The sequence below is a fragment of the Geitlerinema sp. CS-897 genome (assembly GCF_028368005.1).
GTDB classification, from domain to species: Bacteria; Cyanobacteriota; Cyanobacteriia; order Cyanobacteriales; family Geitlerinemataceae; genus Baaleninema; species Baaleninema simplex.
Map to the genome: position 1 here is coordinate 1 of NZ_JAQNCQ010000129.1, position 57671 is coordinate 57671.

27 protein-coding genes and 4 pseudogenes are annotated in these 57671 nt (G+C 52.7%); 14 read left to right on the plus strand and 17 right to left on the minus strand.

Going from position 1 to position 57671, the window contains the following annotated elements:
* Positions 1 to 188: 188 nt before the first annotated feature.
* On the minus strand, positions 189 to 1172 hold the full coding sequence (locus tag POG22_RS07790; RefSeq protein WP_498904565.1) for an alpha/beta hydrolase family protein: 984 nt from the start codon (positions 1170 to 1172) through the stop codon (positions 189 to 191).
* Between the two features lie 252 nt (positions 1173 to 1424).
* Here POG22_RS07790 and POG22_RS07795 point away from each other — a divergent pair, with 252 nt between their 5' ends.
* Positions 1425 to 2006 carry an Npun_F5749 family FMN-dependent PPOX-type flavoprotein gene (locus tag POG22_RS07795; RefSeq protein WP_498904567.1) on the plus strand — a complete coding sequence of 194 codons (582 nt, stop codon included), beginning with the start codon at positions 1425 to 1427 and terminating at the stop codon, positions 2004 to 2006.
* 234 nt (positions 2007 to 2240) lie between these two features.
* Here POG22_RS07795 and POG22_RS07800 read toward each other — a convergent pair whose 3' ends face one another.
* The 5 genes from POG22_RS07800 to POG22_RS07820 all read right to left on the minus strand — a co-directional run bounded on the left by POG22_RS07800 (position 2241) and on the right by POG22_RS07820 (position 17159).
* Complete coding sequence (locus POG22_RS07800; RefSeq protein ID WP_498904569.1) at positions 2241 to 6755, minus strand: non-ribosomal peptide synthetase family protein; 4515 nt, start codon at positions 6753 to 6755, stop codon at positions 2241 to 2243.
* A gap of 90 nt (positions 6756 to 6845) precedes the next feature.
* A complete protein-coding gene (locus POG22_RS07805; protein WP_498904571.1) occupies positions 6846 to 7910 on the minus strand; it encodes an LLM class flavin-dependent oxidoreductase in 1065 nt (354 codons plus the stop codon).
* Between the two features lie 237 nt (positions 7911 to 8147).
* Positions 8148 to 8990 carry a class I SAM-dependent methyltransferase gene (locus POG22_RS07810; protein WP_498904573.1) on the minus strand — a complete coding sequence of 281 codons (843 nt, stop codon included), beginning with the start codon at positions 8988 to 8990 and terminating at the stop codon, positions 8148 to 8150.
* A gap of 41 nt (positions 8991 to 9031) precedes the next feature.
* A complete protein-coding gene (locus tag POG22_RS07815; protein WP_498904575.1) occupies positions 9032 to 13573 on the minus strand; it encodes a type I polyketide synthase in 4542 nt (1513 codons plus the stop codon).
* Between the two features lie 118 nt (positions 13574 to 13691).
* Entirely contained in the window at positions 13692 to 17159 is a 3468-nt protein-coding gene (locus tag POG22_RS07820; RefSeq protein WP_498904577.1) for a non-ribosomal peptide synthetase, read from the minus strand.
* A gap of 885 nt (positions 17160 to 18044) precedes the next feature.
* Here POG22_RS07820 and POG22_RS07825 point away from each other — a divergent pair.
* The 4 genes from POG22_RS07825 (at position 18045) to POG22_RS07840 (ending at position 32334) form a co-directional block, all read left to right on the plus strand.
* The gene (locus tag POG22_RS07825; protein ID WP_498904579.1) at positions 18045 to 23147 is read left to right on the plus strand and encodes a beta-ketoacyl synthase N-terminal-like domain-containing protein; all 5103 of its coding nucleotides are present in this window, start codon (positions 18045 to 18047) and stop codon (positions 23145 to 23147) included.
* Positions 23148 to 23237: 90 nt separating this feature from the next.
* On the plus strand, positions 23238 to 27893 hold the full coding sequence (locus POG22_RS07830; RefSeq protein ID WP_498904581.1) for a type I polyketide synthase: 4656 nt from the start codon (positions 23238 to 23240) through the stop codon (positions 27891 to 27893).
* A gap of 30 nt (positions 27894 to 27923) precedes the next feature.
* The gene (locus POG22_RS07835) at positions 27924 to 31502 is read left to right on the plus strand and encodes a type I polyketide synthase (RefSeq protein ID WP_498904583.1); all 3579 of its coding nucleotides are present in this window, start codon (positions 27924 to 27926) and stop codon (positions 31500 to 31502) included.
* 55 nt (positions 31503 to 31557) lie between these two features.
* Positions 31558 to 32334: a thioesterase II family protein gene (locus POG22_RS07840; protein WP_498904584.1), complete on the plus strand. Its 777-nt coding sequence runs from the start codon at positions 31558 to 31560 to the stop codon at positions 32332 to 32334.
* A gap of 169 nt (positions 32335 to 32503) precedes the next feature.
* On the opposite strand, the gene POG22_RS07845 is transcribed toward POG22_RS07840, so the two are convergent.
* From POG22_RS07845 to POG22_RS07865, 5 genes are all read right to left on the minus strand, one after another.
* A complete protein-coding gene (locus POG22_RS07845; RefSeq protein ID WP_150128284.1) occupies positions 32504 to 32905 on the minus strand; it encodes a hypothetical protein in 402 nt (133 codons plus the stop codon).
* 442 nt (positions 32906 to 33347) lie between these two features.
* Positions 33348 to 34625, minus strand: coding sequence for an MFS transporter (locus POG22_RS07850; RefSeq protein WP_063719738.1), 1278 nt, complete (start codon positions 34623 to 34625; stop codon positions 33348 to 33350).
* A 9-nt stretch (positions 34626 to 34634) separates the two neighbouring features.
* The gene (locus POG22_RS07855; protein ID WP_498904586.1) at positions 34635 to 37187 is read right to left on the minus strand and encodes a TonB-dependent siderophore receptor; all 2553 of its coding nucleotides are present in this window, start codon (positions 37185 to 37187) and stop codon (positions 34635 to 34637) included.
* A gap of 511 nt (positions 37188 to 37698) precedes the next feature.
* Complete coding sequence (locus tag POG22_RS07860; protein WP_498904587.1) at positions 37699 to 39381, minus strand: ABC1 kinase family protein; 1683 nt, start codon at positions 39379 to 39381, stop codon at positions 37699 to 37701.
* Between the two features lie 216 nt (positions 39382 to 39597).
* Entirely contained in the window at positions 39598 to 41673 is a 2076-nt protein-coding gene (locus POG22_RS07865) for a GAF domain-containing sensor histidine kinase (protein WP_498904588.1), read from the minus strand.
* A gap of 619 nt (positions 41674 to 42292) precedes the next feature.
* Here POG22_RS07865 and POG22_RS07870 point away from each other — a divergent pair.
* Complete coding sequence (locus POG22_RS07870) at positions 42293 to 43027, plus strand: 2-phosphosulfolactate phosphatase family protein (RefSeq protein WP_063719734.1); 735 nt, start codon at positions 42293 to 42295, stop codon at positions 43025 to 43027.
* Positions 43028 to 43166: 139 nt separating this feature from the next.
* On the opposite strand, the gene POG22_RS07875 is transcribed toward POG22_RS07870, so the two are convergent.
* The 4 genes from POG22_RS07875 to POG22_RS07890 form a co-directional block, all read right to left on the minus strand.
* On the minus strand, positions 43167 to 44291 hold the full coding sequence (locus tag POG22_RS07875) for a site-2 protease family protein (RefSeq protein WP_026097632.1): 1125 nt from the start codon (positions 44289 to 44291) through the stop codon (positions 43167 to 43169).
* 244 nt (positions 44292 to 44535) lie between these two features.
* On the minus strand, positions 44536 to 45237 hold the full coding sequence (locus POG22_RS07880) for a CheR family methyltransferase (protein ID WP_498904589.1): 702 nt from the start codon (positions 45235 to 45237) through the stop codon (positions 44536 to 44538).
* Between the two features lie 21 nt (positions 45238 to 45258).
* Positions 45259 to 46035, minus strand: a complete 777-nt coding sequence (locus tag POG22_RS07885; RefSeq protein ID WP_498904608.1) for a hypothetical protein — start codon at positions 46033 to 46035, stop codon at positions 45259 to 45261.
* A gap of 172 nt (positions 46036 to 46207) precedes the next feature.
* Complete coding sequence (locus POG22_RS07890; protein WP_498904591.1) at positions 46208 to 47212, minus strand: pentapeptide repeat-containing protein; 1005 nt, start codon at positions 47210 to 47212, stop codon at positions 46208 to 46210.
* Between the two features lie 607 nt (positions 47213 to 47819).
* Here POG22_RS07890 and POG22_RS07895 point away from each other — a divergent pair.
* The 8 genes and pseudogenes from POG22_RS07895 to POG22_RS07930 all read left to right on the plus strand — a co-directional run.
* A pseudogene (locus tag POG22_RS07895) lies at positions 47820 to 48809 on the plus strand (ribonucleotide reductase barrel domain-containing protein); the annotation flags it as partial.
* Positions 48810 to 49104: 295 nt separating this feature from the next.
* Positions 49105 to 50184 (plus strand): GIY-YIG nuclease family protein, encoded by a 1080-nt coding sequence (locus tag POG22_RS07900; RefSeq protein ID WP_498904609.1) that lies wholly within the window; start codon positions 49105 to 49107, stop codon positions 50182 to 50184.
* Positions 50085 to 51362, plus strand: a pseudogene (locus tag POG22_RS07905) (ribonucleoside-diphosphate reductase subunit alpha); the annotation flags it as partial. The gene POG22_RS07900 and the pseudogene POG22_RS07905, both read left to right, overlap by 100 nt.
* A 144-nt stretch (positions 51363 to 51506) precedes the next feature.
* A pseudogene (locus tag POG22_RS07910) lies at positions 51507 to 52079 on the plus strand (ribonucleotide-diphosphate reductase subunit beta); the annotation flags it as partial.
* A gap of 320 nt (positions 52080 to 52399) precedes the next feature.
* Entirely contained in the window at positions 52400 to 53083 is a 684-nt protein-coding gene (locus POG22_RS07915) for a GIY-YIG nuclease family protein (protein WP_498904592.1), read from the plus strand.
* Positions 53084 to 53125: 42 nt separating this feature from the next.
* Positions 53126 to 53584: pseudogene (locus POG22_RS07920) on the plus strand (ribonucleotide-diphosphate reductase subunit beta); the annotation flags it as partial.
* 552 nt (positions 53585 to 54136) lie between these two features.
* Positions 54137 to 54490: a hypothetical protein gene (locus POG22_RS07925; protein WP_498904594.1), complete on the plus strand. Its 354-nt coding sequence runs from the start codon at positions 54137 to 54139 to the stop codon at positions 54488 to 54490.
* A gap of 36 nt (positions 54491 to 54526) precedes the next feature.
* A complete protein-coding gene (locus POG22_RS07930; protein ID WP_063715571.1) occupies positions 54527 to 55432 on the plus strand; it encodes an SPFH domain-containing protein in 906 nt (301 codons plus the stop codon).
* Between the two features lie 3 nt (positions 55433 to 55435).
* Here POG22_RS07930 and POG22_RS07935 read toward each other — a convergent pair whose 3' ends face one another.
* Both POG22_RS07935 and POG22_RS07940 read right to left on the minus strand, forming a co-directional pair.
* Positions 55436 to 56395 carry an MDR/zinc-dependent alcohol dehydrogenase-like family protein gene (locus tag POG22_RS07935; RefSeq protein ID WP_498904596.1) on the minus strand — a complete coding sequence of 320 codons (960 nt, stop codon included), beginning with the start codon at positions 56393 to 56395 and terminating at the stop codon, positions 55436 to 55438.
* A 162-nt stretch (positions 56396 to 56557) separates the two neighbouring features.
* Positions 56558 to 57652, minus strand: a complete 1095-nt coding sequence (locus tag POG22_RS07940; RefSeq protein WP_498904598.1) for a hypothetical protein — start codon at positions 57650 to 57652, stop codon at positions 56558 to 56560.
* Positions 57653 to 57671 lie beyond the last annotated feature (19 nt).

Below are 57671 nucleotides of genomic sequence, written 5' to 3' on the forward strand. Positions count from 1 at the left end.
AAGAAAGAGGACTGAGTACGGTCGGGCAGACCGGAACAATGCTCATGGAGGGTAAAGAGATCGGGGTTGGAGTTCGTACTTCAGCTAGACTCTCCCTATGAAGTGAGAATCCCCGCCCCTTCCAGGGCGGGGAGTTGTCAATTTAATTGTTGGGGCAATGGTGGGCGAGAGGTTGAGACGGTGGCGAACTACTTGCGCTCGAAGGTGGCGATCGCCTCACGGTTGGCGGTTGTCAGTCGTTCTAAGGCCGCGATCGCCTCGGGTTGGGATTTGACGCGGGCTTCGAGGAATAAGGCGATCGCTTCTACCATTACATTCTGTAGTTGTTCTTGGGGTTGGGTTTCGGGAAAATCTAGGAACGGACGCCCCGTCGTGCTGTCGAAGGTTTGGGCGATGGAAAAATGGTTGGCACCCTCGAGAAGTAGCAGATAACTGTCGTTGCGTCCTCCGGCGATCGCGTCTTGAAAAGTTCGCTGAATTGGGGTTGTGGGCTGCTCCCAAGTGACGCCGTATCGATGGCTGCTTTGGGCAATGACGCCGTCGCAGGTTCCGCCGATTAACAGTAGGGGTAACTCGTCAGGTAAGGGTAAAATTGTCCCCGGTTCGTACCCTATTTGTACGGCAGCGGCGGTATGAGCGCCATAGGCAAAGGAGGCGACGACTTGCGAGAAAAACTGGGGACTCGCGCTTTCGATCGCCACTCGTCCGCCTGCGGAATGTCCGCCTAAGACAATGCGATTTAAGTCTAACAATCCGGCTAATATGCCTTTATTTTGCAACTGTTCTAAGGTCTTTAAAATCGTCGGTAACGCCGAAGCGGTCGGACCCGTTCCGTAAAGCTGTGGCGATAGCATTTTTATATCGACGCCGGGTGTCAACGCCACCATTCCCGGTATGTTTTCCGCCACCCAAGAAAATGTAACGACGACAAATTTTCGTTCGGCAAGTTTTACCGCCAGCCATTGATAGACTTCGGGACTGCAATTAATGCCGTTGAAGAAAATCACGACGGGAAACGGGGCGTTTTTGTCGTCGGCGGGAACGATGCCTAAATTTTGCGATCGCTCGTCGTCTGGCAGGCAAGCGGGATAGAAGATTTTAAGATTGAGAGTATCGTAAGGAGATGCTGCACTTTCAATTTTGGCGGCTTCATAAATGGCTCGGACAGTCATCGGATGAAAACTCCAATTTTATGGGTTTATTTTTGCAAAAAAATTAAATTTATGTTATTGTAAAATAATTGCTTGAATTTGTCGAATTTAAATTTCAAAATACGATCGCGATCGCCAAATTTATTTTATAGCAGTCCCAAATGAGTCGTCAAAAATTAAAACACCCAAAAAAATCTGATTCCCCGTTCCCTTCAATTTTGTTACACAACTGATTTAGGATTGCTATAGTATTTTCTCGAACGATCGATTGTCATGACTCTAGCTCCTTGGCGAACCCATTTATCGGGCGCACTCCATCAAAATCGTAGCTTGGTTTATTCGCGATATTTTCAACTGGCGACCGTTCGTCAAGACGGAACTCCAGCCAATCGAACTGTGGTATTTCGAGGGTTTCAAGAGAAGTGCGATCGCCTGCAAATCGTGACAGACGATCGCAGCGCAAAAATCGTTCAAATCCAGCATAACACCCACGCCGAAGCCTGCTGGTATTTCCCCAAAACTCGCGACCAGTTTCGCCTTCAAGGAACCCTAGAAATCGCGAACTTCGAGAGTGCTGACGAGGAGTTACAAGCCGCGAGACGACAGGTTTGGGAAAACCTATCCGACAACGCGCGATCGGGGTTTGCGTGGCCGAGATCGGGAGAGGTGCGATCGCCGTCTGAAGCGTTTGAGGTAGACCCCCCGAATCCGAAAACTCCCCTCGACAGCTTTTGTTTGCTGCTTCTCGATCCCTACTGCGTCGATTTCCTGACGTTACGCGGTAATCCTCAAAACCGCTGGATTTACGATCGCCAACCCGATGGAGGTTGGATAGAACGGGAAGTCAATCCTTGAGAAACGGCCAAAATTGGGTTTCGGGAAATGGCAATTTTTCTATACGCTGGGTTTTAAGAAGTCTTCACCACAGAGACACAGAGAACACAGAGAGAGGCTTGTCGGATTGGGAAAAATCAGTATTTGAAATGCGGATTCTGTATCAGATCTTTATTGACTATCGAGATTTCCGGTATCTTGGATATGCCAGGAATCTTATGCCTTTAAAATGCCAGTTTTTTGGGGACGTGAAACCTAGAGAGATTTCGGAGAGTCTAAAAAACCGCGATCGATGAGATACGTCCAGTAGGTTTTTAATAACTGGCGATCGACTGGCGGACAAGCGATCGCAGTATCTTTCAATCCTTGCAAGGTATTTTGACAGTCAAACCTCAATTTGACCACTTGCAAAAGTTCCTCAGACAGAGTTTTCGGGAAAATCGGAAGTAAAGATTTCCATCGTTGAGAGTGCGACTGCTGGACGAACGCTTCTAAGCGCGATCGCCAGGGTTCGTACGCCATTTGTTGGAGGGGATAGCCAAAGGAAGCGATCGCTTCGATTAACGCCCTCAACTGGAGCGGTTTCGGGTTGGTTAAATGGAAGACTTTATCGCGGTTTTCCGGCTGTCGAGAGAGGTGAACGATCGCCTGACTGACGTAATCGACGGGGGTAAAATCCCACACTGCATCGACATCGGGGGCGCTTTGTAATTGGACGAAGCCTTTAAGTAAAGTATGGAGGAAATCTTGGGTGTTGCAAACTCCCGTTTGACTGTGTCCGGAAATGACGCCGGGGCGATAAATACAGACGGGAATTCCCCGCGATCGCGCGATTTGAGCGATTTGTTCGGCGACCCATTTACTTTGAGCGTAACCGTTAAACAAACCTCGCCAGCGATCGAATCCGTCGGCTTCCGTCACCACCTCGCGATCGAGATAACTGGGAGAATGCACCACCGACAGCGACGAGATGAAGTGAACGGCTTTCAGTTTCGTCTGACTCGCGAACCGCAACACTTCTTGAGTTCCCGAGACGTTAATGGTTTTGAGGGCAGAATAGGGATAGACAGAGTTGACTAACGCGCCGTTGTGATAGATCGTATCGATGGAAGCGGCGAGATCGGAAAACTGCGCGATCGCCAATCCCAAACGAGGTTGCGAGAGATCGCCGGGAACCGCAACGATGCGATCGCTAAAACGGTCGTTCCAGAGTTGGTAATTTTCGAGATTGCGTCGAACGCGCTGTTGTGCAAGGGTTTCGTCAGAGGCGCGAACCAAACAATACACCGTCGCAGGGGTGTTTTGCAGGAGTTCGGCTAACAAAAACGCCCCTAAAAAGCCCGTCGAACCCGTTAAAAATACCTGTTGGGGCGTTTCCACCCACTGAAACTCAGCATTGGGGGCTGCGATCGCTGCATCTAACGCCACTTCTTTCTCTAAATCCAGTTGCGACGTTACAGAATTGCGGTTTTCCAACCGTTCGACTAACCCCGCCACCGTCGGCGACTCGAACAGATCCACGAGGGTTAGTTCCGCCTGTAACGTCGAACTGACGCGGGTTAACAGTTTCGTCGCCAACAGCGAATGTCCCCCTAACTCGAAAAAGTCGTCGTAACGTCCCACGCGATCGACCCCCAACACCGCCGCAAAAATTTCGGCGATCGCCACTTCCCTCGGGGTTTGCGGCGCTACGAAGCGGTCTGTCACCGCCATATTTGCCGGTTCTGGAGCCGGAAGTGCCTGACGGTCAATTTTTCCGTGAACGTTAATGGGCAGGGCGTCTAGGGTCACGAAGGCGGCGGGAACCATATATTTGGGCAGTCGCTTTTCAAGGAAGCGGCGCAGTTGTGGCGTTGTCGGCGTCGCCTCGGCGTTGGGGACGATGTAGCCGACGAGTTGGCGATCGCCCTCGCAGATGTCGCGATCGAGAACCACGCTGGTTTGAATGTCGGGGTGTTGGTTCAACGCCGCCTCGATTTCGCCGAGTTCGATGCGGAAACCTCGGATTTTGACCTGGTTGTCGATGCGTCCGAGAAACTCCAAATTTCCGTCTTCTCGCAGACAAACGCGATCGCCGGTTTTGTACAAACGCGCCCCCGGTACGGAACTAAACGGATCGTCAATAAAGGTCTGTTCGTTCAAATCGGGGCGGTTGAGATAGCCCCGTGCGATTCCCGCCCCACCGATGTATAATTCGCCGGGAATTCCCAGGGGAACGGGTTTGAGACAGGGATCGAGGACGTAGGTGGTGGCGTTGCGAATGGGGGTTCCGATGGGAAGTTCTCGTCCGCTGCGTTGGCTGAGGGAAAGTTGGGAGAACTCGACGGTGGTGGTAACGACGGTGGCTTCGGTGGGGCCGTAGCTGTTGACGAGGCGCACTTGCGGCGATACGCAATTTTGCCACAGTTCCAGGCGATCGCCGAGGGCTTTTTCACCGCCGATAATCACCAAACGCAGGGAATCGGGGACTGTGAGGCGTTCGGTGGCGATATCTGCGGCCAGTTGATGCCAAAATGCAGTCGGTAAGTCGAGGACGGTGATGTTGTGTTGGTGACAGGCGTTGAGAAATCCCGACATCGACCCCAACCAGCGATCGCTTCGCAAAACCAACGTCGCCCCTCGCGTCAAAGCGGGAAAGATTTCTTCGATCGCCGTGTCGAATCCGAGGGTGGCGAACTGTAACACGCGATCGCGGTCTGAAATGTCGTATTCCTCGCTGGCGGCTTCGGTGAAGTTCACCAGCGATCGATGTTCGACGGCGACGCCTTTGGGGGTTCCGGTCGATCCGGAGGTATAAATGACGTAAGCGAGACGATCTGAATTGACGGGAACGTTGGGCGGTTCTGGGGATTCTGCGGCGATGTCGTTCCAATTGGCGTCTAAGGCGATCGCGTTGGTGCGATCGAACTGGTCGATGAGGGAGGTTTGCGTAACGATCGCCGACGGTTGCGCGTCGGATAAGATGGTTTCGAGGCGTTGGCTGGGGTACGCAGGATCGAGGGGAACGTAAGCCCCGCCTGCTTTGAGGATACCCAACAGCCCCACGAACAGATCGATCGACCGTTCTAAACACAACGCCACTAAGCATTCGGGTTGAATTCCCTGTTTTTGAAGATAGCGGGCGAATTGGTTGGCTTGGCGATCGAGATCGCGGTAGGTGAGTTGACGATCGCCGCACACGAGGGCGATCGCGTCGGGGGTTTTTTGAACTTGCGCCTCGAATAACTGGTGAATGCAACCTTGAGGGATTTCGAGAAGGGTTGGCGGTTGTTTCGACAGAATCTGTTGGGCTTCGGTCGGGGTTAAAATGGGCAGGTCTAAAATAGACGTATTGGGATCGGCGATCGCGGCGTTCAACAGGGTTTGGAAATGTCCCAACAGCCGAAGCATCGTCGTTTCGTCAAAGAGATCGGTGTTGTATTCTAATTTTCCGATCAGTCCGATGTCGGCTTCGACGAGGTGAAAGGTCAGATCGAATTGGGCGGTTTGATTGTCGATGCGCGAATGGCTGACATTTAAACCGGGAAGTTCGATATTCTCGATCGAAAACGCATTTTGCAACACCAGCATCACCTGAAACAGTGGGGCGTAGGCGATGTTTCGCGTCAGGTGGAGTTTGTCTACGAGGGTTTCAAAGGGAAGGGTTTGATGGGCTAACGCCCCGAGAACCGTTTTTTTGACGCGATCGAGGAGTTGGCGAAAACTGGGATTTCCCGAAAGATCGGATCGGAAAACCAGGGTGTTGATAAAACAGCCGATTAACGATTCGACTTCCGGTTGGTGGCGGTTGGCGATGGGAGAACCCACGAGAATGTCTTCCTGGCTGGTGTAGCGAAATAACAGGGTTTGCAATCCCGCCAACAATGTGGTAAACAGGGTGGTTTCTGCCTGTTGAGATAGAGTTTTCAGTCCGTCAACCAGGGTTTTTGGAAGTAAGAACGAGAGGGTTTTTCCGGTAAACGATTGAACCGTGGGGCGAGGGCGATCGCTGGGAAGTTGTAAAACATCGGGGGCGTTTTTTAAGGTTTGTTTCCAATAGCTGAGTTCGCGATCGAGACTATCTCCTTGAAAATACTGTCGTTGCCAATTGGAAAAGTCGGCGTATTGGACGGAGAGTTCGGGAAGTGGCGAAGGTTTACCTTGAGAAAACGCCCCGTACAACGCACTGAGTTCGCGGAAAAAGACGCCGATCGACCAAGCATCGACGGCGATATGATGTAGGGTTAAAACTAAGGTATGGTCGGTGTCGTCGAGTCGAACAAGTTGGACGTTCCAACACCAATCTTTATCTAATTTAACGGGTTGACACGCCTGTTGAATACCGATTTCGCGCACTCGTTCGTCTTGTTGGCTGGGGGAGAGCGATCGCAAGTCGAAAACGGGTAATTTCCACTGAATTTCGGGAGCGATCGCTTGTACGAGTTCCCCATTTTTGTTTTGTAATGTCGTCCGCAAAATTTCGTGACGCCGCACGATTTCTTGAATACTGGCTTCTAAGGCGGGAACGTTGAGGGAACCGGAAATTTTTAAAAAGGTCGAAATATTGTTAGAAACGGCACTTTTAATCCCCAGCCGATCTTGAAACCACATCCGCTGCTGGGCGAAGGAGACGGGACAGTGTTCGATTGTGTTGGCAACTGGCGATCGCTCTCGTTTTGGGATTTTAAGAGAAGAAGAATTCGATCTATTTTTATTTTTTTGAAGCAAGCGTTTTAAAAGTTCTTGTTTTTCAGGAGATAGGTTAGCAATGCGTTGAGAAAGATCGGTCATGGTTTGAAAAAAAATAACGTTGAGTCTCTCCAGATCCCCGAAATTTTGTAAATTTCGAGGATCTAGCTTTTAGAGCAAAGTTTTGAAAAATTAGACGGCGATCGCAGATTTAGACGTGACAAAATCTTGTTTGATTTGATTGAGATGGTGTAGGCTTTCCATCACCCAATCGAACTCAACACCAAAGTCAATTAACGCCGCCACATCATCAACCCCAGCTTGTTGAAGTAAGTCGATTTTCTGTTTGCAGGTTTCGGGCGTTCCGATCAAAACTTTGCCGTTCAAGTAGGTTTCAAAGCTAAAATCGAGTAAATCTTCCAAATCTCGAGGCGTCAACTTTTCAGGATCGACTGACGCCCAGAGGTCTCCCGCTGATTTAACTACCAAGTCGAAATGGGTTTTTAAGTAGTTTTTAAACGGCGTTTTAACCCGCTGGCGCACGAGATCGAGATTTTCGCCGATGAAGGTGTGAACCATCAACGCCACCTTGCCAGAATTGGGATCGCGACCGTGTTTTTCTAAGGATTGACGGTAGAGTGAAACCTTCCGCAAAATGTCATCTAAACTCTGGTACAGTGGCGAAGTTAAAATGTTCGCGCCAATTTTACCCGAATCGATAAAGGTTTGGTCAGATAAAGCAGTGATCCAAATGGGAATTTCGGGCTGAAGGGGACGAGGAAACGTACGAACTGAAATGGTTTTGTTTGCGCCGTTTTGAAGAGCGATCGCTTCGCCGCGCCAAAGTTGTCGAATCACTTCAATGTCGCGCCACATAATGTCTTTTTTGTTCTCGAATTTTTCCGGGTAAAACACGAAATCGTTGGGATGCCAACCCGGTGCAAAAGAAAGGCTGACGCGACCGTTTGAAAGGTTATCTACCATCGACCATTCTTCTGCAACTCGCAGGGGATTTTGTAGCGGAACGACGACGCTTCCCGAACGAATTTGGATGCGTTCCGTTACCGTGGCGATCGCAGCTCCAGCGACGGAAGGATTGGGGTACAAACCACCAAAAGCGTCGAAATGACGTTCGGGAACCCAAACAGCAGAAAACCCGTTGCGATCGGCAAATTTTGCCCCGTCGAGTAACAAGCGATATTTGTCGCGAGAAACAGTCGAACCGTTTCCAGAAAAGTAAAAGAGACTAAAATCCATGAGTTGTTCCTAAATTTAAACAAAGAGATAGATGTAGGGTAGGCAATTCCCACCGGTATTTCTTCAAAAAATTCTTCTTTCCTACTGCTCTAAAATTAATGAGCTGTAGGGTAGGCAATTCCCACCGGTATTTCTCCGAAAAATTCTTCTTTTCAAGGGTGAACATTATCCCTCAGTATTTCTTTGAAAAATTCTTCTTTTTAAGGGTGGGCGATGCCCACCCTACCGCTCGAATTATTAACGATTCGAGGAGAATTTCAGATGCAAAATGCGACCGTTATTTTTGAACAAAAGTAGGAGAACAGGAGACAGCAGTTTTGCCCACCAAGGAAGCCGTTGAGGATAGTGTGGATACTGTTCCAAGTAGTAAATTTCGTTCTCAAGAGCGATTCCCTCTCCCCAAGATTCCAAAGTTCGCCCGCGATCGATCCCGAACTTAAATTCAGCATCCGTTTGAGACACCGTATCGTGAATTTTAGTGCGCTTTGCCAGAGACGAACTAATGACATCGAAAACAAATTCAGCCTGGGGAAATCGGGATTGAAGCTGCGAGACGATCGCTCGGTTTTCTTCCTCCGTCAAATACATGGAAACACCTTCCATGACAATTAAAACCGGCTGTTGGGTAGAAATTTCAATGTCATCGAGCCACGCAAACTCTAAAATTGACGTCGCAATAAAACGATTACGATCGCTCTCTTTAAAAAACTTGCGCCGAAACTCGATGACTTCAGGAAAATCGACATCGTACCAACAGACAGAACCGTTATCGACGCGCTCGAACCGCGTACAAAGTCCGCAGCCCAAATTGATAACAGTTGCCCCTCGATACCGCTTCAGGAAGTTTGTCACCAGGCGATCGAACTCCCGCACGCGAATCACAACCCCCAATTGCGACGCCCACCCTTTGGCATATTTTTCAAAGTTATAGCGGGTTCGCTCGACAATGGCGACAGCTTTCGGATCGCGAAACACTCGATCCGATCGCTGCGTTTCCAGATAACGCGCGTAAAGGGTAATCATCAACGTTTCCGCCACGCCCGTAAGCTGTTCGGCAGATTCTAGGCGATCGATCGTCATGGTTTCAAACTTCCTTAATTTCGCTTAGAAAACAACAAAACTTAGCCTTCTCGCGCCAGTTGCGCTTGCACTTCCTCGAGAGACAGATTTTCAATTTCTGCTAGGAGTTGCGCCGCTTCCTCAGACTCCTCCGTCTCTTCCTGCTGCGCTAACTGTTCGCTCACCGCACTGGCTAATCCCGCCACAGTGGGAGTTTCCGACAACAACGCCCGCAAAGACAAATCGACGGGATAGCGATCGCGCAACTGTGACATCACCCGCACCGCCAATAGCGAATGTCCGCCGAGTTCGAAGAAGTTGTCTTCTACGCCAACCGCTTCGATTCCCAGTTGTTCTTGCCAAAGTTGCGCGATCGCCGCTTCGATGTCGTTGCGCGGTGCCACGTACTCCGTAGACTGGGCGGGGCGTTGGTGCGTCGATTTCACGGTTTGGGCGGGTTCCGGTGCCATCGCCTCCGCCATCAGGCTTAAATCGTGGTGTTCGGCGAGAACCCCTTGCAAGTCTTTCGTAGAGACGACGGCGCGATCGAGTCCCCGTTGCAACACTCGCGTGAGCGCCTCGACGCCTTCACGGGGCGAAATCCCCGCCGCGAGGCGAGTTTCGGGGAAATGTCCCGCCTCGACGCTCATTCCCACCTCTTGCCAGATATCCCAATCGATGGAAATTGTGGGGCGATCGCACCGCGTCGATCGCTCTCGCGCCACTGCATCGAGATAAGCGTTCGCCGCGCAGTAATCCACCTGTCCCGCACCGCCGACTAAGGCACTGAGGGAGGAAAATAACAGGAGAAAATCGAGGGGCGTATCTTGGAACAAGCTATCGAGAATTTGCGTTCCTTCGACTTTGGGACGCATCACCGTCTCCGCCATGTCGCGGGTTTTCAGGGGAATAATGCCCCCACCGGCGACGCCTGCGGTGTGGAAGACGCCGTGAATTTCGCCGAAGACTTCCCGCGCGCGATCGATCGCTGTTTGCATCTGAGTGCGATCGCCCACATCTGCACTCAACACCAGCAATTTCGATCCCAGTGCCTCGATTTCTTGCATTTTGCGAATTTTGTCAACTATTTGACTGGAAGCATCTTCCTGGGCAACGTAGCTATCCCAAACTTCACGTTCGGGGAAGGCAGAGCGACCCAAAAGAACCAAATTCGCCCCGACAGTTTCGGCGAGAAATTCGGCGATCGCCAGTCCAATTCCCCCCGTTCCTCCAGTAATCAGGTAGGTTCCACCGGGACGAAACACCGATTTCGGGGTGCTGGCGTCCAACCGAACCGCCTCATAACTCGGTTCCCAGCGATAGTTTCCGCGATAGGCGAGAGTTTCCGCCACCGTATCTTCGGCGGGTTTCGCCGCCTGAGTCAGCATTTCTCCAATCAGGCGATCGATAAACTTCTCCCGATTTTCCTCGAAATCCGCAACCACCACATCGAGATGGGCGCAAGTCAAATTGGCGAACTCTTGGGGAATCACCCGACAGGGGCCGAGAATCGTGGCTTTCTCAGGACAGAGAGATTCCGTTCCCGTCACCTCCTGCACTTGACTCGAGAGAACGCAGAGAGGATGGAACCGTTCGGCGTGGCTTTGTCCCAACGCCTGCGCCAAATACAACAGACTGTAAAAACCGAGGGTTTTGGCGTCTTCCGAGGCTAAATCCTCCGACACCGTCCAGAGATGGGCGAAAACGGGCGATCGCCCCAAAAATTCCAAATCTCGTACCAAGGCGTCGTAATGGTCGCGATCGCCGGGATCGATCGTATAAACGTTTTCGCTGCTGTGGTTGTAGACGGTTCCCGGTTTGACCCGGACGACGCGATGTCCGAAGGTTTCCAGGCGATCGCACAACGCCGTCCCCATCCCAGTATCGTCTACGAACACCACCCAAGACTTGGCGTCTTCGAGATCGACATTGGGTAACACGGACCGTTTCCACGAGGGAACGTAAAACCAATCGCCTAGATCGGTATTTTTCATTAAGGTGACGGGCGCATCGTCCAAAGCTGCCGGAGGATCGATCCAGTAACGCCGACGCTCGAAGGGATAGGTCGGAAGCGGAACCCGCCGATACGCGCGATCGCCGTAAAACGCCTCGCGATCGACTTCGATTCCCTTCACCCACAGTTGTCCTAACGTCTGTAACAAAAACGCCAACTCGTCGGTGGTATCTTTGGCGTGAGGAAGCGACGAAAGGATCGTCTGTTCCTGGGCTTGCTGCTTGGCTAACGTGCAGAGGGTGCGTCCGGGGCCGACTTCAAGGAAAATCGCCTCGGAATCTTGCAGCAGTTCCCCAACTCCCGCCGCAAACTCCACCGTTTGACGCAACTGTTGCGCCCAATATTGCGGGTTCGTCGCCTCTTCCTCCGTCATCCAAGTTCCCGTAACGTTGGAGATAACGGGAATCTGGGGCGGATTCAACGTCACCCGTTGCAACTGTTTGACGAACGGCGCGATCGCCCCTTCCATCATCGGAGAATGGAAAGCGTGGGAGGTGTGGAGGGGAATGCAATCGATGTCTTGCGCCGCCAAGTGCGATCGCAGCTGTTCGATATCTTCAACAGTTCCCGAAACCGTCGTCAGGAAAGGACTGTTACTCGCCGCAACCGATAGCGACTTATCTAAATAAGGACGAACCGCTTCCGCTGACAAGCGTACCGCAACCATCGCCCCAGGGGGTTGTTGCTGCATCAACCGTCCCCGCGTCACCACCACGCGCAACGCATCTTCGAGGGAGAACACCCCCGCCACGCACGCAGCCACGTATTCGCCGATACTGTGACCGATCGCCGATTTCGGTACGATCCCCCAAGAGATCCACAGTTGCGCCAGGGCGTATTCGATCGCAAACAACGCCGGTTGCGCGATCGCCGTTTGGGTAAGTTTCTCTGAGTTGTCCCCAAACAGAATCGATTTCAAATCCAGTTGGTGTTGAGTTTTCAGAATCTCGAAACAGCGATCGCAAACGTCCCGAAACCTCGGTTCCGCCTCGTATAGCCTCCGCCCCATGTTGAGATACTGTGCGCCTTGACCGGGGAACATGAAGATAACAGACGGTGTACTGTCCGCCGCTTCTCCCGTCACCAAACCTCCCGATTCCAAACCCGCGATCGCTTCTTCGATAGTTTGCGCCACCCAAACCCGACGATGGGGAAATTCCCAACGTCCCATATCCAAGGTGTAGGCGACATCTCCGAGGTTCAAATTCGGCGAGGTTTTGAGATGTTGCGCCAGGCGATCGCTGGCGTTTTCCAACGCCGTGGCGGTTTTCGCCGACAAAGACAGCAGTTGCGGACGCACTGGCGTTTCCGTCGGTTCCGGTGTCGGGGCTTCTTCCAACACCATATGAACGTTGGTTCCGCCGAAGCCAAACGAACTCACCCCCGCACGTCGCGGCGTTCCGTTCCGAGTCCAATCCGTCAGTTCTGTATTGACGACAAACGGACTGTTCTCGAAATCGATTTGGGGGTTCGGTTCGGTAAAGTTAATGCTGGGGGGAATCTTTTGGTGATGCAACGCCAGAACGGTTTTCATCAACCCCGCAATTCCCGCCGCTGCGTCCAAATGTCCCACGTTGGTTTTCACCGAACCGACGCGACAGAACCCTTTGCGATCGGTTTTGGCGCGAAACGCCTGCGTCATGGCTGCGATTTCGATGGGATCTCCCAACGCCGTCCCCGTTCCGTGGGCTTCCATGTAGGAAATGCTGTCGGGTTCCACTTCCGCCATAATTTGCGCGGCGCGAATGACGCGGGTTTGTCCGTCTTCGCTGGGGGCGGTGTAACCGACTTTCTGCGCCCCGTCGTTGTTGATTGCAGAGCCTTTAACCACTGCATAGATGGTATCGCGATCGGCGATCGCATCTTCGAGGCGTTTGAGAACCACCACCCCGATTCCGTTTCCTCCCACTGTACCGTTGGCGTTGCGATCGAAGGCGCGACAGTGTCCGTCTGAGGAGACAATTTCATCGGGAGACAGCGTCAACTCGCTTTGGGGAACTTTCACCGAAACCCCCGCACCCAAAGCGATATCGCATTCGCCACTCAGCAAACTCTGACAGGCGAGGTGAACGGCGACGAGAGAACTCGAACAGGCGGTTCCCACGCTGACACTGGGGCCGTTGAGATTTAATTTATAGGAAACGCGGGTTGGGAGATAGTCTTTATCCACGCCTACCAACGTCGAGAGTAGTCCCCGAGATTCGATGATGTCTGGGTTGGGGCTGAGGTTATACAACAGGTAGGTTCCCATTCCCACCCCCGCAAACACTCCGATCGCGCGTTTTTCTTCGGGGGAACTGTAACCCGCGTTTTCTAAAGCTTCCCACGCCGATTCGAGAAACAGCCGATGTTGGGGGTCCATCACTTCGGCTTCGCGAGGGTTGAATCCGAAGAAGTCTGCATCGAAGCGATCGACTTCTTCTAGTATCGATCCCGCCCGTGGGGTTTGGCTGTCGGAACTGTTGAAGGGCGACACCAATTCGACGCCGTTGGCTAAGTTTTTCCAAAAGTCTGCGAGGGTTTTGCTTCCGGGGAATCGCCCGGAAAGACCGATTATGGCAATTTCTAAGCCGGTGTAGTTCGAGTTCATAAGTTAAATTCTGGTTTTTTGCTTCATCCGAGGAATACCTTCAACATAGAAGGAAAGACTCACATTAAATCCCCAATCCTCCCTTTATCACTGGTGACTGGTGACTGGTGACTGTTTATCATGCCGATCGCGATTTTTGAAACCGCTGTTTGAGCCGATTTTTACCGCGATTGAGTTTGGTCTCGACTTCCTGGTTTTGAGAAGTTAAGGCTTCGGTGTTTTCTGGACTTCCCAACTGTTTCGACAACTGCTTCACGGTCGGATATTTAAATAAATCGACCAAAGAAAATGTTAGTGATTTTGAAGAAAAATGGTTTGTGAGTTTCCGATAAACCGAGGTCATTAACAACGAGGTCGCGCCCAAGTCGAAAAAGTTATCGTTGATGCCCACTTTTTCGAGATCTAAAACCTCTTGAAATATCGCCGCGATCGCCTGTTCGATTTCATTTTGAGGCGGAACGTAACTGACCTCGATTTTCTCGAAAGATTCCTCATCTTTCGGAAGGGCATTGCGATCGACTTTTCCATTTGCCGAGAGCGGTAATGCTTCTAAAAATCGGAACGCCGACGGAATCATATATTCCGGTAACTTTCCGCTCAGCCATTGGGTGAGAACCTCCACGTCTGGGGTTTCTTCTCCGTCGCGAACCACGAGATACGCCACTAATTTGGCTTTTTGTCCCGTGCCGATCGCTTGCACGATCGCCGATTTTATGCTAGAATATTGAGTTAACATCGACTCAATTTCTCCGGCTTCAATGCGATAGCCTCGGAGTTTGATTTGGAAATCGACTCGTCCCAAAAATTCCAGGTTTCCATCAGGGAGAAATCGCCCGCGATCTCCGGTGCGATAAATCCGTTCTCCAGTGCGCGGGTGGGTGATGAAATTCTCGGCAGTTTTTTCGGGATTTTTCCAATAGCCTTTTGCCAGTTGAACCCCGGAACAATAGAGTTGACCGGGAACCCAAATCGGACAGTCTTCTAACGCCTCGTTCAAGACGTAATATTTGGCGTTTGCCATCGGTTTTCCGTAGGGAATACTCGTCCAGTTCGGATCGACGCGTTCGATCGAATAGCCGATATTCCAAACGGTGGTTTCAGTCGGGCCGCCAATACTCAGAAGTTGGATGTTCGGGGCGAAATTGCGAATGCGATCGGGAAGGGAAACCGGCCACCAATCGCCGCCTAAAATTGCCAATCGCAAACTCGACAACTCCACAGGAGGGCGATCGTCTAAAGTATTGGATAGCATCTCCATCATTGCGGGAACCGAGTTCCACAACGTCACCCCATTTTTCTGAATTAACTCCATCCAATGGGTGGGATCTTTGACGAATTCCGCCTCGGGTAACACGATCGCACCGCCAACACTCAGCAATCCGAAAATGTCGTATACCGATAAGTCGTGATTGAGTGCAGTTAAGGCGATCGCGCGATCGCTCTCGTTCACCTGAAATCGCAGGTTGGTAGACTGCACCATGTTGGCGACGTTGCGATGGGTAATCTCGACGCCTTTGGGCAATCCCGTCGAACCGGAGGTATAAATGACGTAAGCCAAATCGTCGGGAGTCTGTACCCAACTCAAGGGTTCCAGGGTTTCGTCAACGGGTTCGCGATCGATACACAGGCAATTTCGAGATTCCAACGTCGGTAACGCCTCCCGCAACCGAGATTGCGTTAAGACGATCGCCGCTTCGCTGTTGTCGAGAAGATATTCAACCCGTTGCGAGGGCAACCCCGGATCGATGGGAACGTAAGGCGCACCCGCCATGAGAATTCCCATCACCGCCACGATTTGTTCCCATCCTTTTTCCATGACGATCGCGATCGGATGGTTGGGTGTGGCACCGAGATCTCGCAAGCGATGTCCGAGACAGTTGGCGCGATCGAACAAGTCTCGATAAGTCAGTTGGCGTTGCGGCGCAATAACCGCCACGGCTTCAGGTTGCTGGCGCACGCGTTCGGCGAACCATTCCTGCAACACGACATCGGGAATCGGCGCATCGGTGGTGTTGACGGCGTTCCGCTGTTCGAGTTGCGCCTCGGGTAACAGGTGCAAGTCTGACGCGTTCCAGATTTCATCGGATGTCGCCAGGCGATCGAGTAAGCGACAGTACGCCTCGAACATCGCCGACACCAACCCCTCGGGAAACAGTTCTTCGACGACATCCCAGTTAAACAACAGTGCGTCGCGATCTTCGGACACTTGCACGTCCATCCAGGCTTGAGAGGCTTGGCTGATACCGTACACCAACTCGCCGAAATGACTGAACGTCCGGGTTTCTTGTCCGGCGTTGGCGAATCCCAAGGTACTGGTAAACACGACAGGCATCGCCGTCGGTGGGGTTCCGTTGCGGCGGGAGAGTTCCCGCGTCACGCGCACGCCGCTAAAGTAACGATGTTCTAAGTCTTGCCAAAGCTGGGTTTGTAAGGCACTGGCGCGATCGCGGAAGTTGTTTCCGGCATTGCGATCGACCGCTAACAGCGTTACGGAGGTAAAATCACCCAAAATATCGTTGACCTGTTCGTGCATCGGTAAGCGGTTGAACAGTGCCAAGTTGATGGTGAATTGTGGGGTTTTACTCCAGCGGGCAATAATTTCGGAAAAGGCGGCCAACAACGCGCCTGATGGCGTCAATCCAGCTTTGGCGGCGTTTTGTTTGAGTCGTTGCCAGTTTTCTGGCGAAATGCTGGCGTTGTAGCGGCGACAGTGATGTTTTTCGATCTCTTTGGGATTTTTCGCCAGGGGTAAATCGGGGGCTGGCGGCAATTTGTCGAGGCGATCGCGCCAATAGTTCTGCGATCGCTCGAACAGTGGGGTTTTGAGAAGTTCCCGTTCCGCTAATGCGTAATCGCGAAAGGAGAGTTCTAGGGGAGGAAAGGTTAACTCGGGGTTTTGGTAGAGTTGGAACCACTCGTCAAACAGCCGAAACAGACTCCAGGCGTCGAATACGAGTAAGTCGAAGCTGATGTGCAAGCGCACTCGCTGCTGGGGAAGGCGCGTCACGCGGAAGTCAAACAGCGGCCAGCGATCGGACGGGATGACTTGGTGCGACATGAACTGACGCAGGGTTTCGAGTTCGCTGGCGACGGCGTCTTCGGTGCGTTCGCGCAAGTCCAAAACTTGCAATTGATACGGGGGAACGGTTTCGAGAATTTGTTGCTGTCCGTCGGGGAGTACGACAGCTCTCAACATATCGTGTCTGGCGATGAGCTGTTGCAGGGTACGGCCCAGGCGATCGCAGTCGAGATCGCCGCCTTCGATTTCGTAATACCCGTGATTTGAAACGTTCCCCAGTTCTAAAATGCCACTTCTCCCCACCCAAAAGGCGTGCTGCATATCGGTTAAGGGGAAGGGATCGTGACGGGATTGCAGATCGGGGACGATCGAGGGCAGTTCGCGATCGATCGCCGTCATATCTTGGGTTTCTAAACGTTTGAGAATTTCTGATTTATGCTGAGTTAATAAATCGCGAAGTTCGGGAGTTAACGCCCCTTTTGGCGCGTCAATTCGTAAGGAATTCTCGATTTTAGACAGCCGAATTCCACGACTCGACAGCGAGCGTAAAAGTGAGTGTAAATTCACAATTGTCCTGAGTGAATGCGAGTTACGTTTGGTCTGGGTTTGGGTGTTGTCCCGAGAGCGAGATTCGGCGAATTTACGGAGGTGCGTCGAGCAGATCGACTCGACGTTACCGCAAATTCCTTTCAATTGCGATTTCAGCTATTGAGAATAATTTCTAAAACGTGAGCGTAGCATATCACAGCCACTTCAGCAAATGCAAGAGAATCTCAAGAAGTCTCAGGCTTATCTAACCTTATGGCGATATCGTGTTAGAGAAGGATATAGAGGGCGATCGCAGCGCTTCAGTCTTCGAGAATACAGGAATTTTCGACCCAGTCGACCGCCACGCGAAACGGTGACAGACAGCTAGATTACTGGGAATCTTTCGCGATCGCACCCGAGGAAAGCCAACGCGGGGATTCTCTGTCATTCCCATGAGAGCGTAGTTTCAAACGGCGATCGCGGTAAATTTAGCGGTGTCAGCCTGACGAACTGCTCTATAAATGATATAAGATGTCATCTGTAGGGATTGCAAAAGCGAATTGAACCCAGTATTATCATCGGGGTAGATTCTTGCAAGACCTCTGAGAGCGGTTGTGGCTTCCTCAAAGCTGACCGACTCGGATGCCCCGTTTCGCAAAATCGACGAGACCTAGCCAAGATTTTTAGTACTCGCAAGTTTTTAACGCGATCGCGCCCCAAACCGAACGAACTTCGTTCGTAATTCCGCTTTTCGACTTTCCGGTTTTTGGGACGTATCGAAAACCCACGCACTCCATAAAAAAATTCCAATCGATCTCGTTTCTCTCGGTCGCGATCGCGCCTGAGAAATGGGAGGAATGGGTATGACATGAAATTTCGAGAAATTCGACCGCTAACCTTTGACCTCGAGCAACGGAGATAACAGTGTCGCAACCTCAACAAATCGGTTCGAGAAAATCCCGTTCGACCCTGGTCGATCTTTTACGCGAACGAGCCAGCACCCAGGGCGACGCCACGGCGTTTACCTTCCTCCGCAACGGCGAAGACGAACAGGATATCTGGAGTTTTGCCGCCCTCGACGCGCGGGCCCGGGCGATCGCCGCTCGATTGCAGTCCTCTCACCGTCCGGGCGATCGCGTGTTGTTGCTATATTCCCCCGGTTTAGAATTCGTCGCCGCCTTTTTCGGCTGTTTGTACGCCGGAGCGATCGCCGTTCCCCTGTATCCCCCGCGACGCAACCATCACCTGCACCGCCTACAAGCCGTTCTCAAAGACGCCGACGCCGCGATCGCCCTCACCACCCAAGACGTGATGGCGCAGATTTCCCCTTGGTTGGCTAAAGTCCCCGCCCTGCAAGGGATTCAGTGGTACAGAACCGACGAGTTCGGTGTGGGGGACGGCGCACTTTGGCAACCTCCCGACCTGTCTGGGGACACCCTGGCCTTTTTGCAATACACCTCCGGTTCGACGGGACATCCCAAAGGCGTGATGGTGAGTCACGAGAACTTACTCTATTGCAGCGCCGATCAAGCTTTAACCTGGGAGTACAGCCCCGAGAGCGTCAACGTCACTTGGCTCCCGGTGTTCCACGATTTAGGCTTGATTTACGGGATTTTACAGCCGATTTATCAGGGGATTCCCTCTTATGTCATGGCACCTGTGGCGTTTTTACAGCGTCCGGTGCGTTGGTTGCAAGCCATCTCTCGCTATCGCGGAACTCACACCGCCGCCCCCAACTTCGCTTACGAACTCTGCGTTCAGAAGATTGGGGAAGACGAGCGATCGCAACTCGATCTCAGGTGTTGGAAAATGGCGATGAACGGGGCCGAACCCGTGCGTCCGACGACGTTGGCGAAGTTTTCCGAGGCGTTTGGCGACTGTGGCTTCGACGCCAACGTCCATTGTCCCGCCTACGGTTTGGCCGAAGCGACGCTGAAAGTCACGGCGATCGCCAAATCCGAAAATCCCGTGTCGCTGACGGTGGACGCCGGAGAACTCTCGCGCGATCGCGTCGTTCCCTGCAACCCCAACACCACCGACAGTCTCACCTTAGCCTCCTGCGGTCGCCCGGTTCTCGAAACTGAAATCGCCATCGTCCACCCAGACACCCACAGCCAACTTCCTCCCTACGAAGTCGGCGAAATTTGGGTCGATAGTCCCCTCGTCGCCCAGGGTTACTGGAACAACCCAGAGGCCACCGAAGCCACGTTTAACGCCAAACTCTCCGACGGCGGCGATCGCGAATTTTTACGAACCGGAGATCTCGGCTTTCTCGACGACACCGGGGCGTTGTTCGTCACCGGACGGTTGAAAGATTTAATGATTATCGATGGCGCGAATTACTATCCCCAGGACATCGAAGCTACTGTCGAATCCTGTCATCCGGGGTTGCGCTTGGGGGCGGGTGCAGCCTTCGCCGTGGACGTCAACGGTCGAGAACGGTTGGTGGTAGCGCAGGAGTTAGAGCGCACTTACCTTCGCCATCCCGAATTAGACTCTATTATTATCGCGGTTCGCCAGGCGATCGCCCAAAACCACGATCTCCCCGTCCATGCGGTGTTGTTGTTGAGAACGGCGAGTATTCCCAAAACCTCCAGCGGTAAAATTCAACGCCAAGCCTGTCGCCAAGGATTCCTCAACCGTACTTTAAATATCGTGCGCGAGTGGAGTTACGACCCGCGCGATCGCACGTCGTTTTTACAGCTATCTTCTGATATCGAGGCGGTGACGAAAAAACTGCAAGAACCGCCCGAACCCCCAAAAAGCGATCGCCAACTCTCCGCCAGCGAGGTCGAAACTTGGCTCAAACAGAAACTCGCCCGTCAACTCGATATTGCCTTAGAAGACATCGACACGCAACAATCCTTGGCCTATCACGGGTTGACCTCGCAAGGGGCGATCGCACTGCTTGCAGAACTCGAAACGAAATTTTCGCGATCGCTGACGCCCACTGTTCTGTGGAATTATCCCACGATCGCGGGGTTGTCGTGCCACATCGCGGGGGAAGAGACTGTCGAAGAGTCCACGCCGACGGTACATCCGACGCCTTCTCAACCCGCCCGTTCTCCCTCGACAGACACCGATGCGATCGCCATTATCGGGATGGGTTGTCGTTTTCCCGGTGCGTCCAGTCCCGAGGAATTTTGGGATCTCGTCAAACAGGGGAAAGACGCCATCGGTGAAGTTCCGCGCGATCGCTGGGATCGCGATCGCTTCCCCCGCGATAAAAAAGGCGTCCATCAAGGCGGATTTATCGACGGCGTCGATCGCTTCGATCCCGAGTTTTTCGGGATTTCCCACCACGAAGCCACTCGCATGGACCCCCAACAACGGCTGTTGATGGAAGTGACTTGGAACGCTTTAGAACACGCGGGAATCCGCCCCGACAGCCTCGTGGGAAGCGAAACTGGGGTTTTTGTCGGCGTCGCCTCTCAAGACTATGGTTGGTTACAACTGGAGAATTTCGACAATATCGACGCTTACGCGGGAACCGGGAACGCCTACAGCATCACCGCCAACCGTCTGTCCTATTGGTTGGATTTACGAGGTCCCAGCATGGCGATCGACACCGCCTGTTCTGCGTCTCTCCTCGCCGTCCACACCGCCGCCCAAAACCTGCGATTGCAAGAGTGCGATCTCGCGATCGCCGGAGGGGTAAACCTCATTCTCAACCCCCGTTTGAATTTAGCCTTTTCCGACGCGGGAATGATGGCCTCAGACGGTCGGTGTAAGACCTTCGACGCGCGGGCTGACGGCTACGTTCGCAGTGAAGGTTGTGGATTGGTGATTCTCAAACGCCTGTCCGACGCCCAACGGGACGGCGATCGCATTTTAGCGGTGTTGCGCGGAACCGCCACCAACCAAGACGGACGCAGTAACGGACTCACCGCCCCCAACGGAATGTCGCAACGAGACGCCGTGCGTAAAGCCCTCGATCGCGCTGGAGTCGAACCCCATGAAATTGGCTACGTCCAAGCCCACGGAACGGGAACTTCATTAGGCGATCCCATCGAACTGTCCGCCCTCAAAGCCGTTCTCAACACCGGGCGATCGCCCCAGGATACCTGTTGGATCGCCTCGGTGAAAGCCAATATCGGACATTTGGAAGCCGCAGCGGGAATCGCCGGACTTATCCAAACGGTTTTGGTTCTCCAACACGGCGAAATTCCCGCCCAACCGCATTTTCAGAAACTCAACCCCCTCATCGACCTCGAGGGGACGCCCTTCAAAATTTCCACCCAGCATCAACCGTGGGTGGCGCGAACGCCACGCCGTTTGGCGGGGGTCAGTTCTTTCAGCTTTGGCGGAAGTAACGTCCATGTCATCGTGGAAGAAGCCCCAGTTCGTCTCTCTTGGTGCGCGTTCCCTAGCGCCGTGCGACGGCGCGGGGTCGCACCGCCGATCGATCCGCCTCGCCCAACCCGCGATCGCCCGTTGCATCTGCTGACGCTTTCCGCCCACCGACGCGAGGCGTTAACGGAATTGGCCTTCAAGATGCGATCGCATCTTCAAACCGCGCCAGAAAAAGAGTTCGCCGATATCTGTTACACCGCCAACGCCCACCGAACCACGTTTCGACATCGCCTCGCCATCGTCGCCGCAACGCCCGAACAGATGCGGGAACGCTTGACGCAATACTTACAAGGAGAGAAACCGTCGGGAGTTTACAGCGGACACGAACCCCCGTCTCGCGCCCCCATCGCCTTTGTTTTCCCCGGAACCTGTCCTGTGTCTCCCGCTGTGGGACGACAACTGTACGAGACTTCGCCGCTGTTTCGGGAAGTGTTCGACGCCTGCGACGACATTGTAAATCCGTTGCTGGGGCGATCGATCGCGGAAGTCCTCGATGACGAAGTGTTAATAGAACCCGCCGTGTTTGCGATCGAGTACGCTCTCGCGCGATTGTGGCAATCTTGGGGTTTAAGGTTAGATTGGTTAGTCGGTCAGGGTGTTGGCGAGTACGTCGCCGCTTGTCTGGCGGGGGTATTCTCCCTGGAAGACGGCTTGAAACTAGCTGTAGCAAAGCATCGCGGCTTAGAGGAATTCGATCTCGTCGCAAACAACCTTTCTTACCAAGCTCCAAAACAGGCGATCGTCTCTCCGCGCACCGGACAAGTCGTCACCGACGCGATCGCCACCCCAGACTACTGGAAACAACAGGTTCGCGAACCGTCAGATACCATTTCCACCGCCGCCATTCCCGAAGAAACCCTGTTTATCGAAATGGGGTCGAACTCGAGCGATCGCCCCTCGTATTTCCCCAGTTTGCGATCGTCTCAAACCCCCTGGGAAACCTTACTCGAGAGTTTAGCCAAACTGACCGTTCGAGGCGTTGAGATCGATTGGGACGCCTTCGATCGCCCCTATTCTCGCCGTCTCGTGACGCTTCCCAACTATCCGTTTCAACGACGACGCTGCTGGTTTGGCGAAGACAATCTCGAGGAGAATTCCCAACAGTCTACAGAGATTGTCAGCGATTCCTGGTTCCAACACCTCGATCGCGCCAGTCGCAGCGATCGCCATCCCTTACTGGTTCGGCTGTTACAAGCAGAATTCGCCCGCGTGTTGGGGCGTTCCTCCCCCGAAGATATCGAACCGACGCGGGGCTTTTTCGAGATGGGATTCGATTCCCTGTCGATGGTGACGTTGAGAAGCCGTCTGGAACGAGAAATCGGACATCCCCTGTCAGCGACGCTGGGTTTCAACTATCCCACCCTGGAATCCCTCGCCGATTACTTACTCCAGGCGATCTTACATCTCGAGAGCGATCGCCCAAAAATCGCCGTTTCCGAAGCCTTACCCGAAACTCCACAAAACCACTCTCTTGGTGCGCGTTCCCTAGCGGAGGGGCTGTGTGCGGAACCTGCGTCCGCACCCTGTAAGCCCCGTCCGTGCGACGGCGCGGGGTCGCACCGCAAAACCGAGTCACCACCAACCACTTTAACGTTCGAGGATATCCAAGAACTCTCAGAAACCGAAGCCGAAACCCGCTTACTCGAAAAACTGCAAAATCTCGAACTGTCGTAAAGGCTTCCTCACCCTACAACTCTCGGTGTCCTCCGTCTCTGATGTGGTGAAGACATTTCAAACCCCGACTGTGACATTGCATCTAACAACATGACTTCTGCTTCCGATTCGACTCCCACCCCTCAACTCTCTCCCCTGAAACGGGCGCTTTTGGCGATCGAAACCCTACAAGAAAAAGTCAAAACCCTCGAATCTTCCCAATCCGAACCGATCGCCATTATCGGGATGGGCTGTCGGTTTCCCGGCGACGCCAACAGCCCCGAAGCCTTTTGGGAACTGTTGAAACAGGGAAAAGACACCGTGCGATCGATTCCCGAGACGCGCTGGAGAGGCGATCGCGACTACGACGAAACCGGCGATCGCCCCGGTAAAAGTTACACCCGAAAGGGTCATTTCCTCGATCGCGTGGACGAGTTCGACGCCCCCTTTTTCGATCTCTCGCCGCGAGAAGTCACCTCGATGGACCCCCAACAGCGACTCCTGTTAGAAGTGGCGTGGGAATCCTTAGAACGCGCCGGAATTCCCGCTACCGACTTAGCCGGAAGCAATACAGGCGTCTTTGTCGGGATTAACTCCGCCGATTACGGACAGTTACACGCCGATTCCCAAAGCCTCGAGACTCTCAACGCCTACGTTTTTACCGGAAATACCGCCAGCGTCGCGGCGGGACGATTAGCCCATTGGTTCGGCTTTCGCGGCCCCACCTTAGCCGTCGATACCGCCTGTTCCTCGTCTCTCGTCGCCCTGCATTTAGCCTGTCAGAACCTGCGATCGCGCGAGTGTAGAACCGCCCTCGCGGGAGGGGTAAATTTGATGCTGTCGCCTCGGGGGTACGTCATTCTCTCGCAAATGCGCGCCCTGTCTCCAGACGGACGCTGTAAGCCGTTTGACGCCTCTGCTAACGGGTACGGACGGGGGGAAGGCTGCGGCGTGGTGGTTCTCAAACGCCTTTCCGATGCGATCGCCGATGGGAACGAAATTCTAGCGGTAGTGCGCGGAACGGCCATCGATCACGACGGACGCAGTAGCGGTTTGACGGTTCCCAACGGCCTCGCGCAACAGGAACTCTTTCAAACCACGTTAACCCGTGCGGGTGTCAACCCCCAACAGGTCAGTTATCTAGAAGTTCACGGAACGGGAACCGCCCTCGGCGATCCCATTGAAGCCGAAGCGATCGCCCAAGTCTTCGCCCGCGATCGCGATCCCTCCAACCCCCTCGCCCTCGGTTCGGTGAAAACCAACATCGGTCATTTGGAAGCGGCGGCGGGAATTGCTGGGGTCATCAAAGTGGTGTTGGCCATGCAACATCGCGAGATTCCGCCCCACTTACACCTAAAACAGTTTAACCCGGCGCTGAACTGGCCGAATCCGGCTTTAACCGTTCCCACCCAACGGACGCCGTGGAAGGTTCCCGAAAGTCAGTCTCGGATTGCGGGGGTGAGTTCTTTCGGGATGAGCGGTACCAACGCCCATGTCATTTTAGAAGAAGCGCCGGTTTCCGTCGCGCCGTCTCCCCATTCTCCCGATCGCCCCCTGCATTTGTTGGCGTTTTCGGCGAAATCGACTGCGGCGTTAAGCGAACTCGCCCAGCAATGGCGACAGGTTCAGGGCGATACCCCATCCCTCGCTGATGTCTGTTTTAGCGCCAATACCGGACGCTGTCATTTTCCCCACCGAGGGGCGATCGTCGCCAGTTCCATCGAGGACTTGCGGCGACAACTGGCGGAGTTTACCGTTAGCGAAAAAACGGGCGATCGCGCCAAACGCCAAACTTCTGTCAAAACGGCGTTTCTCTTTACCGGACAGGGATCGCAAACCCTCCACATGGGGCGACAACTGTACGAAACCAGTCCCCGATTTCGGGAGATTCTCGATCGCTGTAACGAAATTCTACGTCCCTATCTCGAACATCCGTTACTGACGGTGTTGTATCCCAGCAATGCGTCGGTTGAGGCGATGTCGCAGATCGATCGCACCGCTTACACGCAACCGGCGTTGTTCGCCATTGAATACGCGATCGCCCAACTGTGGAAGTCTTGGGGCGTCGAACCGGACGTGGTGATGGGTCACAGTTTGGGGGAATACGTCGCCGCTTGCGTGGCGGGGGTTTTCAGCTTGGAAACGGGGTTAGTGTTTGTCGCCGAACGCGCCCGCTTGATGGAACAGTTACCCGAAGATGGGGCGATGGCGGCGGTTTTGGCGGAAGCGTCAGTGGTGGAAGCGGCGATTTCTCCCTTCGACGCGGTGACGGTGGCGGCGTTCAACAGTCCCCGAAATACGGTGATTTCCGGCCCGAAAGCCGATGTGGAAAAGGTCATAAAAAATCTAACTCAGCAGGAGATTCGTGCGGTTCCGCTTCAGGTATCTCGCGCCTTCCACTCCCCCGCCATCGATGGAATTTTAGAGGCGTTTCGTCAAGTCGCCAGTCAAATCGAATATCGATCGCCCGAAATTCCCGTGATATCGAACCTGACGGGAACTGTCGCCGACGCCGAACGACTCGGTCGAGCGGACTATTGGTGTCAGCATTTGCGCCAACCGGTGCGTTTTACTCAGGGAACGCAAACGTTAGAAAAGTTAGGTTGTCGGGCGGCGATCGAAGTGGGGCCGCATCCGGTGTTATTGGGGTTGGCGCGTCAGTGTGTGGCGGATTCCGAAACCTCTCCTCTCTGGCTGCCCTCCTTGCGACGGGGACAACCGGATTGGTCGGTGTTGTTGGAGAGTTTGAAAACGTTATATTTGTCAGGAAAAGCGATCGACTGGCAAGGATTCGATCGCGACTATCCTCGCCGCCGCGTCTCGCTTCCCACGTATCCTTTCCAGCGCAAACGCTATTGGATCGATGTCAAACCGGATATTTCAGAGGTTGAGACTTCGCCGCCAAGTCTCTATGCGTCGCAGTGGAAACGGTTAGAAAAACGAGAAATTAAGGCTTTCTCGGGAGATTGGCTAATTCTCGGCGATCGCCATACCGGATTAGGCGATCGCCTGGCGACTCGCTTAACGTCCCTCGGCGCAACCTGTCATCTGCGCTACGCCGACACTTCCAGCAGTGCGAACGCCCTTTCTCCCGAGGATACCGAAGCCTTTGATACGTTAGCGCGATCGCGGTCTTGGTCGGGTATCGTCTATTTGTGGGGATTGGACGACACCGGAACGCCGCCGCCAACTCCGCAACCCGATGTGACTTGCAACTATCCCAGTTGTGCGGGACTGTTCCATCTCGCCAAAGCGATCGCTCAGGATTCAGTGTCCGCAACGGGTCGGCTTTGGGTGGTCACGCAAGCCGCGCAACCGGTGGAATCCGGCGAAAATCCCACCTCGACAGTACAGAGTTTGCTGTGGGGATTGGGTCGAACCCTCGCCCTCGAACACCCGCAGCGGTGGGGTGGTTTACTCGATATTCCCGCCCAGTTCGACGAGGATATGGTCGAGGCGATCGCAGCCGAAATTGGGGCGATCGATCCCGAAGATCGCGTCGCCTTGCGTTCCAACCGGCGATACGGACAACGATTGCAACCTTGGAAACCCAAATCTGAGAAAACCGCGTTGAATCCCGAGGGAACCTATCTCATTACCGGGGCGTTTGGCGGGTTGGGACTCGAGTTAGCGAAATGGCTGGTCGATCGCGGCGTGCAGCATTTGGCCCTGTTGGGACGGCGATCGCCTTCTCCCCAAGCGGAATCTCAATTACAGAAATTGGAGGCGCGAGGGGTGTGCATCCATCGCCGACAAGCAGACGTTGCGATCGACGCCGATATAGCTTCCGTCTTCGCCAGCTTGAAAAACACCGCACCCCCCATTAAAGGCGTCTTCCATCTGGCGGGAGTCCTAGACGACGGCGTCCTCCTCCAACAACGCTGGAACCGCTTTGAAAAAGTCTTGCAACCCAAAGTTGCGGGGGCTTGGAACCTCCACCGTCATACAGAATCCCTCGATCTCGACGCCTTTGTCGTGTTCTCCTCCGCCGCCTCGATTTTAGGGTCTCCCGGTCAAGGGAACTACGCCGCCGCCAACGCCTTTCTCGACGGTCTCGTCAGCCTCCGTCGCAGCCGAGGACTCGCCGGACTCAGCGTGCAGTGGGGCCCCTGGGCGGAATCGGGAATGGCGGCGAAGTTGGACGATCGCAGCCAGCAGCGGTGGAAACAGGCGGGGGTGGAACTGTTAACCCTCGAACGAGGATTCGCATTGCTCGATCGCGTGGGAATTTGCGATCGCGAGAGTCCCCACCATATCGGCGCGTTACCCATCGATTGGTCGCGATTTGCCGCGCAACTGCCCGATCCGGGGCGATATCGGTTACTCGAATCCCTCGTCTCTTCCCCCGTCGAAGCCGTATCTTCAACTTGGCGCGACGGTTGGGACAGTCTGTCCCCAGTGCAACGCTACCATCGCATTTTTGAGGGTTTACAAAAAGAGATTTGTGTGGTAGTAGGAGCCGACGCCACGGAAACCCTCGATCCTCATACGGGATTCTTCGAGTTGGGATTGGATTCGCTGATGGCGTTGGAGTTGAAAAATCGCCTGCAAACTCGCTTTGACTTGGTGTTGTCGTCCACGTTGACCTTTGACTGTCCCAATCCCAAAACCCTAGCGGACTATCTCCTCAGTCAACTGTCCCCGTCAGAAGGCGATCGCCCCGTCGAACCGCCGGAAACTCCCGAAAACGCCGTGCGAGATCTCTCTGAAAACGAGCTTTTAGCCCTGATCGATCGCGAATTTTCCACCTGGGTCACACAGAAGTAACCCCAACCGCTGAAAACCTCCGAAATCACGATGACTGACTTTCCCCAAAACTCGACCCAAACCTTATCCCCCCTACAACGCGCCGCTTTGACAGTGCAGGAAATGCGAACCCGCATCGACCAACTCGAGCGATCGCACACCGAACCCATCGCCATCGTCGGGATGGGATGTCGGTTCCCCGGCGGCGTCACCGATCCCGAGTCGTTTTGGAACCTGTTATCTCAGGGAAAAAACGCCGTCGGCGAAATCCCCGAACGCCGCCGCCAACTGTTGGGGCGATCGCAACCTGGCTATCCGCAGCGGGGCGGTTTTCTCGATCGTATCGACGAATTCGACCCGGACTTTTTCGGAATCAGCCCTCGAGAAGCGGCGACGATGGATCCGCAACAGCGGTTACTCTTAGAAGTCAGTTGGGAAACCTTGGAAAATGCGGGAATCGCGCCGTCTCGGTTGATGGACAGTCAGACGGGAGTATTCCTCGGCATCAGTTTAAACGAATTTCTGAAATCTTCCCTCTTTGGCGACGAAGCGGGTATCGATATCTATAGTGCCACGGGGAACGCCTTAAGTATCGCCGCCGGACGCATCGCCCACTGGCTGGGAGTTCGCGGCCCCGCCTTAGCTGTCGATACCGCCTGTTCTTCCTCTCTCGTCGCCGTTCATCTCGCGTGTCAGAGTTTGCGCTTGGGAGAATGTCGCTTGGGCGTCGCGGGGGGAATTTATTTGATGATGGCCCCGCAAACCACCTTGGCGATGGCGAAACTGAACGCCTTGTCTCCTGATGGGTATTGCAAAACCTTCGACGCTTCAGCAGACGGGTACGGACGCGGGGAAGGCTGCGGCGCGATCGCCCTCAAACGGTTGAGCGACGCGCAATCCGACGGCGATCGCATTTTAGCGGTGATTCGTGGTTCGGCGGTGAATCACGACGGACGCAGTAGTGGTTTGACGGTTCCTAACGGAACGGCGCAACAGGCGGTGGTGCGATCGGCGTTGCAAAATGCTCGCGTCGATCCCCAAGATATTCAATATATTGAAGCGCACGGTACGGGAACCCCTCTCGGCGACCCGATCGAAGTGCGATCGCTCAGTGCGGTTCTCGGGGAAAATCGCCAACAACCCTTCACGATCGGTTCGGTGAAAACCAATATCGGACATTTGGAAGCCGCTGCGGGAATCGCCGGATCGATAAAAGTGGTGTTGGCGATGCAACGGGGGGAAATTCCGCAACACTTGCATTTCCAGCAACTCAACGATCGCATCGATCGCACTCACATCACCGTTCCCACCGAACGCACCCCTTGGATCGCGAACCGCGATGGAACTCGTCTGGCGGGAATTAGCGCCTTTGGCTTCAGCGGAACCAACGCCCACGTCATCCTCGAATCCGCCCCAGCCCCCTCAAAATCTCCGAAACCCGCGCGATCGCCCCAACTTCTCTGTTTGTCGGCGAAATCCCAACGCGCCCTCCAGCAACGGGTAACCGATTTAGCTGAGTACCTGCGCGATCGCCCCGAGTTGGAACTGGCGGAGATTTGCGTGACGGAAAACGCCGGGCGATCGCACTTTTCCCATCGTCTCGCGTTCCGGGTTTCCACGCGATCGCAACTTCAGCAGTGTTTAGAAACGCCGTCAGACGCCATTTCCGACACCACCGCTACGCCACCGCTGAAAATTGGGTTCTACTTTCCCCCCGTCAGCGATCGCGCGATCGATATCGATCCTTCACTTTACGAGAGCGCCCCAGCCTTCAAAGCGGCGATCGAAGCCTGTGCGGACTGTCTCGATGCTGACACGGCGGCGTTGTTGTTGTCGGTTTGTCAGGAACGAAAACCGGAGAATTTCCCGGTGGCGATCGCCGTTTCTCGTCAAGTCGCCTTAACCCAACTGTGGCGATCGTGGGGAATCGAACCGATGGTGACGGTAGGCGATGGAATCGGCGCACAGGTAGCAGCTTGGGCGTCGGGACAGTTGAATTTAGTGGAATTGTTCGCGCAACTCCCCGAAACTCTCGACAAACCGGGAATTTCAGAATCGGCGATCGCATCGTTGCAACAAGCCGATTGCGACAGTGCGATCGCCCTGGGAACCTGCGAAACCTCTACCTCAAACCTTCTTTGGCTGCCCTCTCTCGACTCTCAACGCACCGATTGGGAAGTTCTGTTAGACAGTTTACGCCTACTGTACCTGCGAGGCGTCGATGTTTGCTGGCACGCCGTCGAAGCGGGACAACAGCGTCAGGCGATCGCGCTACCGACCTATCCTTTCCAACGCCAATCTTACGACCTTCCGAATCCCTCTCCGACTGCACCGCTGCCACCTTCGGACAGTTTACTCGGTCGTCGTCTGTCCTCTCCCCTGTCTGCCATTCAATTTGAAGCGAACTGGCATCTCGATCGCCTTCCCTTGGTGCGCGATCATCAGTTACAGGGTCAACCCATCGCCAATTTAGCAGTGTATTTGGAGATGTTGCAAGCCGGGGCGATCGCCACCTGGAATCGTCCAGTTCGTCGCTGGAACGGGTTGCGGGTTCCCCATCCCTTATCGTTTTCCTCCGATCGCTGCCATCGGGTGCAGTTGATTTTAACCCCTCAACCGGGCGATCGCGCAGAATTTCAAATTTTCAGCCAACCGCCTCAAGCGTCGGAGTCTGCACCGTGGGTTCCACACCTGGCGGGAGAAGCTCAATTTACCCTTTCGCCGGAGTTTTCTCAAGTTTCCGATCTTAAAATCGACGCCTTAAAACAGCAATTCAGCGATTGCTGGGATGGCGAAACCTTCTATCAACAAATGCGATCGCACGGAGCCGATCTCGGCGCAAGTTGCCAAGTCTTAAACACTGTCTGGCGCAAAGACGGGGAAGCCCTGGGACAGTTGACACAGCCAAAATCAACCCTAGCGTCAGAGTACCATTTACCGCTGCAAGCCCTCGACGCCTGTTTCCAAGTTTTCGCCGCCTGCGTTCCGCCGCATCTTTCAGATACCTACATCATCCTGAGTTTGCAACAGTTAGAACTCGACGAACTCGACCCACAAAATCCACCGAAATACGCCTATACCAAAATTCAAACCCCAGTAGAAGACTGGCAAAATCGCGATCGCACGGCGACGCTTTCGGCGGACGTAATGCTGTTAACCGAAAATGGAAAACCCGTGGTGAAAGCCACAGAACTCCAATTGCGACGTTTGAACGCGACGGCGACAAAATTGCGATCGAACCTCAGTTCTTCTTCGACTTCCGAAAACCTCCAACATCGCGCGATCGCCGTTCCCAATGTATCGCAACTTTCAGAACTCTCCGAATCCGAACAACTCGAGAGTATCGAAGGGTATTTAATCGCCATCCTCGCCAAGTTATTGAGGCTACCGGAAGACAAGCTCAACCGAGATTATCACCTCGCTGAACTCGTCGATTCTCTCATCGCCTTTGAACTTCAGAGTCAAATAGAAAAGGACTTTCAAATTCGTTTACCCATCGAAAACTTTTTAGGGCGATCGACTATCGCACAACTGGCAAATACGCTGTTAGAACAACAAACGCTAACGTCGTTAGTGCTTCAAACTCAATCGTCCTCAGAATCTGAAGAAATGGAGAGTTTGATTTTGTAATTTTGAGGAGCGATCGCGTTTTTCTAAAACACTAATGTTGAAAACACAAAAACCCATGAAAATCGAAACCCCTTGGATTCCCCAGTTCAATTCCAACAACGCCGACGAACTTCGGCTGTTTTGCTTTCCCTACGCCGGAGGTGGAACCCTAAGCTTTCGAGGCTGGCGCGATCGCTTTCCATCAAATATTGGCGTTTATCCCATCGAACTCCCCGGTCGAGGATTTCGCTTACAAGAACCGTTATTAACAAATATTTCCTCAATTGTCGAGGCGATCGCACCCGTAATTTATCCCTATCTCGACAAACCCTTTGCCTTTTTCGGTCATAGCATGGGGGCGCTGATTGCGTTTGAACTGACCCGTTTACTCCGAAAAAACTATCGAATAAAACCCCTTCGATTGTGCGTTTCGGGACGATGTGCGCCTCAAACACCGCCCATCGTTCCCCCAATCCATCAGTTACCCGAACCAGAATTTATCGAAGCCCTTCGCCGCCTCAACGGTACGCCAAACGAGGTATTTCAAAATCCCGAACTTTTGGCACTCGTATTACCCATTTTACGCGCCGATTTTTCAGTCGTTGAAACCTACTCTTATCGATCCGAAGATCCCCTATCTTGTCCGATTTCTGTGTTTGGCGGACTGAACGATCCCGAAACGACGATCGATTTTCTAGAAGCTTGGAAAATCCAGACCAACCATCAAACTTCTTTCTATCTGCTTTCCGGCGATCACTTTTTCATTCACTCAAAATTCGACGAATTTAGTAGCTATCTTTGCCAGGATTTAAAAAATTCTGCGAAGATCGATGGGTGTATCTCTATTTCATAGAATTACCTCTCTTTTTCTAAGAAAAAGGCATCAAAATAAAAGAGCCTTTTGTGCTAAAAAATGAGAAGGAATATCGATCGAGAAACTCTCATCGAGAGCTGCGCGATAGGGGTGCACTTCAATTTGATGCCGAAAATTTCTCAACTGGCTACAACAAATTGACTCGTTTTTACCGATTTAACTGTTGTTGAAGCCACCGTTCTGCATCGGTCGAATTGCCAAAAATTTGACCGGGACAACCAAATAAAACGCCGAGCGCCTTTGGAGCCATTTGCTGCTGTTTTTCCGACATTTTCGACAAGTCGCCCACCACTGCCAACCCCATACAATACCGCGCGATGTTCGCTTTATTTTCCTTCGCCCAACGCACGACCAAATTATGAGACTGTTTCGCCATTTCGCGGTCTTCTACTTCTTCTGAATTTCCTCGAAATAACATTAAGCCAAAAGGATTTTCTCGAGCCAACCAATCGGTAAAGCAAGCGAGATAGGTTTCTGTATCTTCGAGCGTGGCAACTTCTGTAAATTTCACAGAAACCATAGGATAGTTTGTTTCGTCAATTTCAACCATTTTAGATTCTCCTTGAAAACATCATCATTTTTTTTAACTTTTTAGGCAAGCCATTTATGCAAAATTCATACTCTATTTTTTGTCGGTAAGCTAGGTTTTAAGATGTTTTCACCACAGAGGCACAGAGGACACAGAGAGGGGCTTGTCCGGTTGGGTAAAATCAGTGTTTGATACTCTATTTTTTGTCGATAAGCTAGGTTTTAAGATGTTTTCACCACAGAGACACAGAGGACACAGAGAGGGGCTTGTTCGGTTGGGTAAAATCAGTGTTTTAGATTCGGATTTCGTATCAAACCTCAAAAGGGTGCATCTCATTTTTGTAAAAATATGAGTTTGAGGTAGTAGCTAAATCGAGGACTCAAACTTGCCTTCGATCGATTTACATGGTTGAGATGCACCTTAAAAAATCGAGAATTTCGGCTCATCAAAAACGGATTCCGTATCAACCCATCGTTTCTCGACCGACTCCTACACGATCGCCCTCAAAAATAGCGAGCGATCGATAAACAAAACCAATGCAGCCGATTAAAATGGCAGCACTTATTAAAAATACGCTGCGATAGCCGATCGCACCCGCGATCGAACCACTCAACGCTGCCGATAAAATGCTGCACAAAGGAATCACAGATGTTTGTAACGTATAGTCCGTTGCCGCCATATCTCGACGACTGTTATCCATCATGATAGTAAACGTCGTGGTTCCCGTGATTCCCATCGCAAAAAATGAAAGACTGACGATCCCGTACAAAATCGGCGGTTGCGTCCAACCCAACGTCGGTAAAACTTGCGTCAAAATCCCCACCGTCGTTAAACTCAACGCCACGAGAAACGATCGCTTGCGTCCGATTTTCGACACTAGAGATCCCGCCACTAACGACCCGAATATGGTCATCGTCATTCCGAAAACTCCCAGCAGCCAGCCAATCTCTTCTAACGACCAACCAATATCGACGAGTAACGGACGAAACATCGTCGCCGAGAGGTTATATCCCGCCGTCATCAGTGCCAAAATTGCCAGCCAACTTTTAATCCCCGGACGCTGACAGGTTTCGATGAAAATTTTGACGTAGGCGATCGCACTTCGCAGCCAAAATTTTGGATGCAGGCTAAATTTATGCTGAGTTCGACGCGATTTGAGTTCTACAGGTTCGCGATAAAACAACAGAGGAACTAACGCCGCGATCGTAATCGCCGCTAAAGACAACAAACTCGATCGCCATCCCCAACGGTTCAGTAAAATCAACATTCCACCGCCACCGATCGTCCGTCCGATCGCACCGCCAATTCCCTGTACGGCATTCCCCGCACCCCGTTCTTCAGGATTTAATAACCTCACCGCCAGCGCGTCTGTGGCAATATCTTGACTGCCACTCCCGATAGCGATAAGTAACAATCCCACTAACAGCAATGGCAAATTTTCCTCGACACTGAGAAAACCACAAAAAACGGTGACACCAGCGACCCAAAGTTGAAAACAGATAATCCAAAATCGGTAATGTCCCCATCGCGTAAAGCCGTAGGCATCGATGAACGGCGACCATAGAAACTTCAGCGAAATCGGCAGTAGAATCGCCGGTAACAACCCGATCGCTTCTAACGACATTCCCTTTTGTCGCAGCAAAATCGGTAACGCTTGATAAAGAAACCAAAACGGGACGAACTGCGAGAGGTACAAACTCCCCAACAATCCAAATTTCTTCAGGCGGGGTCTCAAGTGCATTAAAAACCTTTAAAACTCGAACGACAGCGAAAACAGAACGGTAAACGGTTCTCCCACTTCAATATTGCGAAAGCGGTTGATGGGAGCGCCTTGGATATACTCGACATCGAAGATGTTTTTAAGGTTGACGGCAACGCTCCAGGTTTCCTGTTCGTAATAGATCGCCGCATTCGTCAACAGATAATCGTCGAGCTGAAAACTGTTGTTGAGATCCCCTTCTCGTTCGCCAACGTAGTTAATCCCAAAGCCAAACCCCAACCCTTCAAAATCGCCGCTGGGAATCGTGTATTTCGTCCACAAACTGGCACTATGTTCGGGAATGCCAATCAATCGGTTCCCCGTGGAAATCACCGTATCTTCGGTGACTTCGGCATCGATGTAAGAATAGGAGGCGATAATTTCCCATCCCGGTAAAATTTCTCCGCCGAGGTCGAATTCAAATCCTTGGCTGTTTTGCTCTCCCGTGGCAATAAAAGCGTCGAACAGCGTCTGTGCGTTGGGGTCGGGGTTGGCGATATTTTCCTTGGTGATATTGAAATACGCCAGGTTGACAAACATCCGTCCGTCGAGGAATTCGGTTTTCACCCCAACTTCAAACCCTTCCCCTTCTTCGGGTTCGAGAAAATCGCCGTCTTCAGTGGTGGCGGAGTTCGGCGTAAACGATCGCGAATAACTCCCGTACAGCGAAAGCTCTGGAATCGGCTGGTACACTAACCCCACACGCGGCGTCCAAGCGTCGTCTTGTCGGGATTCTCGGCTACCGGGGACTCTGGCCGGGCCGCGAAACGTCTCGCCAGTGGTCAGGGTTTGTTCGACGGAATCGAAACGCACCCCCGCCAGCAACATTAACTCGTCGGTCACGGAAATGCGATCTTGCAGGTAAACGCCGAAGCGATTGGTTCGGACGAATTCGTTGAGAACGGGAAGCAGTTGAGAGCTGTCTCGGGGAAAGGCTTCGTAAACGGGATCGAAAATATTCAGCGGCAGCGGTGCGCTAAAGTTACCTTCAGTGAGGCGATCGGTGCTGTTGCTGCTGAAGTCGAACCCCACGAGCAGTTCGTGTTCGACGGGCCCCGTCTCGAACTCGCCGACAGCGTTGGTTTGTACGGCGACGCTTTCTCTGAAGTTATCGACCTCTGCGTCTAAACGGGTGAGAATCCCCGTACTTTCGTTAAAGGCGAAGGGATTTGCGACTCGAGCGTCTACAGACTGACGCGCGTATCGCAGTGCGTTGCGAATTTCCCAACTATCGCTAAACTCGTGGTTGAAGGTATATCCGAGGATGAGGGTATCTTGTTCTCTGGAGTCGTTGGGTTCGTTGGCGATGCGATCGCGGGGAATGTCGATAATCCCGTCTCCAAACGCCAGAGTTCCCGTATCGTAAGGTCGCTCGTCGTTTAAATATTCTAGTTCTAGGGTCAGTTCGGTGCGATCGCCAATATCCCAGGCGAGAACGGGAGCCACAAAAAACCGCTCGAAGTTCTGGTCGAACTCTCGAAAACCGTTATCGGTTTGATAGAGTGCGTTGAGCCGATAGCGGAGGCTTCGGTCGGTCGTCAGCGGCCCCGATACATCGATACTCGGTCGAAACAGACCTCGGGTTCCCCCTTGCAGTTCGAGTTGGTAAAAGGGGTCTTCTAACGGTTGTTTGGTCACGAGGTTAACGACGCCGCCAGGGTTGAGGTCGCCGTAAAGGATCGACGCCGGGCCTCTGAGGATCTCGATTTGTTCGAGGTTGGCGGTTTCTGAAAGTACCGCCAAACCGCCGCGCAGGGTACTATCGGAAGCCGATAAGTTAAAGCCATCTCGTAACACGTTAGCCCCGTCGAACCCCCGGATGGAAAAGCGAAACCCACTTCCTTCAACGGTGTTGGCGACGACACCGCTGACGTTACGAACGGCTTCGTCGAGGTCGATCGCCTGTTGGTCTTCGATAACTTCTCGCGGCACTACCTGAATCGACTGGGGAACGTCGAGCAAGCGAGCGTCGGTACGCGTGGCGGTACTGGCTTCGGGGACGAAATACTCGCTCTCTTCGAGCTGTTCTCCAACCACCACGATTCGCAAGGCGTCGCCGCCAACGTCTGGAGAGTCGCTTGGGGTGGTTTCGTCTTCTTCTGCGATCGCCGGAGGTTCTGTCGTATCGGCGGTATCCGAGACGCGAACGCTCAGGATGACAGTTCCGGCTGCACCATCGACGACGTTAACGCTCGGAGCCACTTCGCCGCCGACGACGGTAATGCGAACGCTGTTGGCTTCTTGCGATCGCACCGTCACGGATTCGATCCCCGGAGCCGGATCGACCTGCTCGAAACTGGCACCTTCTACCAGTTGGCTGTCGATCGCCTCTGCAATCCAAGTATTGCCGTCGCGGGAGGTCACCAGTTGCGGGGTACGACCGTCCCGCGTTTCGAGAATAATTTCGATGCCGCCTTCGACGGCTTGGAGCTGGACTCGCTCGATTTGCGTCAGCGTTGCCTGAGCCTGAACCGGCTGAGCGACGATGGCGCTAGAGACGCTGAAACTGGCTGCCCATACACTCCTCCACCATAGGTCTGTCATGTTTGAATATCCTACCGTTCCACAATTAACAGAAATTAATCTCAATTACTATAGGCGGTATTAGGATTTATATGCAATAAGTAGGAGCAATTTTCCCAAAGTTCGGACTCGAACGCAAACACCTCCAGCCTTTGAGGGCAAGGATAAATCTCGACTCGAGAGCAGTACGGGTCGCCTCAAAAATATCTCTATATTTACATATAAGAATAAAAGACAATACTTAAAACTAGGATCGACCTACTTTCGGCTTTGAGGGGACATTCCATCGGATTCCGTCAAATCCGCGATGGGAAGTCCCGAATAACCGAACGACAGACGACGAAACGAAGATTGCAGTTATTAAGAATCTTTCTTAAATATTGCATCGAACCCTCAAACCACATTCTTGAGACTCTTTTTTAATAACTTTGCCAAACGTCTTCCGCCAGAGTGCTGTCGGTGACGGAATCCGAATCTCAAACAGCGGTGTTTCGCCCCACAGCCAGAACCTCTGTGTCTCTGTGGTGAACCCTTACTTTTGCGCCATTTTGTCGAACCGCTCTCGTAACGCCAGTTCGATCGCCGCTTTCAAGAAAAACAACACGCTCAATCCCGCCGCCCCAAAAGAACAAAAGGCCAGAACCTTGTGGGGAATCGACAAAAACACCGCCCCAGATAATAACGTAAATCCCGTCATACAAGCGTAAACGAGCGTTTTGAGCGTCAGTTGCAACCGTTGGAGTTGCTTTTGCGTTTGTGGCGAGTTGACGCGAATTTGGAAATCTCCCCGTTCTAAGCGTTCTTCGAGTTGGTGAATCAACACTTCAGCTCGACTGGGGCGATCGAACGGTTTCGTAACCAAACTTTTCGCTTGACGAGCCAGTTCTCCCAAAATTTGCCCGCGTCCTTGTTGCGTTTCCACGAGTTCTTTGACGAAGGGCTTCGCGCAAGCAATGATACTGTATCGATCGTCTAACGTTCGAGCAATTCCGTCGAGAGTTCCCAAGGCTTTCAATACAAAGGTCATTTGCGCCGGAAGCCGAAACGGTTGCTGCTCGAACATAGCGTACAGTTCGTGTTTGAGTTCCCGAAATTCTTGGAATTCCACCGGGCGATCGCGGAAGCGATCGAGCGCGAATTGAATGAGGTTTCGCACGGGGGTCATATCTGACGTGTCTTCCACGAGTCCCATCGAGACCAGGGTTTCGAGAACTTCGTCCGTATCTTTTCGCAATACCGCAAAAAACGATCGCGTCATTTCCGCTTTGTTCAGGGAATTAATTTCAGACATCATCCCGAAATCGTAAAAGATGATATGTCCTTCGGGGGTGACTGCCATGTTCCCTGGATGCGGATCGGTATGGAAAAAACCATCGACCAAAAGTTGTTTGAGATAACAGCCAATCCCCAACGTATTGAGCTGTTTGACGTCGATTCCCGAAGCTTCTAACGTCGCTTTGTCGTTAATTTTAATTCCCGGCAAATATTCGAGGGTTAAAACTCTCGACGTGGTGTAACGCCAATAGACTCTTGGGACTAAAATATTGGAAGATTCGATGAAGTTTTCACGAAATCGTTCGGCGTTTTGTCCTTCGTGAACGTAATCGATTTCTTGATAAATTAACGTGCGAAACTCTTGATAGATCGACTCGAGATCGTATTTCCGAGTCCAGTGAAACGTCCGCTCGAAAAACAGAACCAACTGATAGATAACTTGGAAATCTAAATTAAACAGTTTCTCCAAGCCGGGACGTTGCACCTTCACCACCACGTCTTCGCCGGTATGCAACCGCGCCCGGTGAACTTGTCCCAAACTCGCGGCGGCGATCGGACGGCGATCGAAATCCCGAAACAGTCCGTAAACCGAATGTTTCAGCTCCAATTCGATGAGGCTGACGGCTTCGTCTGCACTGAATTCGGGAACTTTATCTTGCAGTCGCGACAGCGCCCGAATATATTCGAGGGGCAGCAAGTCGCCCCGCGTCGAAAACGCCTGACCGATTTTAATAAACGTCGGTCCGAGATCGAGTAAGGTGTTAACGAGCCAATCTGCCCGACGCTGGCGGTGTTCGGGGTCGTCTTTTCCCCGCACCCGATCCCAGCCCAGAAAAAAAAATAGTTTCGCCGTAGCGGAGAAAATTTCGATCTGACGGGCGACGAGAGAGTTTTTAGTCCGTTGCCAGCGTAACGGTTTGGGAGCGGCCTTAACTAACATAGAGGTCGATGCTGGGTCTGTTTGGCGGGGAGAGGACGTGAAAATTCAGCAGGTTTTCAGGCGATCGCACCTCAGTCGAGGTCGCAAAACGCCTATGTTAAGTACTTTAGCTTAAGGCGGTAAAGGGTCTGAAGACTTGGGGTCGGATCGCCCGAGGGGGAAACGCCGGCGATCGCGCGACGATCGCCGTTTTCAGACTCGGATCGGACGGCGGTTTCAACAGACTTCCGAGAGATCGATCGCCTGGGGTAACGCCACGGTGACACAGGTGAGGTTCCCGTCGCGATCGTCGAGGGGCGTACTGGAAATCTCGATCGTCCCCTGCAACAGTTTGACCAAATTATCGACTAACGCCAGTCCCAATCCCGTTCCGGCGATCGCCTGCTCGGTCACGCCACGTCCGCGACGGAACTTCTCGAAAACGTGAGGTAAATCTTCAGGCGCGATCGCCAACCCCACGTTGGACAGCGAAAACCGGATCTCTCCGGAATTGCGACCGCTCGCCTCGTGGCTGACGCGACAGACGACTTGCGTGTCGCAGAGGGCGTATTTCCCGGCGTTGGTTAACAACTCGTCCAACACCCGCCGCAGTGCGTCTGTGTCGCTTTGGAGATACAAACCGCTCGCCGGTAACTCTAAGCTCAAGGTCACATTTTTAGAAGCCCACCGCGTCTCGAAGTCTTTCGCCAGTTCCTGCAACAGCGGTTGTAAGTAGATATGTTGCAGTTGGAAGTTCGGCGTTTCGGTTTCGAGTTCTTGCAGTTTCAACAAATCCTGTACCAGTTGTTTTTCCTGGTGACACTGCTGTTCGAGCAGCTCGAGATATTGAGCTTGACGGGCGGGGGGAAGTTGTTCGCTACGTAACATCTGCACCGCCAAAATCATCTTCGTCAGTGGCGTTCGCAGTTCGTGATGGACGGTGCTGAGAAATTCGTCTTTTTGACGGTTGAGGCGACGCAGTTGCTCGATTTGACGGCGAGTTTGTTCGTACAGCTTCGCTTGCACGTCGAGGCTTCTTTGCAGTTGCGAGGTGCGATCGCTTACCAAGTTCCGCACCTGTTGTAACGTCTGGCTGTTGAGGATCGCGTTGCTCAGTTGCGTTCCCACAAACTGCGCCAGTTCGAGATCGTCGTCGTTCCAGGCTCGGGGGCGATCGTGTTGTAGGACGAGGAATCCCAACACGGTTCCGCTTTGAGAGTTCGAGGACTGGGGACTGACTAAGGGAACGATCGCGATGGCGGGAAAGCGTTTGACGTCGAAGGCTACGGTTTGACCTTCAGAAGACACTCGGCCGTCGCGCAACGCCAGCGGCCGGGGAGCGTGGCTAAACGCCTCTCGACACCACGCACAGTCTGAGAGCCAAAACGATTGAGGCGGACTCGACAGTTTGGGCGACCCGCTTCCGTTCCATTCGCCCCAGTCGGCTAGCCAATGACAGGCGACGCTAGCTTTTGCGCGAGGCATCCCCGACCCTCGAGACGTTAGATGACGATTGAGACCGTGAAGTTGCGGTTCGGTGTACGTTAACAGGACGGCCATAGCTTGACGCACTTCCAGGGTGTGGGTCAGCGTCGAGATGGCCGCTTCGAGGAGAGGCGGCAAGTCCGTAGAAATACGGATCGCCTGAGTGAGTCGATCGACCAATCGGGTTTTTTGACAGGCGATGCGATTCTGTTCGCGCAGACGCTCGGCGGTTTGGGAGCGCACGCACCGATCGACCGCCAGAGAGACGAACTCCGAGACTTCCATCAATGCCGTGTTGGCCGCTTCGCTCCAGGGAACGGGACAGGTTCGCCACAGGGCGATCGCCCCGTTGAGTTCCCCTTGACAGCTCGTCGCGACGCTCAACAGCGATCGCGCGCCGAGTCGCTTCCAAATCTCCCGATCGCGCTCGTCGAGGCTTCGTAGGCTCTCGACGGCCAGAGGTGGGGCGTCGGCCGTCAGGCGATCGAGGGGCGAACTCGCCCACAATCGCAGTTGCTGCGAGGGGTCGAGAACGTTAGCCAAATCTTCGGGGAACCAGTAGCTTTCCCCAGTCGGAACGTGGATGTGAGGGGGAAGCACCACGACGCATCCATCTGCCTCGAACGCCGTCGCGATCGCCGCCGCCACGCGAGTTAACATCCTATCGCCGTCACCGCTGCGACGAGCCAGACGCGCTATCTCGAGACCCAAACAGGCGACGCGATCTTCTAGAGGCGTTGCTGAAGACATTGTGGCAATTGGCGGCGATTCGGGGCGAAGCGGCTGCCACGAAAGGGACGAGCGATCGGGAAGTCGGGCCATAATCATATTGGTTTGAGAAACCGCACGGCAAGGATGGATGCTGGGAGCGCCCGAGCAGAAGTGGCGAAAGTGGACGGGGCCGCTTCTAGCTGTCTCTAGCCTAGCTCGAACGCCCCTCGAAGCGATTCCGTAATTCTGTGGAAAATTTTGAATCTTAATATTTCTTTTAACTTAACATTACTATCCCAAACGCTTGCGGTTTCCAATGAGGACAAAACCCGATAAATTCTCGTGTCGAGAGACTTTTTTACCTCCATACACGTCTATTGCAGTCCAGAAAAATGGCGAAAAAACGATATAACAGACAAATTGGAGGGCTAGAAGACCAATTTATTCAGATTTACTCGATCTGTCTTCGATCGTATCTCAATATTATATTCTTTCTTGATATTATTTCTCAATATCCGAGATCGATCGCCCAGACAGCCTATTGACAAAAAAACATTTACGTGCATAAAAAATAGCGAAAAAGACAGATGCGAACCGGCCTTCCGAGAGGGCGTCCGACCTAGCGGGTGTGGGATTCGCAACGTCTCAAAGCGATCGCGAAGGGAACAGATACTGCTAACATCAAATTTATCTAATCGATCTCGCTCATTTGTCCAGCTAAACGCCCGAGCTGCTCGTGAAAGTTTTTTGTTATCACACTCCCGAACTCACACCGACCGATCCGATTCCCACTTGTGCGGTCGCGATCGACGTTTTGCGGGCGACGACAACGATCGCCACAGTTTTAGCGTCCGGCGCTGAAGCCGTCCAAGCGTTTAGCGATATCGATAAGTTGATGGCCGCCAGCGAAAACTGGCCCGAAGACAAGCGCCTACGAGCCGGAGAACGCGGTGGCGCAAAGGTCGAAGGTTGCGATTTCGGCAACTCTCCCCTCGAATACGATGCCGATCGCGTGCGAGACGCTCGCCTGTTCTTGAGTACCACGAACGGAACTCGCGCCTTACAACGAGTCGAAAACGCGCCGCTACTGGTGACGGCAGCTTTGGTCAACCGTCAAGCCGTGGTGAATTTTCTGCGCGATCGCGCCCCGGACACGGTCTATTTAGTGGGTTCGGGTTGGCAAGGGAGTTTTTCGTTAGAAGATACTGTCTGCGCGGGGGCGATCGTCGCGAGTTTGCTCGATCGCACGGACTTCAGCCTCGAAGACTTAGCCGGAAACGACGAAACCGTGGCGGCCTTAGCCCTATACCAACAATGGCGCGATCGCCTCGTGTCGCTGATGAAAATCGCCAGTCACGGCCAACGGCTTCTCCGACTTGGAAACGACGCCGATCTCGAATACTGCGCCAAAGAAGACATCCTCGACGTTTTACCGATTCAGAAAGACAAAGGCGTCTTGGTGAGCAGTTAACAGTCACCAGTCACCAGTCACCAGTCACCAGTCACCAGTCACCAAAAAAGATCCCCGGCATCTTCAAGATGCTGGGGATCTGGCGATCGCACGAGGAAATGAGGGCTGTTTCGATTGTCTCCTCATCTCCTCACGCGAGTTACGCGGCTTTCGTCTGTGCTTCCTGTTTCTGAAGCAGGCGGATAATCGAGTTTTTCTCCAACAGACCTAAAACCGTTCCGTTTTGACCGACCACCGGAAGTTCGGTAATTTTCTGGCTTTCGAGGAGCGTAACCACTTCTAACAAGGGGCGATCGCTCTCGATGGTTTGTTGGGCGATCGGTTGCGTCAGTTCCGCAACGCTCACCTTCGGCCAATCAGAGGTCGCAATTTGTCGGAGGTCGTCCACGGCGATCGAACCGACGAGTTGACCCGCTTCGTCCGTCACCAAATACTTACGCCAGTTGCGGCGGCCGATGACGTACTCGTTGGCGAACTCGCGCAGCGATAGCGTATCGGGAACTACGGGACTGTCTTCCGTTACCGCATCGCCAGCGGTCAAATTCGAGAGTTTTTGTTGGATTTGTGCCGACTGTGCCGAGCGTCCGGCGTTTTGCAGCAGGAACCATCCGATCAAGACGTTCCAGAATCCAAATCCACCGCCACTAAAGAACAGGGGAAGAACACCCGAGGCGATCGCCAACCAACCGATAACTTGTCCGACGCGACTGGCAAAGACGACGCCTTTGTACGGGTTGCCCGTGACTTTCCACACGGCAGCTTTGAGGATGTTTCCGCCGTCGAGGGGCAAACCGGGGATCAAGTTAAACAGTGCCAGAATCAGGTTGATCGAAGCCAACAGGCTTAAGATAGCCGCCAGCGGTCCGGACAGCGACGTAGTCGCGACGATGCCGCTAAACAAACCGAACAGCAACAAGCTGACTAGCGGCCCCGCGATCGCCACCCAAAACGACTCGGCTGGGGTTTCCGATTCGCGTCCCAAACTGGCCAGTCCGCCGAACAGGAACAGGGTAATCGATTTGACATCGATGCCTTGGCTTTTCGCCACGAAGCTGTGTCCGAGTTCGTGAGCCAGAACTGACGCGAACAGCAACAATGCCGCCACGAATCCTAAAACCCACGGAAGGACAGTTCCGAGTTGGGGAAACTGTGCTGAAAGTCCGCCGCCGTAGCTGAGGGTCACGAGTCCGAGGACGAGAAACCACGAGGCGTTGACATAAAAGGGAATCCCAAACAGGGTTCCGACGCGAAACGAGCCATTCATAGAAATAGCGCCTCCTTTGAGTGCTGTGCGAGAGCGGCTCGAACCGTCGAACTCAAACCGTTGCAAAAATCGGGACTGACGAACCGAGTCGCTCGAACTATTAAAATTGTAACGTTTTGTAAAAAAGCGATCGCCCGTTTTTTGATGGGGTTTTCCGCCGATCGCAGTTCGGGTTACTCCACTCTCTGCGCTAGAAACGCATCGAAAATGAGAGAAGCAACACAAACCGTTACAACCGTTAACGTTAGTTTCCAGTATGGCGCGATCGCCTGCCGTCCGCATCGTCCGGGGGACGGAGTTGAAACAAAACCGCTCGATCGACAGAGACGGGTTTGAAGGCAGTATCGCAGCGCAGGGGGGTTTCCGTCGCACCGAGGAGGAGATACCCGTCGGGGGTGAGAACCCGGCGCATTTTGTCGAGAATTTCTGCTTGAGTGGGGCGATCGAAGTAAATCAGTACGTTCCGCAGTAAAATCACATCCATCTCCGGTAAGGGAGGGAGGGGTTTGAGGAGGTCGATTTGCCGAAACTGTACCATCAGGCGAATGTCGTCGGACACGCTCCACTGGGAACCCTGTTTTTGAAAGTAGCGACGCAAGAACTTTGGGGGGAGGCGGCGGCGGACTTCTAAATCGGTGTAGGTTCCCGATCGTGCTTTAGCCAGCATCGCTTCAGATACGTCGCTAGCGAGGATCGTGAGGTTCCACTCGTTCGCGAGAAGGGGAAAGTAATCTCGCAGTAAAATCGCGAGACTGTAGGCTTCTTGACCGCTCGAACAGGCCGCGCACCACAGGTTGAGTTTGCGATCGAGACGATGTCGCCGCAACAGTTCGGGAAATATCGATTGTCGCAGGGCTTCAAAGACCTGAAAATCTCTAAAAAACGAAGTTTCGGTGGGAATGTTGTCCATAAACAGCGCGATCGAACAGCCCGACGGCGATGCCAAACGGGAAACGCGAGGACAGAGTTACGGACGACCGACGACTACATCCCACAGGTATTTTTTGAGCGAAGACAGCTCGCAAATCACAGACTGTTTGCGGGCCCAAGAGTACGCGTCGAAGCCGAAGCGATCGCCGTCCCGTTTGAAGTTGCCTAACAATACGATCCAATGGCTCGGATACGAGATCGGGGGAGTTTTCTCGAGTAGCAATCCATCGGCGTTGACGAGGGCGAAGGCGACTCCTCCAGCAGCGATCGCGCGATCGGCATTTTCTAAAGCTTCGACATCGCCTCCCAAATAAGCCGGATAAGACTCGACGTTCGCGTATTGCAGAACTTGTTGCGTCCATCCCGTCATCTCCCAGGGTTTCGTCATCCCGCTGAGATTTCGCAGCAGTTCCGGTGCCTCAGCCCGCACGGGAAAAATCCGGTTTTCCGCCTCCCGCAGCGTCGCCTGAACCATCCAGTCGAGTTGGGGCATATTCAGCTCTCCCCCTTGATGTTGCAAGGAGTCAGAGGCGGTAATCCATTTCGTGGTTCCGTAAAATCCCCCGAGTTGATAAATATTACGACAGATTTGCACGTAGCGCACGGGGTTTTTTCGGGCCAGCGCGAAGGTTATAGAAGCCGGACCGCAAAAAGGCTGTTTGCCTTGGTCGATGCAGAGGGGATTGCGAACGCGCGATCGCAGTTGTTCGATTAACGTGGCTTTATCGAGTTTCGGCCACATCCCCGACATTTTCGATCGCGCAAACTGATCGATCTTGCGTTCGGCAAACTGTTGGCGATCGCGATCGGTCATAGCAGTCACGTTGCACCTCCCCCGAAACCCTCTCGCTCGATTGTGGCACATTATTTCAGTTTGGTAGCTCTCCGGAGCAGGGGAGCAGGGGAGAGGGGGAGCAGGGGAGCAGGGGAGATAAGGCGACAAGGAGACAGGGAAGAATTCCTCATCATCTCATCACCTCATCACCTCAACTGCGTACCGAACCGTCCGGCATCGTCGCGCCATCGAGAATTGCATCTTGTAAATCTGCACCGATAACCGCCGCACCCCGCAAGCTTGCACCGCGCAAATCCGCACCCCGCAGACACGCCCCATCTAGATCTGCTCCCCACAGGTACGCCCCGCGCAAGTCCGCCCCCGTCAAATCCGCTCCCGTCAGCAAGGCTAAGTTGAGATTCGTATGACTGAGATTGGCATTCCGTAAATCGGCCTCGCGCAAGTCGGTTTTCATTAAATTGGCGTGAATTAACTCTCCGCCGCGCAAATTGCTTTGTTGCAGGTTGGCTTTTTGGAAATTGGCATCGCCGAGATCGCAACAGCGCAGTTGCGATCGCGTCAAATTACTCCCGGTAAAATCCGCCCCGTGGAGTTTCGCCCCGCTGAGTTTAACCTCGTTCAACTCCATCCCGCTCAAGTCGATGTCACCGAGTTTTAACCCGTTCATCCACGCGCCTTGAAGCTTGACGCCGTTGAGTCGAGCGCCTTTGAGGTTCGCCCCGCTCAGCCGCGCCCCGTTGAGGTTCGTCCAGTTGAGGTTCGCCCCTTCGAGGTTGGCAGAGCGCAAGTTAATCCCGTTGAGGTTCGCCCCACACAGGTTCACGCCGGGAAGATTGGCGCGATACAGACTCACCCACCGCAGACTCGCCCCGCTGAGCTTCGCCCCCCGTAAGTCGGCTTTGGCCAGTTGAGCGCCTTGTAGGTTAGATTTTGTGAGATCGGCCTCGATCAAGCAACTGCTGAGAAGTTTGGCAAAACTTAAATTCGTACCGTACAAGAACGCGCCGTTTAATTTGGCTTCGATGAGAAAACACCGTTCGAGATGGGCGCGGGCGATCGACGCATCGCTGAGATTCGATCCAGAAAAGTTCGATCGCACCAACGTCGCACCGATAAGATTTGCTGCGGTGAGGTTCGCCCCCCGAAAATCCCGTTCGCCCGATAGGTACCGACGCAAAATTTCACTGCTGTCCATCACAAAATCCTCTGGTGTCTGGGTCGTTGGTTTAACGTTTCCATGTGCGATCTTCGCTATTTCAAATTCCGTATTTCTACGGATTTTTTATTTCGATTTATGATTTATTGATTTAACTTTCAGTAATTTTTCGTCCGTCGAACTCGACGCGATCGCAATTTCACGGAATATTATTTTATTCGCTCTTTAATTATTATAAAAAAATTAGGTTCGATCGATAAACTTGTTAAAAAACGTGATATTCGTTTGAGGTTATTTCGCTCGATTGCCGGGCGATCGCACGTCAGTTGTTCGAGATTTTTCGGCTCGAACGCCCCCTCTAAAACCGCTCAGCCCCTAGAAGCTTCGAGAGATCGACGCCGGTGTCTGGCGATCGACTCCCTCGCTAGCTCGTTTTTGCGATCGTTTTAAATATTGTTTTTTTAATCAATACGATCGTTACAAAAAATCTAGCATAAAACGAGATAACATCCCGTCAAACTTCTTACAGAATCTTAGCACTAAATATGGACATATATATGCTTTGCTTTCAAAGTTCACACTACCAATAGCGCCAGCCAAAAAAGTGTCGTACACTGTTCTTCAGTCCGAGAATAGCTGCACCTCTATGCACTCAACCCTAGAACTCAACACCATCGTTCCCGCAGACGCGGCGAAAATAACAGTCGTGCGCCGCGACGGTTCCCCTGCACCGTTAGACGTCACGAAAATTCGTAAGGTGGTCAGTTGGGCCTGTCAGGAGTTAGACGCGAACCCCATCACCCTCGAAGCAGGATTGACCACGCGGCTGAGAACCGGAGTCACCACGCGGGAGATTCAAGACAACCTCATCAACTGCGCCTTAGAGATGTGTTCCCCGGCCGAACCCGACTGGCGTTACGTCGCCGGACGACTCCACATCTGGAGTCTGTGGAAAGACGCCCTCGTCAGTCGCGGCTACCAATATGGGGACTACGCCCAAACCGTCTTTACCAAAGTCCAAGCTGGGGAATACGACTCTCGTATTCTGACCTATACGCTCGACGAGCTGCAAGAAGCCGGATCTTGGATAAACTCCGACTGGGACATGGATTATGACTACGCCGGCGCCGTCCTGCTGACCAAGCGTTACCTACTTCCCAACGAACTCCCCCAAGAGGCGTTGCTGACCTGCGCCCTACTGCTGGCCTCTCCCGAAGTCCCCGAAAAGCGTCTCAAATGGGCCAAGCGGTTTTACGAAGCGATCGCCTCCCGTAAAATCTCCCTCGCCACTCCCATCCTCGCCAACCTGCGAGTTCCTCGGGGGTCTCTGTCGTCTTGTTTCATCGCCGCGATGGACGACAACCTCGAAAGCATTTTCGAGACCATTACTGACACCGCGAGAATCTCCAAAAACGGCGGAGGCGTCGGCGTCAACGTCAGCCGCATCCGCGCCACAGGAAGCTGGGTGATGAACAAACCCAACGCCTCCGGCGGCGTCATTCCTTGGATCAAACTCCTTAACGATACTGCGATCGCCGTGAACCAGGGGGGACGTCGAGCCGGGGCCGTCACCGTCAGCCTAGATGTATGGCATCTCGACATTCCCGAATTCCTCGAATGTCAAACTGAAAATGGTTAATGTTAGCCCTTTATGCCAGTAATGGCATAAATGCACCCCCTGAATTGCCGGAAACCCCTAAAGCTGTTCTCACCACAACATAACTAGAAATAGTCAGTGTGACGGTTTAAAAAGAGAACAGATGGAACAATGGGCGATCGGCAGCCGAGATTCTGTAAAATGAATCGGGTTCAACGACTATTCCGTCAGGAAGTACACTCAAGCGAGTGGAAGTAGGGGGCATCCAGCCTATAATATCTAGAGTTGGATGAAGATATAGTCTGGTCTTACATGAAAGTGTAAGTTGCCTGAAATGTCTCCGTACTACCTGTACAAAATAACGACTCCTAACCAAAAAGTTTACATTGGCGTTACCGACGATCCCCAAGAAAGATGGCAACATCATTGTCAGCCCTCATCCCAGTACAAAAGTGCGATTGGGGCTGCCATACAAAAATACGGTAAAGATCGAGTAAACTTTGAAATTCTCCGAAAGTTAGACTCTGAAGAAGAGGCGCTTGAGGCTGAAGCGAAGATTGTCAACAAAGATTTTGTAAAAAGTAAAAATACTTACAATCTTTGTCGGGGTGGTGGTAAGCCTCCTAAAAACAAAGCCAACGCTAAAGCCATTAAAATCGACGGTATTGTCTACCCGAGCATTCATGAAGCAGCAATTGCTTTAGGGTATAGCCGGGCGCAAATCGACCGGAAAATCGCACTAAAATTGTTCGAGTTTGAGTTTGTTGAAGAAGCTCCTAAAAACTCAGAACTCAAACAAAAAGGCAAGCAGAAACGAGACAACTTGGTTAGAAGTCCGAGGGTGGTTTACTTCAATGGCGAGACATTTCCTTCTTATCGCGAAGCCTGCCAGAAGTACGGTCTGAGCAAAGACGAACTTCTCAAATGTAGGAAAGCGCTAGGAAGAGACCACATAACTCTTAAAGAGGTGCTGAGTCTGAGAGTTGGCAAGAAGCCGATCGAGATCGACGGAGTTTTATACAGTTCCCGCCAAGAAGCCAAAGAAAAAACGGGCTTGTCAATGTATAAAATCCTCGAAATCGCGAAAGGCTATCCTAGCCAAAATCGAAAGCGAAAAAGGGTGGCAAAAATTTGCCTCGAGACCGATGAAGTCTTGCAAATCTTTGAAACCATGACTCAGGCCGCCCAAGCAGTGGGAGCGGCATCAGCCTCAAAAATCTGTATGTGCTGTAAAGGTCAAAGACAAAAAGCACACGGATATAAATGGAGTTACTGGGAAGGCAGTCTTGACGTAGCGAATCAAGGCGAACACAAACGGACCAACGGCGCAAAGCCTACGACATCTTTCCCCAATTCGTCATCAGCGACGAATTCATGCGGCGGGTTGTCAACGCCGAAACCTGGACTCTCGTAGACCCCTACGAAGTCCGCGAAAAACTGGGGATCGAACTGGCCGAATTGTGGGGTGAAGCATTCGAGGACGCCTACCGTACAATCGAAGCCAGCCTCGATACAAAACTGACCCTGTACAAACAACTCAACGCGCGGGAGTTGTTCAAGCACGTCATGCGAACCCAGGTCGAAACCGGGATGCCCTACCTGTGGTTTAAAGACACCGCCAACCGCGCCAACCCCAACCAACACGAAGGTTACATTCCCGGCGGAAACCTCTGTCAAGAATCCTGGTCGAACGTGAAACCGGGACAAGAGGCCCATACCTGTAATCTGGATTCTCTCAACCTGGCCAACATTGAAGATGGCGAACTTCCCGAAATTTGTGAAGTGGCCGTCCGCATCCTCGACAACACCATCGAGTTGACTCATACTCCCTTCGAGGCCAGCGAAACCCACAACGCCAAATATCGCACCATCGGCGTCGGGGCGATGGGATTGGCGGACTGGCTGGCCCTACGCCGCCTGTCTTACAACGAGGTGGAAAAAATCGGCAGCTTGTTCGAGGATATCGGTTACTATTGCACCCGCGCCTCGGTGGACTTAGCCCGAGAACGGGGGGCTTACGCCGCCTTTGCGGGGAGCGAGTGGAGTAAAGGACATCTCATCGGTGCCAAACCCCTGTCCTGGTTTGAAGAAAACGCCCGAGACCCCCAACGTTGGGTAGAACTGTCTGAGGAGATCCAACAGCACGGGATTCGCAACTCTCACATTACGGCGATCGCCCCCAACACCTCCTCTTCCCTGGTTCAAGGCTGTACCGCCAGCATCCTTCCGGCTTACAGTCGCTTCTTCTACGACAAATGGGCTAAAGGAACCGTTCCCATCGCGCCACCTCATATTAAGGACTATTTCTGGTACTACCCAGAAAACAAATCCATCGACCAAAAACAGATCGTCCGTGCGGTGGCGACCATGCAGCAATGGATCGATACCGGAATTTCTATGGAGTTGATTTTCAACCTCAACGCTGGGGTCTACTTCCCCGACGAACCCGATCGCTCCATTAAAGCCAAGGACATTTACGAGACCTTGGTTTTAGCATGGGAACTTGGGTGTAAAGCCATCTACTACATCCGCACCGTCCAAAAAGACAACTTCAAAGAATCTGGCGACGCTTGCATCGCTTGTGCGAACTAGCGTTTAGCGTTGTCTCCACACTCAGCAAAGCGAACCTCTAGACGCGCACCTCGCGCGTCTGTTCCTTTGTCGGTGTTTGTTTGTAACCACTGATTTCTGAAATCAAACATGACTATTTCCGAAGCAACTTCCCAACTCGGGCGAATGCCCGTCAACCCCATTTTCAACCCCGAGGGAAACGACGATCCTAACCACCGCACGATATGGTTTGGCGACACCACCAACCTGATGCAGTTAAATGACGTGCGCTACGACTGGGCGGTGGGGTTGTACCGTCAAATGCGCGAAAACTTCTGGATTAGCGAGAAACTCGACATTACCCAAGACGTAACGGACTACGTGAACTTGACGCCGGACGAACGACGGGCGTTTGATGGGGTGTTGAGTTATCTGACGTTTCTCGACTCCGTGCAGACAGTGAATTTGCCTCAGTTGAAAGTCAGCATCACCGCCCCGGAAGTGTCGATGTGCATGGCCGAACAAATCAGCCAAGAGGCACTGCACAACCAAAGTTATCAATACATGATCGAGACGATCGTTCCGAGCGATCGCCGTTCGGCAGTTTACGACTTTTGGCGCACCGACAAAGTCCTTCACGATCGCTGTGAGTTCATTGCCAAACAGTACCAGCGTTATGTGGACGATCCGACGCTGGAAAACTATTTCGGTTCGCTGATGGCGGACTATCTCCTCGAGAGCTTGTATTTTTACAATGGGTTAGCTAAGTAGCCCACTAGCATCGTGAGGTGTTAGTTAAAATCCGCCAAATTGCTGGGAAGCCCTAAAGCCTTTATGCCAAAGCGAAATCAGAAATGATAAGCGTAATGGAGCGAGAGCAGAAAAAAGTTAAAGGATCGATCGAAAGCCGTAAGGCAGTCGATCGCGATCGTGGTGCGTCGCACTATCGGTATGATGGGCAATCAGCAGCGAAATCCCGTTTGGGGAGACGTTCAACGAACAGAGGGTGGATATCTTTTCCGGCTACCCCAAACTTCTACGAAGACTTTTATAATGGAACCAAGGTTTTCAGTAGAAGTATGACTGACGACGGGATCGTTTACCAAATCAAAAACAACGAAAATGGCAAAATTTATGTGGGATGCACCACAAATTTTGCTAGTCGAATCGGATCGTACGTTGAAGCTGCTAAAAACGGAACGCTTAATACAGCGCTGTATCGAGATATGAGAGAAGACATTACTAAGTTTTCTTTTTCTATTCTCGAGCAAGGCATTGCCCGATCGGAGTTAAGACAAAGAGAGTCCGAATGGATTGTTAATAAAAAATCAATCCAAAAGGGCTATAACGCTGTCCGCAAGAGTGGTAACGAGCGTTTGTCCGAAGAGGAAGTTCGAGAAATTCGCGATTGCATACAAAATACTCGGCTTAAATTTTATGAAATTGCCGAAATTTATGGGATGCAACGGGATATTATTTCCGATATTAACTTAGGTCGCGCTTGGTTCGATCCTCTTTATGAATACCCCTTGCGAAAAAACACTGTTAAGCGCAAAAAGCTAACAGAAGAAGATGTGTTGCACATTTATTCGCTTCTGAGAGATCCGAATCTAAGCTTCAGCGAGATTGCGTCGTTGTATGGTTGGCGTAGCGAAGCAGTTTTACGTAAAATCAATAATGGGACTTACTCGGTTAGTCCCTTAACTGCTTCATCTTATCCGATTCGTTCTGTCGATTCCCGAAAAGGTAACCGGAAAAGATAATGGTATGTTCTAGCCCCATGCGAAAGTATGGGTAGTTGCGTCATCTTCTTCTACAATCTGGCTTCTCGGATGTTAATGCCCGGAAGTGCGGACATTTTCAAAATGATCAACCGCGACGAACTGTCGCACGTGCGCTTGTTCCAAAAACTGCTGCCTGAAGCGATGGAAGTGTTTCCCCACTCGAAGGACATGATTTATGAAATGTTCGATACGGCGGTGAAACACGAGTGCAAGTGGACGAACCACATTGTCGGTAACAACATTTTGGGAATTACGGAAACCAGCACGGAACAGTACACGAAGTATTTGGCGAATATGCGCCTGCGTGCGATCGGTTTAAAACCGCTTTATCCCGAACCCCGCTATCAGAAGAGTCCTTACACGCATTTGGAACGGTTTTCAGATACGAAAGCGGAAGGACACACGAAGGCGAACTTTTTTGAAGCGCAAGTCACTAGCTATGTGATGTCGTCTGGCGTCGGGGGCTGGGACGAGATTTAAATTTGAGTTTTTTAGGGTTAAGGAGTTGGGAACAAAGTTCCCAACTCTTTTTTTTTGCGGTTGGCAACCTTGCATTTTTCGATCGCTCTACTATCAATTTTAGGCCGAACTCGAAGCGAAGAGAGGGTACAAGCTCCCCGGCATCTCCAAGATACCAGGAATCTGGTAGAGATTCTCTGGATTTGTTGCGATCGGTGCGTTCGTACTCCTTCGATAAAATTTCCGCCGGGCGATCGCTCTGAAAATTGTCGTCGTTGGCGATACGGAGTTCGATCGCTTTCCTGCCGTTGCTTTCCCTAAGATGTTTGGTTTGTTTAAAAATATTAAATATTAGTTAAAATTAATTAATATTCTTGAATTTTTTTAAAACTTGACGACTCTAAAAAAATTAGATAAATTATTATTGTGCATTCATTAAATCTCGAAAAAAATTTAACATAAAAAACACAAAAAATCAAGGAGTTAATCTATGAAAAATGTAAAATAACGTAAATATATCGAGCGATTAAACTCCAGATTATTAATATACGACATCAATTTTACCCCTAAACTATGACCCAATCGAGCAAAAGTCAGCGAGGATTAATGGCACGATCGACCTTAACTGTCCTCGCCGTCTTCCTCACAGGCTACGTGGGCATCACCACTCCTCAAAAATACGGCCCGATTCCCTTTGGAATTTCTCTAATCGCATCGATCGCCCTTGCCACTCACCTCTGGAGCTATTGGCGAGGCAAACAAGAAAAAGTCAAACGATTTCACGCCAACCACCGAGACCTCTTTGAAGAATTGCCCGATGTTTGGAACAGCTTGCCCTTCATCGACAACCCCAACCAAATCGAAGAACTCAGAGAACTCTCTCGTCTATACGATCGCAAACTCTATCCCGAAGACTTTCAATCCTAACGTTTCAATTTCCAACCCCTCGGGGTGACAACTCAAATGAAACTTCTCAAAAAAACCTTTATCGGCTTTGCCCTTTCAACCGTTGCTCTCAGCGGCTGCACCGCGATTATTGGCGAACGAGTTCCCGCCGGATACGTGGGATTGCTCATCAATCAATACGGAAGCGAAGAACGTCGGGGAATCGACAACGCCGAATTTATCGAAGGCGGTCGCGCCATTTACAACCCCGTCAATCAAGAGTTAGTCCTGTTTCCCACCTTCGTTAACAAGTACAGTTTTACCAACAGCACCATCGAACAAAGTCCCGTTCCCGAAGCGATCGGCTTTTCCGTGGCAGGAACCTCCGTCGAAGAAGATGTGGCGATCGGCGTGATGTTCGACAAAGCCAACGATGGCGAATTTATCAAAACCTACTATTCCACCTATCGCCTGTCCCCAGAAGAATTCGTCCGAACTCATCTAAGAGACGAAGTTCGAGGCTGTTTCAACCGGGCGGTGGTCGATGCCGACATTCAAACACCGTTCCAATACCAAAACCAGCGCATCGACCTATTAAACCGGGTCGAAACCTGCATCGCCGATAGCTTCAACTTCCTCATCGTCCAGAACCTCGAATATCTGGGAAAACCGCAATATCCGCCCAACATTCAAGCGGCGATCGACGAACAGTTTGAAGCCGAACAGCGGGCGAAATCCGCCGAAGCCCGGGCGCGACAAGCGGAAGCCGAAGCACAAGCGGAAATCGCCAAAGCTCGAGGCGAAGCGGAAGCCGAAAAAATCCGCGCCTCTGTCGCCAACGATCCCAACTATCTCAGATACCGACAATTGGAAATCGAGATGGCTCGGATTCAACGCTGGAACGGTCAGGAAGCCCCCATCGTGCAAACGCCGAACGTGCAGTTAGGGGCTGCGGGAAACCCACAACCCCAGGAAAACCAATAACCGTTAGGCGTCGCTGGCGTCCACCAACACCTTCAACGTTCCCCGTTCCTGGGCGCGATCGAACGCGGCGAGTCCTTCCGTCAGGGGAAAGCGATCGCACACCAAGGACATTACGTCTACCTGATGGTTCGCCAACAGATCGATCGCCTGGGGAAACGGACCGCAGCGGGAACCCACCAACGTAATTTCGTCCACCACCAACGAGGAAACGTCCAAACTGAGATTTCCGGCGTAGGTACTTTTGAGAACCAAGGTTCCCCTCGGACGCAAAGCGCGACGGGCGATCGCAAAACCTTCAGGGTTCCCCGTACATTCGACCGCCACATCGAAGGCGCGATCGACGACCGCATCGGCGAAACCCGTCGCCATCCCGCGATTCTCCAACAGCCCGAGTTTTTCCCGATGTCGTCCCACCGCCAGTAAATCGCACCCTGTCAGCGCCAAACTTTGAGCGACTAACAGCCCTAACTTTCCGTCTCCGACTACCAACACCTTAGAATTAGCGTCGAGGGGAACTTGCTGCTGAATTTCCAACGCCGCCGCCAGGGGTTCCGTAAACGTAGCCTCGTCTGTCGAAACCGACTCGGGAACGGGATACAGGTTTTCTTCTGGAAGTGTCAGGTACTCCGCAAAAGCACCGTTGCGGTTGACGATACCCAACACGGTACGGTTTTCGCAGTGGGTGGACTGTCCGCTGCGACAAAAGCGACAGCGACCGCAAGTCGCGTTAATTTCTCCCACGACACGCTGTCCGAGCAACGCGTCAGAACCCCGTTCGACTCGACCGACAAATTCGTGACCGAGAACGCCGCGATACGGATAGTAACCGCGCAACAATTCTAAATCGGTGTTACAAATTCCCGCTCGCAACACCTTCACCAACGCTTCGCCGGGAGGAGGTTCGGGAACGGGTAAATCCCTCCGCAGTTGCAGGGTTCGATCTTCGAGCCAAAGTGCTTTCATCAGTTGATAGGGAATAGGGAACAGGGAACGGGGAATCGGGAATCGGGAATCGGGAAATCGGGAAATCGGGGAGCGGGGAATCGGGAATCGGGAACGGGAAATCGGGAACGGGGAACAGTTGAGAGTTGACAGTTTCTCCTTCTCTCCCTTACTCCCTTGTCTTCACTCTTCACTCTTCACTCTTCCCTCTCCCTTGCTCCCCCTCTCCCCCTCTCCCCCTTCCAGGGCGTTGGCACGATCGATCTGTCGTTCGCAGGAGCGTTTGAGATGGCTGAAGAATTCCCGTAGGATTCTCGCTTTGAGCGATCGCGCGATTTCGGATTTCGTATCGCCGAGAGACTGTTGAATTTCCGCATCGAGATCGCTAGCCCACTGTTCGATCGTCGTCGTTGCCATTTTAAGATATCGGTTGGCTGAGTCTTGCGCTGCTTTTTCGACTTCGATGTGAGCTTGAATCGAAGGATTGAGAGGAGGGCGCGGCGCGTTCGAGACATCGAGTCGGGTGGTTCGTCGCATTCCCGTTTCGCCTTCAATGGGAAAGGCCACCGTCATGTCTAACTCGTCTTCGTCGTCGGCGGCGAGTAGGGGTAAATCGGGCATGGTAAACCGAACGCCGTCGCGGCCGTAAAACGAGGACATAGCCTCGTAGAGTCCCCGCGCGATCGGCTCGTATTCTTGAGGGCGATCGAGGCAGTGAGCCGCCCCAAACAGTCGTAATGCTAACAGAGCGGGAGTCGGGCAGATCTCGAACAACGATCGCGCCAACGTGTCGAATTCTTGATGGTTGAGTTGGTTCCAGTCGGCGAGGATATAGCTGAACTTACCGTGAATGGCGGAGTAGATAAGGATTTTAGCTTGACTGAGGCTGGCCACCTGAGACAGTTGCGATCGCAGATCGAACCAGCGATCGGTACGCGATAAAGGCTCGATCTCGTCGGATTCGAGACTGACGCTATCAGGTACGACGGGATAAATCGACTCTAAGGTCGTAACGAGACGAACGGCGAGGTTGAAATACAGAGATTTTTTATTAATGCGGGAGACGACGCGTACCAGCGTTTCGCGCAACTGAGTTAAGGTGGGGATCGTTGCCCGCACCTGAGCCACCAGCGTTAACCAGTCGATCGCGTGGAGTTTTTGGGGGTCGTTTTCCCAGCGATGCTGACAGGCACATACCAACAGCTTTTTTAAGCGTTCGGAATCGGGGTCGTTTTCCAACCGCGCGATCGCCGACTCAAACGATTCTGGTTTCTTCATACCAATTGTGGAGTACCAC

What these genes read in the sequence shown, in the direction of transcription:
- POG22_RS07790 (WP_498904565.1), bottom strand. Translation starts at nt 1,172, where the DNA reads ATGACTGTCCGAGCCATTTATGAAGCCGCCAAAATTGAAAGTGCAGCA.
- POG22_RS07795 (WP_498904567.1), top strand. Translation starts at nt 1,425, where the DNA reads ATGACTCTAGCTCCTTGGCGAACCCATTTATCGGGCGCACTCCATCAA.
- POG22_RS07800 (WP_498904569.1), bottom strand. Translation starts at nt 6,755, where the DNA reads ATGACCGATCTTTCTCAACGCATTGCTAACCTATCTCCTGAAAAACAA.
- POG22_RS07805 (WP_498904571.1), bottom strand. Translation starts at nt 7,910, where the DNA reads ATGGATTTTAGTCTCTTTTACTTTTCTGGAAACGGTTCGACTGTTTCT.
- POG22_RS07810 (WP_498904573.1), bottom strand. Translation starts at nt 8,990, where the DNA reads ATGACGATCGATCGCCTAGAATCTGCCGAACAGCTTACGGGCGTGGCG.
- POG22_RS07815 (WP_498904575.1), bottom strand. Translation starts at nt 13,573, where the DNA reads ATGAACTCGAACTACACCGGCTTAGAAATTGCCATAATCGGTCTTTCC.
- POG22_RS07830 (WP_498904581.1), top strand. Translation starts at nt 23,238, where the DNA reads ATGACTTCTGCTTCCGATTCGACTCCCACCCCTCAACTCTCTCCCCTG.
- POG22_RS07835 (WP_498904583.1), top strand. Translation starts at nt 27,924, where the DNA reads ATGACTGACTTTCCCCAAAACTCGACCCAAACCTTATCCCCCCTACAA.
- POG22_RS07840 (WP_498904584.1), top strand. Translation starts at nt 31,558, where the DNA reads ATGAAAATCGAAACCCCTTGGATTCCCCAGTTCAATTCCAACAACGCC.
- POG22_RS07845 (WP_150128284.1), bottom strand. Translation starts at nt 32,905, where the DNA reads ATGGTTGAAATTGACGAAACAAACTATCCTATGGTTTCTGTGAAATTT.
- POG22_RS07850 (WP_063719738.1), bottom strand. Translation starts at nt 34,625, where the DNA reads ATGCACTTGAGACCCCGCCTGAAGAAATTTGGATTGTTGGGGAGTTTG.
- POG22_RS07855 (WP_498904586.1), bottom strand. Translation starts at nt 37,187, where the DNA reads ATGACAGACCTATGGTGGAGGAGTGTATGGGCAGCCAGTTTCAGCGTC.
- POG22_RS07860 (WP_498904587.1), bottom strand. Translation starts at nt 39,381, where the DNA reads ATGTTAGTTAAGGCCGCTCCCAAACCGTTACGCTGGCAACGGACTAAA.
- POG22_RS07865 (WP_498904588.1), bottom strand. Translation starts at nt 41,673, where the DNA reads ATGATTATGGCCCGACTTCCCGATCGCTCGTCCCTTTCGTGGCAGCCG.
- POG22_RS07875 (WP_026097632.1), bottom strand. Translation starts at nt 44,291, where the DNA reads ATGAATGGCTCGTTTCGCGTCGGAACCCTGTTTGGGATTCCCTTTTAT.
- POG22_RS07885 (WP_498904608.1), bottom strand. Translation starts at nt 46,035, where the DNA reads ATGACCGATCGCGATCGCCAACAGTTTGCCGAACGCAAGATCGATCAG.
- POG22_RS07890 (WP_498904591.1), bottom strand. Translation starts at nt 47,212, where the DNA reads ATGGACAGCAGTGAAATTTTGCGTCGGTACCTATCGGGCGAACGGGAT.
- POG22_RS07900 (WP_498904609.1), top strand. Translation starts at nt 49,105, where the DNA reads ATGTCTCCGTACTACCTGTACAAAATAACGACTCCTAACCAAAAAGTT.
- POG22_RS07915 (WP_498904592.1), top strand. Translation starts at nt 52,400, where the DNA reads ATGACTGACGACGGGATCGTTTACCAAATCAAAAACAACGAAAATGGC.
- POG22_RS07925 (WP_498904594.1), top strand. Translation starts at nt 54,137, where the DNA reads ATGACCCAATCGAGCAAAAGTCAGCGAGGATTAATGGCACGATCGACC.
- POG22_RS07930 (WP_063715571.1), top strand. Translation starts at nt 54,527, where the DNA reads ATGAAACTTCTCAAAAAAACCTTTATCGGCTTTGCCCTTTCAACCGTT.
- POG22_RS07935 (WP_498904596.1), bottom strand. Translation starts at nt 56,395, where the DNA reads ATGAAAGCACTTTGGCTCGAAGATCGAACCCTGCAACTGCGGAGGGAT.
- POG22_RS07940 (WP_498904598.1), bottom strand. Translation starts at nt 57,652, where the DNA reads ATGAAGAAACCAGAATCGTTTGAGTCGGCGATCGCGCGGTTGGAAAAC.